Raw genomic sequence first — 56,128 nt, forward strand, 5'->3', positions numbered from 1 at the left:
TTCTCAACTTCATCCACCAGCCGCCGCCGCCGAATCCGCTGGCAGTACAGTTTTTCGTTGCAATCAGTTCATCGCATTTTGCCTCATTCTTCTTCGCGATTCAATTGGTTGGTGGATTGCTTTTGCTTTCGGGATTCTTTGTGCCGCTGGCTCTCACGCTGCTTGCAGCGGAGTTATACAACATCCTTGCTTTTCATTTGACGCTTGCGCCGGCGAGCATTGCTCCGGGGCTGGTGGCGTGCGCGCTGTGGATACTGGTCTTTCTTCAGTACCGCGAGAGCTTTAAGGGCATTCTGGCTGCAAAACCTGCGGTGCAGGGATAGCCTGGCTTCGCAACAGGGAGACGCTGCGACTTCCTGCTGCGGAGCTGGTTGAGACTGTTACGAAACTATTGGACCGAGCCCGGTTGCCTTGAACTTCCAGTCAACAAGGCAATTCACGCAGCGGCGGCGATGCGGCGGATCAGGTCGGCCTGCTCGTTCTGGTTTTCTGCGCCGATGGTGAAGGCGTCGAGCACGCCGGTTCCAAGTGCGAAGCGCAGGGCCTCGTCCTGGCGGTTGCGCATGGCTCCCTGGCCGAGAATCTTCATGCCGATGATGCCTTTGCCCTGCGCGCGCATTTCCTTGATGACGCCGATGACGGTCTGCGGGTCGGCGTCCATGTGCGCGCCAACGGGGTTCAGGCGCACCAGGTCGACTTCCACCCACGGCGATTTGGCGGCGGCACGAAGCGCTCCGATGGAGTGGCAGGAGACGCCGTGGTGGCGGATGATGCCTTTCTCCTTTGCTTCGGAGAAAACGTCCATGACACCGCGATAGCGGTCGGTCCAGTCGTCTTCCGTGACGCAGTGGATGAGGCAGATGTCGATGTAGTCAGTCTTGAGTTCTTTTAAATAGCGATAGAGGTCGGCGCGCGCTTCCTTGGGATCGCGCGAGTCGCACTTGGTCATCACGATCGCTTTATCGCGCTGGATGTGCTGCAAGGCTTCGGCGACGTTAGGATGGCTGCCGTAGGAATCCGCTGTATCGAAGAAGATCAGACCGTTGTCGAAGCCATTCAGCAGCAGCCGGGTGCCGGAACCGCTGCGCGTCTGGTTGGAAGACCCTCCGAAGCCGATGGTGCCGGTACCCATAGCGAGGCGGCTGGTGCGGATTCCGGTTTTGCCGAGGACGACGGTATCTGTCGCCTTGAACTTCTGTGTAAGCGGCGGAATCTCAATGGGCTTTGCGAAGCTGACGGGTTTCAGATAGGCTGCGCCAACTCCGGCGGCTGCCGCGGTGAGGAATTTTCTGCGGTTCATACGCCTTTCCTCCTGCTTGCCCAATTTTGAAGGAATTTTACTCTTAGTTCGATGCTGCCGGCGTAAAGAAGAGGCCCGTTTGCCCAAAATTCACGATTTCTCAACGGGCCAGGCGGCAGGGCGGCGTCCCCACCAGAGCCACATGGCGAGCGCCATGAGAACCAGCAGGGGAATGATGAGCACGCTGCCTTCGGGGCCGGTGGCGCCGCCGCTCCAGAGCAGCGGGCCAGTGGGATGCTCGGAGAAGAGATGGCCCTGCGCGGTCATGCCGCTGTCCGATGTGCCGTAGAAGTAGGTCTGGCCCCAGTCCCATGCGGCATGGAAGCCGATGGCCCACCAGAGCGAGCCGGTATACCAGAGGCTGAGGCAGAAGACTAGGCCGACGGCTGCGGCGGAAAACAGCCCAATCGGCGATTCGCCGGCGTTGGTTTTGTGGACGAATCCGAAGATCGCGGAGAGCAGCAGCGCTCCCCACCAGAAGCCGATGCCGCGCGCCAGCGTGAACTGCAGAAAGCCTCGCAGCAGCGACTCTTCAAAGAGCCCGGTGAAAAGAAATGCCAGTCCCCAGATGGCGGCATTCTTCCACGCCTGCGTGCCGTTGAGATGTCCGGCATCAAAGGAAAGAAAGCCGAGCTGCCATAGCAGGCCGATCAGAGCGGAGATGGCGATGAATCCCCAGACGAGGCCTGAGCAGAAGCGGACTGCCCTGGCATTACCGGAATAGCCGAACACACCGATCCGGCGTTTTTCGATGAGCGCCATGACGGCGGTTGCTGCGAGCACGAGAGCGAACTGTGAGATTTCGAGGAAAAGGCTGACAAATGGCGCGACGGGCGCTTTAGGGCTCAGGTGCGATTTCAGGAATGCTCCGAAGACGAGGAAGTACAGCAGGGCGAGCACGATGAATATGGCGACGAAGAGCAGAGTGCTCCATCCGGAGCGGATGCCGTTGTTGCCTATGAATATCCAGCGCGCGTTGCGCTTTGGGGTTTCGATCTGGTTTGGCGGATTTGTTTGTGTCGGCTCGTCCAACGTGGTCTCCGATGTTTGGTGAATGAACCATTTTATGTTGTTTGATGGATGTGAAGCTGGAAGAGCAGGTCCTTCGCTCCGCTCAGGATGACAACGACATTATGACGGGATGAATTTCAAGAATTTACGCCGAAGGCGTGTGTGCCCAGCCTGCCCTGAGCGAAGTCGAAGGGGCCAGTCCCTTGACAGGGAGGGCGGCTCCGGCAATCCTAAGAGTTTCCTATTACTAATTTCCCTCGGGGAGTTCGCACCATTTTGAAGGTACGTGTCTTTTACCACGACAAGTGTTTTGACGGAGCATGCTCGGCTTCATTGTTCGCGCGTTTTCATCGCGAGCGCATCACAAAAGATGCGGAATATACCTATCATGGCCTGGTGCATCGCGCCGGCGCCTTGTTCAATGAGGCGGATTTTATCGGCGATGAAAACGCCATTGTCGATTTCAAGTATTCGGCATCGCCGAAGATTACCTGGTGGTTCGATCATCATCTGAGCGCGTTCCTTACGCCCGAAGATCACCAGGATTATCTGAAGGGCATGGAAGATGGGCGCTACGGCAATCGCCGTTTCTATGATCCGAATTACACATCGTGCGCCAGCTTTCTCGCATATATTGCGGAGACGCGCTTCGGGTTCAATGCCGATCCGGTGGCAGAGCTGGTGAAGTGGGCGGACATTGTGGATGGCGCGCTTTATGCGAGCCCGCAGGCAGCGGTTGAGATGGCGGAGCCGGCGATGAAGCTGACGCTGATTATCGAGTCCACGCAGGACCCGGTGTTTGTGCCAAAGCTGATTCCTCTGCTGACCGAGATGCCGCTGGCCGAAGTGCTGGCACAGCCCTTCGTGTCATCGCTGTTGCCGCCGCTGCTTGAGCGGCACCAGCAGGCGCTGAAGCTGATCGGCGAGCGTTCGGAAGAGAAGGACGGCACGATTTATTTCGATATCACCGATCACCAGCTCGAGGGATACAACAAATTCATCCCCTACTATCTGCATCCCGAAGCCACGTATTCGATTGGTCTGTCGAAATCGAGCTTCCGCACGAAGGTGGCTGTGGGCTCAAATCCGTGGACCAAGGCGAAACCGGAAGACATGCTGAACCTGGCGGAGATTTGCGAACGCTATGGCGGCGGCGGACATGCGCGCGTGGGGGCGATCAGCTTCCCTCCGGATAAGAGCGACCTGGCGCGCAACGCTGCGGCGGAGATTGTGGCTGAGCTGAGGGCGCATAATCCCTTGAAGTGAATGATGAAGATTTGGCGCAGTCTTATATTGAGTTGGGTTTGCTGCGCTGCGGCTTTCGCGCAGAGTGCGTGGACCATCAGGCCATTTACGCGGCCAGCCAGCGGCAATCCGGTGATTTCGCCGAACCCGTCATCTACCTTTGACGATCCCATAGATCACAAACCCATACATTGGGAGGCATTGCACACTTTCAATCCTGCGGCGATTGTGCGCAATGGCAAGGTGTACGTGCTCTACCGCGCCGAGGATAATACCGGCGAAATGACGATCGGCATGCACACGTCACGCCTTGGCCTGGCTGAAAGCAGTGATGGCATCCACTTCACGCGCGGCGCGGCTCCGGTTTTCTACCCCGCGGAAGATGCGCAGAAAGACCGCGAATGGCCGGGAGGCGTGGAAGATCCGCGCATTGTTGAGTCAGAAGATGGAACTTATGTTCTGACCTACACGCAGTGGAATCGCAAGACGTACTCAGTGGGCATCGCCACGTCGCGCGATCTGACGCACTGGACGAAGCATGGCCCTGCATTTCTGACGGCGGCCAATGGAAAGTATGCGAACCTGAAATACAAGTCGGCGGGTATTGTTACGCAACTGCACGACGGGCGGCTGATGGCTGCGCGTATCAAAGGCAAATACTGGATGTTCTGGGGTGAGGGTTCTATCCGTCTTGCTACATCGACGGATTTGATTCACTGGTCTCCGGTCGAAGATGCGCACGGCGAGCCTCTGGAATTGCTGAAGCCGCGTTCAGGGCATTTTGACAGCACTTTTCCGGAGACGGGACCTCCGCCTGTTCTCACGAAGTCAGGAATTGTAGTCATCTACAACGGCAAGAATGCGGTCGAGGGCGGAGATCCGGCGCTTGGATCGAATGCCTATGCTGCGGGCGAAGCGTTGTTCGATGCGAATGATCCTTCACACCTGATTGCGCAGACCGATGCTCCGGTTCTGAAACCTGAATTGCCTTACGAGAAGACCGGGCAGTATGCTGCAGGAACGACATTTGCCGAGGGGCTAGTCTTTTTTCATAACCAGTGGCTGCTGTACTATGGCTGCGCAGATTCATTGGTGTCTGTGGCAATTGCTCCTTTAAACAAATAAATTCATCCTTTCTCAAGATAAGCCCATCCAAAATGCGGGAGAGACAGATATGAATGTGGTTCTCATTGGCGCAACAGGGATGATCGGCAGCCGTGTACTGCAGGAGCTGGTTTCGCGTGGACACAAGGTGACGGCAGTTGTCCGCGATCCTTCGCGTGTTCCTGCGAATCCGGCGGTGAAGGCAGTCAAAGGGGATTTACTGAACACGTCGGAAACGGCAGACATTCTCAAAGGGGAGGATGCGGTTGTCAGCGCGTACAATCCGGGAAGTGATTCAGGAAAGATCGTCGATGCGACACATTCGCTCATCGCCTCGGCGAAGCAGGCTGGAGTGAAGCGCGTGATCGTTGTTGGCGGCGCTGGAAGCCTGTTCGCTGCTCCGAACCTGCGCGTGGTGGATGCTCCCGGCTTTCCGCAAGAGTGGAAGGGCATTGCGCTGGCGCATGCTGATGCGCTCGAAGTGCTGCGCAAGGCTGATCTTGACTGGACCTATTTCAGTCCCGCCGCTTTGATTCAACCGGGAGAACGCACCGGGAAATTCCGCCTTGATGCGGATAATCTGATCGTGGATGCGCAGGGCAACAGCAGGATTTCTGCTGAAGACTATGCCCTTGCGCTGGTGGATGAGTTGGAGAAGCCGCAGTATATTCGCCGACGGTTTACTGCGGCGTATTAAAACCAACTATCCCAGGTTAGCTTCGCTCCGCGAACCCTTCGACTCCGCTCAGGGCAGGTTCTGGGGCACCCATGGAAGTGATTACCGGAGAGCCTATTTCTTTGGCCATTCCGGTTTGCGCTTTTCAAGGAACGCGCGAATGCCTTCCTTGAAGTCTTCCGTGGTGCGTGCTTCGGCATTCGCGGCGATGGCGGCTTTCATCTCTCGATCAAGCTGATCTTTTGTAAATTGCCGCAGCAGGCGCTTGGTGGCCTGCATCGCTTCCGGACTGTTCTTCACCAGCAATTGAGCGAGCTTGTGAGCCTCGGGCATCAGCTCGGGCGGGTTCACTACTTTATTTATCAATCCAAATTCGTATGCTTCCTGGGCGTCGATCAGGCGTCCGGTGAGCAGCAGGTCACGGGCGCGTTTGTCGCCGATCTGCCGAACGAGGAATGAAGAGACGATTGCGGGAATGAAGCCGATCTTCACTTCCGTGTAGCCGAATTTTGCTTCCGGTACGGCGAGCGTAAAGTCGCAGATGGTTGCCAGCCCCATGCCTCCGGCGACTGCGGAGCCATTCACTGCGGCGATCGTCGGCTTGCTCAGGTCGTAGAGTGTGCGCAGAAGATGTGCAATGCTTTCTGAGTCTTCGCGATGTTCTTCGATGGTCTTTGTATGCAGGGCTTCGAGGTGTTCAAGATCGAGTCCGGCGCAGAAGGCCGGGCCTGCTCCGGTAAGGATGACCACACCTGAGTCAGAATGCTCTGCTGCTTCGAATGCGTGGATCAGCTCCTCAATCATCTGCGGATTGAGCGCATTGCGCCGCTCCGGACGATCGAGCGTGATGGTGAGAATGCCTTCTTTTCTTTGAATGCGCAACATAGTCTATTGCCGGGTTGGGCCGAATTTTTCGGCGATGGCGTGGTTGGCCGCGAGGATTCCGTCGAGCGGCTGCAGCTGCGGCAGGTCTGAGCTGAGGCGTTCGAGCTCCGCGACTGCCAACTCTGTGGCAATGTTGCCGACCAGCGCATCCTGCGCGAAGGGGCAGCCGCCGAGGCCTCCCATGGCCATGTCGAAGCGCCTGCATCCTGCGCGATACGCAGCGGCTACCTTTGCGGCTACCTCGTCGGGCCGCGCATGCAGATGCACACCGATCTCAAGCGCGTCATTGATTGAGAGCACGGCGCTGACCAGCCGCGAGACTTCTTCCGGAGTAGCGAGGCCGACCGTGTCCGCAAGCGAAATCTGTTCGATGCCCATGTCGGCCAGCAGGTCGCAGGCGGAGATCACTTCATCGATGCTCCATGCATCGTTATAGGGATTGCCGAAGGCCATGGAGATGTAGGCCACGATGTTGAGGCCGGACTTGTAGGCGGCCTGGCCGATGGCTTCGAGTACATCGAGTGATTCTTCCGGAGTCTGGCCCTGATTGCGCTTCAGAAATTCCGGCGAGATGGAGTAGGGGAATCCAAGCGTGCTAACAGCCTCAGTCGCAATGGCGCGCTCTGCGCCTTTCTGATTTACGACGATTCCGATGATCTCGACATCGTCAGATGGATCGAGGTATTCGAGTACTTGCTCGGAGTCAGCCATCTGCGGGACAGCTTTCGGCGAGACGAAGGAGACGGCGTCAATGTGCTTGAACCCGGCAGCGATGAGGGTGCGCAGGTAGTCTGCTTTCACTTCGGACGGAATGGTCTTCGGCAGTCCCTGCCATGCGTCGCGCGGGCATTCGATGAGTTTGACGGCTTCGCTCATAGAGAACTGCAAAATCCCTTTTGAAGGCCCAGGGCTAAAGCCCTGTTGGTTTCCCAGGAAATTTCACCGGCCTGAAGGCCGGTGCTTCTACCTGAAACAATTTTGAAGCACGTTCTAATTTATAGATGCGCGAGCGCGACGACAATGGCGACGGCTCCAAAATGGACGATAGCCGTTGTGATAAGAGCGTGAATGAAGCCCCTTGAGCGCAACACCAGCGCCATCAGCAGGCCATAGAGAGGGAATTGCAGGTACATCAGCGCCTGCGAAAGGGCTATGGCGATTTCTCCGGAAAAGCCAAGGGCATGGCTCTGCGCGAGCTGCACATAAGGATAGAGAGTGCGCAAGGCATCGGGGCCGGCGAGCGCCATCACTCCGGCAGCGCGCACGGTGAGCGGCGTTACGGCGATGCCCACCAGCAAAGGCCACCATGAAAGCCATCCAGCGGATGAGGATTTCTTCTTCTTGGTGCGTCTGGCGGCGGTTGTGGTCGTGCCCATGACTCTGAGCATACTGTCTTGCTGTGTGAAGGAAAGTGGGTCAGTGAAGAATCGTCAAAATAGGGAACCAGAAACGACAAGCCAGCATGGTAGGATGCGCCTATGTTCAGAAAACATCTTGCAGTATTGTGCCTAGCCGTGCCCTGTTTTGCGTCTGCCCAGTCCATTCAGGACCGCCTGCAGCAGCTGATGAACACCTCGACGGGCGCGTGGACTGCTGATCAGGTCGCGAATATGGCGAAGCTGCGCGATGCTGCTATTGAGGACCCTTATGCTCTGAGCGAGCTGCATCATCTGACCGACAATATCGGGCCGCGCTTGAGCGGCTCTCCGCAGGCGCAGAAGGCGGTGGACTACGTTGCGGACGAGATGCGCGCTCTAGGCGCGGATGTGCATCTTGAGAAGACGCTTGTCCCGCATTGGGTGCGCGGCGCTGAGACTGCCGAGTTGGTCTCGTGGCCGGGAATGGCTGATGGGACGAAGCAGAAGATTGTGCTCACGGCGCTGGGCGGCAGCGTGGCTACGCCTGCTGATGGATTGACGGCGGAAGTCGTCGTTGCCGATTCCTTTGATGATGTGAAGAAGCTTCCGCAGGGAGCAGTGAAGGGCAAGATCCTGCTCTTCAATGAGAAGTTCGACAAGCGCCGCGCTGCGCAAGGCGACGGGTTATCGGCTTACGGGCAAGCGGTGATGTATCGCGGAGCAGGCCCGAGCGTTGCCGCTTCGCTTGGGGCTGTGGCCGTGCTGGTGCGCTCAGTGGGTGGCGCGGACTACCGGCTGCCGCACACCGGGGCAACCATCTATTCCGATGGCATCGAAAAAATTCCTGCTGCAGCAGTGACGGCGGAGGATGCAGACCTGCTCAAGAACCTCACGCAGCAGGGAACTGTGCGCATGAAGCTCACGCTTACTCCGCAGACGCTGCCCAAGGCCGAGAGCTACAACGTCATTGCCGACTGGAAGGGAAGCGAGCACCCCGAGCAGGTAGTGGTGGTTTCCGGGCATCTTGATTCATGGGACCTGGGCACCGGAGCGATCGATGACGGCGCGGGCATCGTCGTCTCCATGCAGGCAATTCATCTTCTGAAGCAGCTGAACATTCATCCCCGACGCACGGTGCGCTTCATTGCGTGGATGGATGAGGAGCAGGGTGGCTCGGGCGCGCAGACTTATGCGCAGGAATATGAAGGCGAGCTGAACCACCATATCGGCGCTATCGAATCAGATCTTGGCGCAGGGCATCCGATCGGCATTATGGCCGCGGGCAAGCCGGAGCTTGAAGGGTGGCTGCGTCCAGTGGCGCAGGTGCTTGCGCCGATTGGAGCCACCGTTATCACCCCGAGTCCAGAGGCCGGTGAGGATGTCGGGTTCCTTAAAAATGTGCCGCAGTTCGCTCCGAACCAGGACAGCCGCTTCTACTTCAACTATCACCACACGGCTGCGGATACTTTCGACAAGGTCAATCCGCAGGAGCTGAATGAGAATGCCGCAGTGATGGCGGTCTTGGCTTATGCACTGGCGGATTCCGGAGTTCCAGCTCCGCGATAGGCTCACGCAAATTTGGGAATGAAGGCGAGGGGAACCGAAACGATCGTGTGATCGTAGCAGTTAAGTAGTTATACCGGAAGTAGTGCATGCCGTCCTCGGCCAGTGAGAGCGTTTATGTAGGGAGAGCATCCATGAATCGAGACGCAGCTTTAAAGATCGTGCTGGCGTTGGTGGGGCTGCTTTTTTTGGCTTTGGTTTATCCCCTTGCAATATTCATGCGACAAGAGCCTGCGTTGTCGATGATGCTTAGCCTTTACGTCACTCTTGGAATTTTCCTGCTTCTGGCAATCCGCAACCCTTTCGCGAGTCGCAGCCTGATCGCCTTCACAGCGTGGTCCAGCTTCGCTCATGCTGCTGTGATGGGCACCCAGGCGTTGCGCAACATGATTTCGCGAGGAGAACTGATTGGCGTGGCTGTTCTCGTAGTCATCGGCATAGCCTTGACCGCGCTCGCGCCAGCAAAGCCTGTCTCGCTCCGTAGTGCTTCTTAAAGCCTTCGCTGGGAAGTTGCTCTTCCGAGATTGCCGATCATCGAAGGGGCTTTTTCTTTTTGGGTTTCGTGTTTTTCTCTTTGCGCAGCTTCCATGCAGTAGTCAGAGCGCCCCTTAATGAATTTTGATCGGCCTTCGCGAGGATGATATGGGTCATGCCCATGCGGCCCCATCCGCCTTTGATGGGCAGGAAGAGGTCAGGGCGGTCTGCAATGAAGGCCTGCTGCTGTTCTACGTCGAGCATGAGATTGCCGTAGCCTTCGCTTTGCGCGGCGAGGGTCGCGAAAATTCTTCCGCCCACGCGAAAGTCAGGCGAGCCCATGTGCGAGCTTTCCTCCACACCTTCGAGGCTTAGTGCAATCCGGCGAAAATCTGCTGCGTTCATGGCGTTGCTCAGGCGCTATAGAGATTGGTATCGAGGAACTGGTTCCTGAACTTGCCTTCCGGGTCGTAGTGCTTCAGCAGCGCTTTGAAGTCCGCGAGTTTTTCGTATTTTGCTTCGAGCTGCGCAGGCGGCAGGGTGAAGAGCTTGGCCCAGTGCGGGCGCGGATTGAAGGGAGCGAGCTCTTTTTCAATGAGCGGCAGAATCTGCTTCACTGCAGGCCACTCCGGCTTCCAGGTGAAGTGGATGGCGAGCGAGTCTTGTTTGTGAGCCATGCTCATCCAGAGATCGTCGGCGGCAATGGTGCGCAACTCCGTGATGAAGAGATGCGGCGTGATGCGGTCGCGCAGTTTTTCGACAGCGAGAATGGCCTCATAGCCGTGCTCGCGTGGAACGAAATACTCCGTCTGCAGCTCGGCTCCGCTGGAGGGCGTGAAGTTCATGCGGAAGTGCGGCAGACGCTCATACCATGGGCCGGGAATGCCCATCTGCTCGGTGCAGGGAGTGGCGTCATGTCGGGCAATGGGGTGCAGCTTGCGCGTGGCGAGCTTTGCGCCATAGAACTCGGGCGGCTGCGTGGATGGCGCGCTCTGTTGGATACGCTGCTTGATCCAGACCTGCGTGGCGCGGTGGTTCTGCCAGTCGGTGAAGAGGCTGACGCTGTATCCGCTGCCGAAAATCGTGTCGAGATTGTCTTTCAGCTGATCGAAGGATAAGTTCTCGTAGACCAGCTGCCGCATCTGGAATGTGGGCAGAAGGTTAAGCGTGACTTTTGTCGCGATGCCAAGGCCCCCGAGTCCAACGACAGCTCCGTGAAATGCATTGCCATCTTTGGCGCGCGAGAGTGTGGCGAGGCTGCCGTCCGCAGTGACGAACTCGAGGGCGGAGACGGCGGTGCTCAGGTTGCCGTTGTGGATGCCGGAGCCGTGCGTGGCGGTGGAGCATGCTCCGATGACCGTGACGTGCGGCAGCGACGCGAGGTTATGGACGGCGAAGCCGTGGCTGTCCAGATACGGAGCAAGCTGCCCGTATTTCACGCCTGCGCCGACGGTGACCGTGCGCGATGTCGGGTCAATGTTCATCTCGTCGAGATGCGCGAGCGAGATTTGGTTTTCCGTGCTGTCGGCAATGCTGTTGAATGAGTGGCGCGCGCCCAGCGCTCTGATTTTGTGGCAGCGCTTGACGGTCTGCTGAACTTCTTCCACAGACTTTGGCTCGAACAGATTATTGGTGCTGTAGGTATAGTTGCCGGCCCAGTTGGTGCGCGTGCCTGATGCCTGTTCGGCTGTAATGTAGTGGGACAAGGTAGCTCCACCTATGAGTATGCCCGAAGTTTTGAGGAATTCCCGCTTGTTCATGTTGGCAACCTTGTATCACGCGGGCGGACGACATGGCGAGTTATCTGGCTGGAACGCGCTGCCGGGTGATACGATGCGCAGTTGACCAAAACAGGATGATTGAGGTGCTTTGCAATGAAGCTGTCCCTGGTTCGAGTCGTGTTGATCTGCCTCCTGGTTTTCACTATGCAGCGGGCAGTTGCACAGGAGCAAAAACTCATTCCGCGTACCTCGCAGGAAGCTGAGCAGACGAAGCTGGCAGAACGCCGCATCAGCCTCGATGTAGTTGCAGCGGATGCGGCGGGTAATGCCATATCCGGTCTGCAGCAGCAGGATTTCACCATTTGGGACAACAACAAGCCGCAGCAGATTTTGTCGTTCGCAGCTTTGGAGGGGGCCAAGGCCGATCCGCCGGATGAAGTGATTCTGCTCGTCGACCTGGTAAACACAAGCTTTCAGCGCGTTGCTTATGAGCGGGACGCGGTCGCGAGATTTTTTCGCCAGAATAACGGCCAGCTGGCCTACCCTGTGACGCTGGTCGTGTTTACCGATAAAGGTACACAAATCCAGCCGCAGCCTTCGCGCGACGGCAATGCCCTGGCTGAGCTTCTCGCGTCCAATGGCTCGTCGCTGCGAATCATCGGACGCTCTACAGGAGTCTATGGAGCCGCAGAGAGGCTCCAGCTCTCATTGCAGACGCTGAACCAGCTGATTGATTTCGAGGGCAAGAAACCGGGGCGGAAGATGCTCGTCTGGATCAGCCCCGGCTGGCCCATGCTCGCTGGTCCGGGCATTCAGTTTGATGCCAGGCAGCAGCAGTCCTTCTTCAACTGGATTGCTCTCTACAGCAATGGGCTGCGAACGTCGCGCATCACGCTGTATGCGGTCGATCCGCTGGGAACGGATGCATCTATGATGCGCAGCTTTTACTACCAAAGCTATTTGAAAGGCGTGCGCAAGGTGGACCAGGCCAATTCCGGCAATCTTGCGCTGCAGGTTCTTGCGACGCAAAGCGGAGGGCGCGTGTTCAACGCGAACAACGATTTGCTGAGCGAGATCAACGCTTGCATTGCTGATGCGGCTGCCTATTATGTGATGTCGTTTGATGCCGCTCCGACTGAGCGGGCCAATGAGTACCATGCCCTGACGGTGAAGATCGGCAAGCCTGGGGTGACTGCGCGGACGAACTATGCCTACTATGGCGAGCCTTAATTCTTAACTATCCCAGGTTAGCTGCGCGAACCTGGGGCACCCCTTCTTTACGTACTGCGTCTTGTTCATTCTTGTGGAATCGATTCCAGATTCCTGCTCCAGCGAACTACAATCGACCGAGAATTGCGATTCAGGGAGCAGTGGCTTTGAAGAAACGTGTACGTGTGTTTTGCAGCGCGATGATTGTGGCGCTGTGTCTGGCTGGGACTTTGGTTGGCGCGGCGAATGCGCAGAGCAGCGATCCGGCCTCACTGGTGAATCCTCTGATCGGCACTACGAATGGCGGCAACGATTATCCGGGCGCGGTGCTTCCTTTCGGCATGCTTGCATGGAGTCCGGAAGAGCCCTATAACAAGCCGCGGCCCAAAATACAGGGCGTGCCCGGGTCGTTCAAGGACGATCCTGCGCGGCCTGCTGCTCCGGGCGGCTATGAATATACAGCGACAAAGATTCGCGGATTTTCGCTGACGCACCTGATGGGCACGGGCTGCGCCGGAGCGAGCGGCGATATTCCGTTTATGCCGATTACCGAGGACGTAGGCACCTCGCCATCGAGCGATTCCACCACATACAGTAGCGATTTTTCGCATGCCGAAGAGCAAGCCTCGGCAGGTTACTATCGCGTGAAGCTGGCCAACGGCGTAAATGTTGAGCTGACGGCAACGCCGCGCACGGGGATGGGACGCTTTACCTATCCGGCAGGCAAGCCCGCCGTGATGCTCGTCCGCACTTCCAATTCCGAGACGGGCAGCAGTGACGCCACAGTGAAGATCGACGCTTCGACGCGCACGATTTCCGGTTCGGTGACGGGCGGAAATTTCTGCGGCTATATCGAAAGCGCTGTCCGTCACAGCTATTACACGCTGTATTTTGTCGCTCATTTTGATCAGCCCTTTCAGGCGACGGGCACATGGCAGGATTCCGCTGTTCGGCGTGGTTCGACAGAAGCGCACGGCGGCACTACATACGGGCCACGCGGCTTTCCGCCTTCGGGCAAAGGCTCGGGCGGATGGGTCGCGTTCGATACAGCGAAATCACCTGTTGTTCATGTGCGCGTCGGCATTTCGTATGTAAGCGAGAAGAATGCCGAAGCCAACCTGCAGGCGGAGAATCCCGCGGGCACGAGCTTTGACGCTATGCGCGAGAACGCGCATGCGGCCTGGAACGGGATACTCGATCGGATACAGATCACCGGCGGAACGACAGATGAGCGGACGGTGTTCTATACCGCGCTTTACCACGCGCTGCTCGGCGAGAATCTCTACAGCGATGCGGACGGCAGCTATTTTGGCATGGACGGAAAAGTGCATGCAGTTGCCGCTCCGCAGAAGGCGCAGTACAGCACCTTCTCGGGGTGGGATGTGTACCGGTCACAGTTACAATTAGTCACGCTGCTTTCACCGGACATCGGCAGCAACATTGCGCAGTCGCTGCTGAACCAGGCGAACCAGAATGGCGGCGAGTGGGACCGCTGGACGCACAATGCCGGGCTGACGCATGTGATGAATGGCGATCCGGCGGCGCCGGCCATCGCGGACATTCTTGCCTTCGGCGGCGACCGCTTTGATGTGAAGGCTTCCTATCGCTCGCTGCTGCAGGCTGCGACTGTGCCCACTGCGCACGACTTGAGCAAAGAAGGCTGCCCGGTGGTGTGCGTGGGGCAGCGCCCTGCGCTCGACCTGTGGCTCAAGCTGCATTACATTCCGACAGGCGCCCCTGCTTGGGGGCCTGCGGCGGATACGCTCGAAGATGTGGCGGCTGATTTCGCCATCTCCGAGTTGGCACGGCGGCTGCACGACGAGCCGAACCGCACGACGTTCCTTGCCCGCGCGCAGTATTGGAAGAACATCTTCAATCCGCATGCCACCAGCGAGGGCGGATACATCCAGAACCGCAATGCGGATGGAAGCTGGCCAAAGTTCGATCCGGCATCGGATGAAGGCTTTGTGGAAGGCAGTGGGGCACAGTATCTCTGGATGGTTCCTTTCAATGTGCGCGGCCTCTTTGAGATGCTCGGCAGCAGGGAAGCGGCGGCCAAACGGCTTGACGCCTTTTTCTATAATCCCGATGGCTCATTGGCCGTTACAAAATCCGGTCCGCTGCATGCCGAGCTGAACAACGAACCTTCGATTGAGACGCCGTGGCTCTTCGATTTCGCCGGGCAGCCGTGGAAGACGCAGGAGTCGGTTCGGCGCGTGCTGAACACGATATGGACCAACACGCCGAATGGCATGCCGGGGAACGATGATCTCGGGGAAATGTCGTCGTGGTATGTGTGGTCGGCGATGGGTATGTATCCGGAGATACCGGGACGGGCCGAGCTGGTGCTGGGCAGTCCGCTGTTCTCTGAGATTCGCGTGCGTCGCGCGTCGCATGACATTGTGATCAAGGCCAATGGCGCAGGGACGAATGCTCCGTATGTGCGCGCGCTGAAGATCGACGGAAGGGCGGCAACAAAGACGTGGCTGCCGGAATCCTTTATCGGCAGCGGCGGGACGCTCGAGTTTGAGCTGTCTGCCACTCCCGATAAGCAATGGGGAACAGGTGCAGATGATGCGCCGCCTTCGTTTGCGCCTGAGGGAAATTAGGTCAGGTCTGCAGGATGCCGGGGTTGAACTTCGGCACTTCAGGATTGAGCGATACGGCTTCGAGCGCCGTTATCAATGCTTCGCGCGTCTTTGCCGGATCGATGATGGCATCGACCCACAGGCGCGCTGCGGCGTAGCGGCAGTCAGTCTGTTCTTCATACGTCGCTTTGATCGAAGCGAGCAATTCCTGCTTCTCTTCGTCGCTCAGTTTTTTGCCGTCGCGCTCTAGCTGGCGGATTTTGATTTCCACCAGCGTGTTGGCGGCAGACGCTCCACTCATCACCGCGTAGCGCGCCGTAGGCCAGGCGAAGATGAATCGCGGATCGTAGGCTTTGCCGCACATGGCGTAGTTGCCGGCGCCGAATGATCCACCAACGATCACGCTGATCTTGGGCACAGTGGAATTCGAGACAGCTGTGACCATCTTGGCTCCAGCACGGATGATGCCGCTCCACTCGGCGTCGCGGCCCACCATGAAGCCGTTGACGTCATGCAGGAAGATCAGCGGGATGAGGTTCTGGTTGCAGTCCATGATGAAGCGCGCGGCTTTTTCGGCGCTCTCGGAGTAGATGACGCCGCCGAACTCGACGCGCTTTTCTCCGGTGTGGCTGGTCTGCGGCTGCGGCGTCTTCTGGTTGGCGACGATGCCGACGGAGATGCCGCCGATGCGCGCATATCCGCAGATAAGTGTGCGTCCGTAGTCGGGGCGGTATTCATCGAACTCGCTGCGGTCTAATATTCGCGCTAAGAGTTCGTGCATATCATAAGTGTTTACCGCAGCTTTAGAAGGATCAGGATCGAGCAGCGAATAAAGATCGCCGCTCTGATATTTCGGAGCATCTTTTTCCGGATCAAATGCTGTGCGGTCGAAGGGAGCGCGCTGACCGTGGCCGATCTTTGAGACGAGTGAACGCAGGCGCGCGATACAGAGATGATCGTTGGGCTCCTTGAAGTCGACGGTGCCGGAAATTTCCGAGTGCATGGTCGCCCCGCCCAGCTCTTCTGCCGAATACTTCTGGCCGATGGCAGCCTGCACCAGCGCTGGTCCGGCGAGAAAGAGCCCGCTGCCTTCGGTCATGAGCACATGGTCAGTCATGACGGGGAGGTACGCTCCTCCGGCAACGCACATGCCCATGATGGCGGTGATCTGCGGGATACCCGCGGCGGACATGACGGCGTTGTTACGGAAGATGCGGCCGAAGTCGTCCTGGTCGGGAAAGACATCTTCCTGCAGCGGCAGAAACACTCCGGCGGAATCGACAAGGTAGAGCGTGGGGATGCGGTTTTCCATCGCGATGGTCTGTGCGCGGATGACTTTCTTCGCGGTCATGGGGAAGAAGGCTCCGGCTTTCACCGTCGCGTCATTAGCGATGATCATGCACAGGCGTCCGGCAACGCGGCCCAGGCCGGTGACGACGCCTGCCGAGGGTGCGCCACCCCATTCCTCGTACATCTCGAAGGCGGCGAAGAGTGCGAGCTCGAAGAGCTCGGTTTCAGGATCAAGAAGCAGAGCGATGCGCTCACGCGCGGTGAGGCGCTTCTTTGCGTGCTGGGATTCGATGGCCTTCGAGCCGCCGCCTTCGCGAATCTGCGTCTCCTGCGCGCGAATGCTGGAGACGAGCGCCATCATGCCTGCAGCGTTGTTGCGTGCGCGTGAGTTATTAGCGTCAAGCTTGGAGGCCAGAGTGTTGTTCAGCTTTTGTTCCGGAGAGCTCATAGCAAACTGCCAAGGATAGCAGGTTTGACATAGTTCACGGATATTCTGGCGAAGTGAAATTCTTCGGGCCGCAGATACAAGGCGGCGACGACAAGAATCATTGTCTGCAAATCAGGTTTCAGAAATTTAATATCTCTCCTACATCTGATCGTCTAATTTTTTCATTATGGTGCTCAGGCTGGCTCTATTGTTTCTGTTGCTTCCAGATGCGGCAGGTGCATGTAGGAAGCTCGAAGATCGGTAAGCACGTTGTACTTGATCAGGTACCATAAAGCCGCAATGCCGTCTTTCGTGCCTATTTTCTTGCCTTCCTCATAAGTGCGGCCATAGTAGCTGATCGGCACTTCGTAAATGGCGCACTTCAGCTTTGCGATCTTGGCCGTGACTTCAATCTCAAAGCCAAAGCCTGAGGATGTGATTACCATGTTCCGGATAATGTCTCCGCGGAAGGCTTTATATCCTGTTTCGACGTCTGTGAGATTCAAATTGGTCAGTACATCTGAAAGCAGCGTCAACAGCCGGTTGGCGAGGTAGTGGTAGAAGTACAGGACTCTGGCTGCCCGCCGCACCTGGAAGCGGGACCCGAATACCACGTCAGCAGCGCCTCTCACCATAGGATCGATCATATGCACAATCTCTGAGGGGTCATATTCGAGATCAGCATCCTGAACAATCACAATATTTCCGGTAGTCGCAGCAAAACCGGTTTTCAGAGCCTCGGTTTTACCGGCGTTTTTCTGGTGCCTGATGACCCTGATGATCGAAGGGTGGGCGGAAGCCAAAGCACACGCTATTTCGTTTGTGCCATCGGTAGAGCAATCATCCACGATGATCACTTCATAAAGGTGGGGGACATGCAGAAGTTTTTCTATGACTTTCCGGAGGGTGGCTTGTTCGTTGTAGGCAGGAACAACTACCGACAGGTGGGCGGAGAAGGAACCGCTGGCGGCCATTAGCGTCTGCACTCCTTTTCGGGGGTTGGACTGCGATCGCGTTTAACTCCAGTATTGACTTCTTATTATTTTCTGCCACTTTGACGCAAAACTACATTCTTGAAAGTGGTTTGATGCGCCTTGTGAAAAGAAAAGCGCGATGGGGAATTGTACCTCCATTCAAGTCCGGTGATCGCCGTCCACATAAAGATAAAGATTTGCGCTGCACGGGCCCAGCAGAATGCCTGTTCTCCCGATCTCTGCGCGTGCGCCTTGAGGGTACGTTGCCCGTAGTTTCCGTTTGGACATCAGGATCAGGTTTTCCTGACGGCGCCATTTTTCTTTACCGAGAAGGTGGCAGGTGAGGGCAAACCCGGAGTCAAACCAGTGCAAAAGGGGAATTGCAGTGTGGTGCTCCACGGGAAAGAAGCGGTGCGGGACAGTGATGAACACACGCCGCGCAACGCGCATCAGATCAGCTACAAAGCGGCGCTGGTTCTCCGGACTGCCGACGTGCTCGAGCACTGCGTTTGAAGTGGCGATGTCGAATGAATTGTCCGGAAACGGCAGCGGCTTGTTGGCTGCGATCTGTCTGTAGGTCACTTTAGGAAAGGCAGTTTGGAATTCCTCTGCTGTGCCCAGTCCAACCGCTGTAAGACGTTCAGGGTATGGATAACGCCGTTCAAGCACATTCGCAGCATCTCCTATGACATCAGAGACGCCCACATCGAGAATTGTTTCTTCCGGCTGAGGCTGGCAGAGACGGAGGAAGTCGTCGTAGATACGATCACGGGCGCGAATCCCCAGCCGCTCGGCCAGGGAGTCAGGCTTCATGGCTTCGTAGTATTTGCCGTCGAGCGAGTTCCCAGTCATCAGCAAATCAGCTTACTGTACTGCGCTCGAGTTGAGAAATTCTCACTTCGTAAAAATCGTCTTCGGGCACATCGCGTGGACTCCTACTTTGCCGTCGACGAGCTGCGTGATGTCCACATCAATCGCCACGCTGGTGAGCGAGTAGGCTTCGTCGCGCGAAAGATGCTTTTCCGTCACCAGAAAGTCGATCATGTTGCGGACGGCCATCTCGGTGGCCTTGTTCAGGTCTTCGCTGAAGCCCATGGAGATGTAGTGCGTCGGCGTTTCGGCGCGCGGCCAGAGCAGGTGCTGGTCCTTGTGCACGATGAACTGGAAGGTCCCGGTGAGGAAGGTCTCCATGGCGGTGATGTCGACTTCGCCGTTGCCTTGTCCGGCGTGTCCATCGCCCACTTCAAAGAGCGCGCCTTTGGCGTGTACAGGAATGAAGAGCGTAGTTCCGGCGACCAGCTCCTTGTTGTCCATGTTGCCGGCGTGCATCCACGGAGGAGCGCTGTTGTAGCGCCCGGCCGATTCAGGAGGAGCGACACCCATGCTGCCGAAGAAGGGATGCAGCGGAATGTCGATGCCGGGCGCGAAGTGCGCGATCATCTTTTCGCGGTCGAGAGGAATAATGCGCGTCTTGCCGTAGGGGAAATCGTCGGGCAGGAAGCCGCGTCCCGCGCCAAAGGAGTTGATGGCGAACGGCGTCTGCATATCGATCTTGAGAATGCGGACTTCGAGCACGTCTCCCGGCTCGGCTTCTTCAATCGCGATCGGGCCGGTGAGGATGTGCCCGCCGGGGCCCTTGTCGGTGACCTTTTCGTGGACGTCGCGGAAGAACTGCGGGATGGTCGAGGGCGCGATGCCTGATTCCTGCAGAAGTTGTCCAAGTCGTTCCGGAGCAGGGCAGGAGCAGCCCGTCTCGATCGTGACCGTGTCGCCGGAGTGGACTGTCAGGACAGGCTTTGCTTTCGCCGAGTAATATCCCCAGACAACAGTTGTTGGCGTGGCTCGAAGAGTATGTTCAGCAGCGTAACCGGCAGGCGCAAGAGCTAAACCAAGACAGAAAATCCACAGGAGGCGTTTTTGCATGCGCCATCCTAGCATGCAATCCTGCCCGGCCTGCTCAGGAATTTACAGAGATGCCGTTGAGCCCCAGTGCCTCGGCGTTCTTCTGCATAGCTGTGATGCAGAAGGCAATGTGGTCGTCGAGCGAGACGCCCAGCTCTTCTGCGCCTTTGATGATGTCGTCGCGGTTTACGCCTTTGGCGAAGGCCTTGTCCTTCATCTTCTTGCGCACGCCTGCTGTTTCCACATCGTGGATGGACTTTGTCGGCTTCACCAGCGAGCAGGCGGTGAGGAATCCGGCAAGCTCGTCGCAGGCAAAGAGAGCCTTGGCGAGATGCGTTTCGCGCGGCACGCCGGAGTACTCGGCATGGCCCAGGATGGCGGTGCGAATTTCTTCGGGCCATCCCTGCTCGGTCAGAATGCGGTTGCCGATGAAGGGGTGCTCTTCAGGCGATGGGTATTTCTCGTAGTCGAAGTCGTGCAGCAGTCCGGTGACAGAATATGTCTCGACGAGGGCATCGCGGGATTCGCCGCTCAGCCCTTGGTTATTTGCTTCGCGCTCACCATAGGCACGGACGCACGTCTCAACTGCGAGCGCATGTTTCAGCAGACTGGTGGATTGGGTGTATTCGTTCAGCAGCGCCCAGGCGCGTTCGCGGGAAAATCCATTCTGGTTAGACATAGCACTTTCTTCCTGTTTTCGTCCGAGATTCTTCGGTTTTTTTAGGTTAGACTCTCAGTTTTCACTTGACAACTAAGGTTCCTTACCTGCATGGTAAACAAGAGCCGAGGAAGCTTTCAGTACAATGCTGAAGTTTCCGAGGTCCGGACGCCCTGCTCTGGCGCTCCGTATAACAACTTATGGCAACTACCTTAGCAACCGTCGAGGCACGCGAGGTACTTCGTTGCGAACACTGCAGTCTGGTGCAATTCCGCACGTCGAACTCGCTCTGCAGGCGCTGCCACAAGCCGCTCGAAATCGAAGAACCTGAACCACTCGTCCCGCAACTGGTACCGGATGCTCCTGAGTCGAGCCCGGAAGGCTCCGGCATTGAAGTCGCGCGCGCCGTGCGCGAGATTCGCCGTGCCCGTAAGCTCAGCCAGCGCCAGCTTGCCGGAAGAATGCAGGTGCCGCGCACGTACATTTCGAAGATCGAGAACGGCAAGGCAATGCCTACGCTTTCATCGCTCGAGCGGCTCGCCAACGCGCTCGAAGTGGACATCTGCGCATTGTTGCGCGATGCCCGCAGCCGCCGCCAGGAAGAGGCAACAGCAATTCTGTCGGATCCGTTCCTGAAGGAGATCGCTTCGTATGTATGCCATATGGATGCATATCAGCGGTCGATCTTCCTGAACCAGGTGCGTGATATGGCGATGGGGCGGCGCAGGACAGCATAGGAATAATCCTGCTGTTCCGGGGTTGTACAGTTTGCTCCCCGGATATGCGGTCGTGCTCCGCCTTAAGCAGCTCTTAAGGAAAACATTACGGTCGAATTGGGGTTCTAATCAATGTAAGGCGGCAGTTCCACAAGACCTGCCGGATGGTGAGAAGAATGATCCCCAGATCGGCGTTAAAAATTCGCTTCCTGCCTGCCCTGGCGCTTACCGCCGGAATGATTTTTGCAGGCAGCACAGGATTGCAGGCGCAGGATGTGCCTCCTCCTCCGCCGGATGCGCAGCAGCAACAGCAGCCTCAGGACAATAACGGTCAGGTGATGCCGCAGTATGGGCAGCCGCTGCCCCAGGACAATGGAGCCGCGCAGCAGGCGCCTCCACCGGATTATCAGCAGCAACCGCCGCAACAGGGCGCTCCTGTGCAGCAGGGGCAACCGTTATCGCCCGATCAGCTCAATCAGCTGGTGGCGCCGATTGCGCTCTATCCCGATTCGCTCGTAGCGCAGATTCTTGCCGCGTCCACATATCCGACACAGGTGGTCGAAGCCGACCAGTGGCGTCAGGCGCAGGGCAATGCTTCTCCTGACCAGATTGCCGCCGCAGCCAATGCGCAGCAGTGGGACCCGAGCGTGAAGGCGCTGACTGCGTTTCCGTCTGTGCTGACGCAAATGCACAACAACATGCAGTGGACGACCGACCTCGGTAATGCCTACTACAACCAGCCTCAGGACGTGATGGATGCCGTGCAGCAGATGCGCCAGCGCGCACAGCAGGCGGGTACTCTGACGGACACGCCGCAGGAGACGGTGGCCGAGGATAATGGCAGCATCGCGATTCAGCCTACCGATCCTGAGATGGTGTATGTGCCGGTCTACAATCCGTGGGTTGCATATGGACCTCCGCTTGTGGCGTGGCCAGGATACTACTACACTCCGGCCCCGGCGTTTTATATCGGTACTGGATTCGGATGGGGCTTCCGCATGGGCTTTGCCACCGGCGTTGCTCTTCGTCCATGGGCTCCGTGGGGCTGGGGATGGCATAACTGGGGCATGGGATGGCACAACCGCACCGTGTTCTACAACCGCACGACTTACATTACGCGCAGCACCACTGTCATCAATCGCGGATTCAGCCGCCCGGGCGCGCCTCCGCCGCAGCTTGCCGGTACGCGCGGCTCGTTCATGAATCATCCGCAGTATGCCGGATACGCGCACAGCGTGGCTGCCGGTGCAAGACCTGCTCCGGTGAACCGTCCCGCGCAGCCTGGATTCAACCGTCCAGGAGCGCCTGTAAACGGACAGTTCAATCGTCCGGCTCCTGGACAATTCAATCGCCCCACGCCAGGGAATGTTTCGCGCCCAACGTACGCACCAGGGCAGACATATAACCGCCCAAATCCCGGAGTGAATACGTACCGTCCTGCGCCCCAGACGCAGAATTACAATCGCCCGGCGCAGACCTACAGGCCGCCACAGAACTATAGCCGCCCGGCGCCTGCTGCTCCACGCTCTATGCCGGCTCCGCATCCGGCGCCTGCGCCTCACATGAGCGCTCCGCACCCGAGCGGCGGAGGCGGGGAACATCATCGCTGAAACACGGATTCAGCGGCCTTCTCTCAAGGAAAAGGCCACTGAATCATCGCGGTTTCCCGCAGCGCCTACACGAAACCCGGCATCTGTGCTACGGTCGGTTATGAGGACTTCCGTTGAGCCGTATCCACGAGCTACCGCCAGAAGAGTTGGCGATCTACCGTCAGCTTGATGCAACACGCCTTCCCAAGCATGTCGCCATCATTATGGACGGCAATGGACGCTGGGCAGGGAAACGCAGCCTGAAGCGTTTCCTCGGCCATCAGCAGGGCGCAGAGTCTGTGCAGTATGTCGTCGAAACAGCCTCGCGCATCGACCTGCCATGGCTCACGCTCTATGCCTTCTCGCTCGAAAACAACCTGCGCCGTCCCAGGACGGAAGTCAATTTTCTGATGCGCCTGCTGAGCACATACCTCAACAACAATGTGCAGCGCATGAATGACAACAACGTGCGCATCCAGTACATCGGCCGCACGCATGAGCTTCCGTCCGAAGTGCAGGACCGCATGCAGTGGGCCGCGGAAGCTACTCAGCGCAATACGGGTACAACTCTAACGCTGGCGCTGAACTACGGAGCACGCTCGGAACTGATCGATGCCTTCAAGCGGCTGCATCAGGAGATCGAGCAGAAGCACATCCGCATCGAAGACCTCACAGAGCAGGATATCCAGCGGCATCTCTACACCGCGCACATGCCTGATCCCGATCTGCTGATCCGCACTTCAGGCGAGATGCGGATTTCGAACTACCTTCTCTGGCAGATTGCCTACACCGAGATTTACGTCACCGACCGCCTCTGGCCGGATTTCCGCGGCATCCACATGCTGGAGGCCATCGAGGACTTCCAGCGCCGCGAGCGCCGCTACGGCGGACTGGGCGACGGCACCGAGTCCGACGACGTAGCCTCGCTGCCCGCCAACCAGCTAGTCAACAGCTAGGACTGGCCGTCCAGGCGTACGCGCCTTCGGCGCCATTCTTGCTTTACCGAAATGATTGCTCGCTGGCGCGAGAAAACGGTGACGGCATCGAAAAATTAGAAAAGCCCGCTGAGAATCAGCGGGCTTTTTTCACAGCAGCAAGCAGCTAGTTATATCTGAGCAGTGCCTCCATCCACATAAAGCTCCACACCATTTACAAAACTGGAATCACTGGAAGCGAGGAAGAGGGCAACAGTAGCAATCTCTTCCGGACGGCCCATCTCGCCGCGTGGGATGAGGGACTTGAAGTGCTCTTTCGCGTCAGGGCCCAGAGGATCGAGAATCGGTGTATCGATGGTGCCGGGGCTGAGAATGTTTACGCGGATGCGGCGGTCCTTGAGCTCCACCAGCCAGGTGCGTGCGAAAGAGCGCACAGCAGCCTTGCTGGCGCTGTAGACGCCGAAAGCCGGGATGCCTTTGATGCTGGCGATCGATCCGTTCAAAAAGATAGAGCCGTTGTCATTGAAGAGCGGCAATGCTTTCTGCACGGTGAACAGCGTACCGCGCACGTTGAGGTCGAAAGTCTTGTCGAAGTGTTCCTCGGTTACTTCTTCGAGTTTTACGAGCTCGCCCTGGCCGGCGCTGGCGAAGAGGATGTCGATCCTGCCCTTCTCACGTTTAACGATTTCGTAAAGGCGGTCGAGGTCAGCCAGGTTGGCAGCATCGCCCTGCACTCCGGTCACGTTCCGGCCAATCAGCTTCACGGCTTCATCCAGCTTTTCCTTGCGTCGTCCGGTAATGAAAACGTATGCGCCCTCTTCGACAAAGAGCCTGGCGGTTGCCAGGGCCATGCCCGAGGTCGCTGCGGTAATGACGGCTACTTTCCCTTCAAGTTTTCCCATGAGGGGTCATCCTCCTGGGGAATAGATGGATGCGGTTTCATCATAGATTCAAAAGTTCGGAATTATTGAACTATTGAACCGTTTTCTCCAAACAGCTACTCTCTGTAAATATGCGCCCCTTATTTCATCCCTCTATGGAGGAGGTTACGGTAGAAGGCATTCTCTATGCCTTATCCGATCCGGTGCGGGTTGCTATTTTTGCCGACATCTTGGCGCAGGATTGCCCGCAGAACTGTTCGACCTTCCTCAGAGTTCAGGACAGGTCGATTCCGAAGTCGACTCTTTCGCAGCACTTCAGGATTTTGAGGGAAAATGGACTCATTCGCAGCGAACGGCATGGCGTGGAAATGCACAACACCTCGCGGTGTACGGAGATTGAGGGACATTTTCCTGGATTGCTCCAGGCCATCGTGAATGCGTACAAGGTTCAGTCGAGCGAATCGCGCGTAAAAAAGCCTTTAGTGAAGAAAGTCGTCAAACGCCAACTGAAAAGCCCGCTAACAAGCTGAAGCATTCCATTAACACTGTCGGGACTAAACTGACTGGAGTGCAATTCTGGCGGAGGCAGACTCAACATGCCGAAGCCTTCTGGCGTGTCCGCGAGACCGCTGGTATAAGGGATACGTCCAGAGTATGAAGGGTGAAGAATGACTCAATGGTCGAGCACGATCCAGGAGCTGGTTGAAGGAATCGCGGCAAGTGTCGCGGTGGTTGGGCGTAATGATGCACGCACGCTGGTTGTAACTGCATGCAACGATGACTTCTTCGAAATGGCCGGCGGACGGCCTTCCAATACCCGCAATTTTCCCTTGCCGCTGGATACGCTGCTGCCAAGCTACGCGCGTCGCGAACTTCGCGAACGGCTTCAGGAGTGCTTCGATACCGGAATTCCCCAGGAGCTCGAGCAGGCCTATGACCTGAGGGACGGAACCCATTGGTGGCGCCTGTCGCTGAAGCCGTTGCAGCTCAAGGATGGGAGCTCCGAGATACACGAAATCCTCGTCACGGGGCTCGACATCACCTCCAAAATGCTGCTGACACAACAACTCGAAATCAGCACTTCCCGCTTCAGGTCTGTTGTGGATGCCGCTTATGACGCCATCATAACGATCGACCAGCAGAACAACGTCACATTGTTCAACCGCGCGGCGGAATACCTGTTCGGGTACTCTCAGGACGAGGTCGTTGGCCAGCCGCTCGAGCGCCTCATTCCGGAGAGCATTCGTCCGGTGCATCGCGAATATGTCAACAAGTTTGCGAGGTCGCCGGTGAATTCGAGGCAGATGAATGAACGCGGCCGGATCTTCGGTCAGCACCGCGATGGAAGCATGCTTCCGGTGGAGATCGCGATATCGAAAATCAATGTGAACGGTGTTCTCGAGTTCACCGCCATTATCCGCGACATCGCCGATCGCGTTCACCTGATGGACCTGCTGCAGAAACAGGCGGCGACGGATGAACTGACGGGCCTGCCGAACCGGAGAGCGTTTACCGATACAGCAGAGAATATGCTTCAAACGGATGGAGATATTTCGATCTTCATGCTGGATATCGACCACTTCAAGCAGGTGAACGATACCTACGGCCATGATGTGGGTGATGAAGTTCTGAAAGCCCTGGCCGACGCGGGACGGGCAACGGCCCGCCAGTTCGATGTCTTCGCGAGACTCGGCGGCGAGGAGTTCGTGGCGGCCATGCCGGGAGTCGACCAGCAACAAGCATGCGAGACCGCAGAGAAACTGAGAGTCAGCATCGAGAAGCAGGCCTTCGTGCATACCTGGCCGAACGGCAAGGTGATCCCATTCACTGTGAGTATCGGCGTGACCTCGCGCGCGCCCGGCGAACGCGACATCAACGTGGTTCTCAAGCGCGCCGATGAGGCTCTTTATCGTGCAAAGGAAGGCGGCCGGAACCAGGTCGTCTGCGGATAGCGGCTGCGGAGCGCGCTGGCCGCGCTCCGCAGTTGGGGTTTATGCCTGTTGCGCCGCGCGTCTTCTACGTCCGCTCATCAGGTAGACATCGGCCCGCGGCTGGAAGAGAGGATCGGCGGAGGCTTCGATGCCGTCCACGCGGGGAATGGGATCGAAGATGATGTGCTGCTGTTCCTTCGCATTGTTTTCGACGATTCCGTTGAGTGAGATTTCACCGAATTCTGCGAGCGGGCGGGTTTCCGGCCAGCGCACAGCAACGTCGTCGGTTTGATCTCCATCCGTAGCGAGCTGGACGAGGATCTTGAATTTCACCGGGCCGCCTGCAATGCGCTGCTTCAGTTCATCAAAAAGAAAATTGGGAGACTGCTTGGCTGCGTCTTCCGCGCTCAGGTATTCATTGCCAGCAGCCGGGAGCACGCGATAGCGTCCGTACTGGCTCTTGCCTTCGGCGTTCGTGAACTTGAAAGCCGACACGGCGAAGAAGGATTCGTGGGCGAAGCTGGTGGGGATGGGTTTGGGAATCTGTACAAAGGCGAGTGCTTCAGGATGCGAGCCCAGGTACTGCTCGATGGCGTTGGGATGCGGGCCATTGGGATCGGTAGCCGCGACTGCATTCAGGAAATCGATCAGCCCTTCGGCAGTGCGGGCAGGGAAGGCGTCGACGGAATGCGCCACGATGTCAGTGTGTACATGGTCGGCCAGGTTGAAGCGGATGGCGCAGCCGCGCGGGCTGGCTCCGTTGGGGTCGTTGTCGGGAACGTTGGGAACCCCGGCGAAATCTGAGAGGCGCACAGTGACAGGAGTGGATGGGCGCTGAATATGAGGCGCGCTGGTGAGTTTGCCGGCATCGGGCGCAGGAGTGAATGTGCCGGTAAGCAGGATGCCTTTTGCGTGGCCGGGACGGAAGCCCGGGTGGATGCCGCCTGCAACTTTGTCGAAGCCCTGGATCGCTTCGCTTGCAAGCTCTACGGCTTTCGGATCGGTAGAGAGAGGCATGAGAGTTAACTCCTTACTTGGTTTGAACTCATGTCCTCCTACTCTACCTGTGTCCGTTTGTTTTGAATGCAACGGTCCCGAGAAATTTTTCGGGCGGGCACAGCGCTTATTGTGCGGCGCCAACAGGAACCCGCTGTGGAGCGCTTACGTTTATATGTGCGGTATCCGTTTTTATTTTGAATTCGACCAGTTCAGCTTTTGACCGTGCTCGTGCGGTGAATCCGAGTTCGTACTGGTTCTCGAGACGCTTGCCCAGGTCTTCAAGAAACGGCTGGAACGAAACCGGATTCCCCAGTCCCTGCCAGTAGAGTTTTCCGCCTGTGGCGTCAGTGAGCTGCGTCAGCAGGTTCTGTCCTGCGTTGGTTTCGTACCCGGTGCGGTCGAGGCGGCCAGCGTCGCGGTAATAGATCGAATAGACGATGATGCCCGCCTTCTGCGCGTCGCTGATGGCAGCCTGCAGGTAAGGATTGTCGGGATCATAGCGCAGGTTGTAGCGGTCTACTCCGTCGGTGATCATCAACACTTCGCGGCGGTTCTTCGGGTCTTCGGAAGGCCAGTGCTTTGCGAGATCAGAGAGGCAGAAATAGGGGCTGGCATTGCCGCCGGGAACTCCCTGCGGAAGGCGCAGCGCCTTTGCGGCGAGAGTGTGATCGGCGGTGAGGTTCTGGGCGAAGGCTGCGCGGCCGTTCTGCATATAGGCGATTCCTGTGAGCGCGTTGGACGGCAGCGTCTGCAGGAATTTCGCCAGATCATTGAATTGCAGGCTGAGGCCGCTGCGCGCTGAGTCATCGATGAGAACGACAAACTCAAGTCCCCCGCGATCGCCCTTGAGTGGCTGCCAGGCGGTCACATCGCTGCTCTTGCCGTTGGCCCAGACTTTGACATTCTGTTGCTGCAAGGGGGCGGCTTCGCCGTTTTTCGGCAAGGCGGTGACAATGGTGCGGGCGGAAATCATATCGCCCTGCTGCGCAAAAAGAGGCAGAGAAAATGCAAACGCAAATACAAAAGCCAGGAACTTCTTCATATTTTTTTCTCCTGTTTATTAGACGTTTATCGAGCGGCATGTGGCGCAAATTGACAGGCGAACGTGTATTCTCCAATTACGAACGATGAAACGTGTCCTGACTGCTGTTGTTCTGGTTCCGCTGGTTTTATTGCTGGTCTTCACCAACAAACTTCCCATCATCACTGGCGTAACCGCTGCTGTGGCGCTTCTGGCCGCATGGGAGTTCCTGTCCCTCGCGGATGCTTCCGGCGCAAAAACTCCGCGCGTTGCTGTGCTGGTCGCTATCGCAGGGCTTTTTGCGTGCAATTTTTTTCGGCCGGAATTTATAACACCGCTGCTAGGTTGCCTGGCATTCGCGCTGTTTATTTTTTGCTCCTTTCGCTCGCCGCTCGCGCGCGTTCTGCCGGATACGGCTTATGCGGTCTTCGGGCTGCTGTATATCGGGTTGTCATTGACGACGATTCCGCTGCTCAGCGCCCAGGAAAATGGGCCATCGCTGCTGGTGTTCCTGCTCTTTGTCGTGTGGGCAGGAGACATTGTCGCGCTTTATGTAGGCCGCGCCTATGGAGCGCGTAAGCTGGCGCCTTCCATCAGTCCGAACAAAACATGGGAGGGCAGTGTCGGCTCGGTTGTTGGCAGTGTGCTGATTGCCGCGGGGCTGTACTTCCTGGCGCAAGCGCTGGCGCGGCGTGGATTTGACTGGCTGTCTTATCCGGGATCGATTGTGCGCTGGCTGGGGCTGGCAGTGCTGCTGAACGTGGCGGCGCAGGTGGGCGACCTGATCGAGTCGGCGATCAAGCGCGGGGCCGGAGTAAAAGATTCGGGCAAACTGCTGCCCGGACATGGCGGAGTGCTCGACCGGATTGATGCGTTGCTGCTGGCTGCTCCCGTGCTGTGGTATGCGGTGCTGTTAGAACAAGCTTTCTGAGTGATTGTTTTAGTATGGGCTAAGAATTGTCATCCCGACCGGAGCGAAGGGTAGCGGAGGGATGACAATTCATAATTAATAGCGCTAGATTCTAATTTTCTCTAGGACACCCAACACGCTTGAAACAGATCGCTATTCTCGGCTCGACTGGATCCATAGGAACGAGCACTCTCAACATCATCGAAAGCTATCCTGAGCGTTTTGCCGTGGCTTCCCTTGCTGCCGGCCGCAACATTGATGCTGCTTTCGAACAGTGCGTGCGCTGGCGGCCGCGCGTGGTTTCCGTCGCTACGGAAGAGCTGGCTGCAAACCTTGCCGTCCGGCTGAAGAGTGCCGGCGTTTCCGGCATTGAGATCGTCTGGGGAACTGAGGGCACGGTCCGCGTGGCCACTTTGCCTGAAGTTGACTTTGTTGTATCAGCGATTGTCGGCGTAGCGGGACTCGAAGCAACCTATGCCGCTGTTGAAGCAGGAAAGGCCATAGGTCTTGCGAATAAAGAGGCGCTGGTCGCAGCAGGGGAAATCCTGACCCGCGCGGCGCGTGCAAAGAATGTGCCGCTGCTGCCGATTGATTCCGAGCACAATGCCGTCCACCAGTGCATGAGAGCTGGCGACAAGCAGGAAGTCCGGCGCATCTGGCTGACGGCTTCCGGTGGTCCATTTCGCACGCTGCCGCTCGACGGCTTCGATTCGATTACGGTGGAGCAGGCCCTCAAGCACCCGACCTGGGTGATGGGGCGGCGCATCACTATTGATTCAGCGACGATGTTCAACAAAGGGCTCGAGGTCATCGAGGCGTGCAGGCTCTTCGATCTGCCTCCATCAGCCGTCAAGGTCACAATCCACCCGCAGTCGACAGTGCATTCGCTGGTGGAATATATCGATGGCAGTATCCTGGCGCAGATTTCGGTCACGGACATGCGGCTGCCGATCCTGTACGCGATGAGTTATCCGGAGCGTGTGGTCTCTGATCTGACCTTTGACATGGCAGCGCTGGGGCAGCTTAATTTTGAGCCGCCGGATTTTGCCCGTTTTCCGTGTCTTCGCCTGGCGTATGAGGCAGCGGAAAAAGGTGGCGCTCATTCCATTGCACTTAACGCCGCGGACGAAATTGCCGTGGAATCGTTCCTGAACAAAGGCATCCCTTTTACCGGGATCGCGCGTACAATAGAAGAAGTACTGCAGGCTATCCCCGAGGCCCATCCGGTGACGATCCGCGAAGTCCTTCAATGTGATGAAAGGGCGCGCGAAATGGCCCGGGAGGCCCTGGTCAGGGCCGGACACGAGATTCCCGTTCACCGCTCCTGATAACCCACGCCCGCTGACTGGTTTTCTAAAAGACAATGCATTTTGCTATTACCGCCCTCCTCTCCATGCTCATGGTGCTCGGCATCATGGTTCTGGTGCACGAATTCGGCCACTTCATCGTGGCCAAGATGTTCCGCGTCCGCGTCGAAGTCTTTTCAATGGGCTTCGGTCCGCGTCTGTTCGGCTTCCGCCATGGCGAGACGGATTATCGCGTGAGCCTGCTGCCGCTTGGCGGCTATGTGAAGATGACGGGCGAAACTCCAGGCGAGGCGCGCACGGGCGATCCGGGCGAGTTTGCTTCGCATCCACGTTGGCAGCGTGCTCTCATTGGGCTGGCTGGTCCCGTTGCGAACTTTATTCTCGCGTTTGTGCTCATGACCGCTTACTACATGATGCACAACGAGGTGGACCAGTATCTCTATGGCCCCGCAGTTGTGGATTTTGTTCCGCAGAACTCTGCCGCTGCACACGCAGGCATCCAGACAGGCGACCTCATCCTGAAGTTCGACAAAGATGTGAATCCGACCTGGGAGAAGGTTCGGATTCGCGCGGCCCTCGACGCAAACTCATCCGTTCCTCTTACTGTGGAGCGTGTGGTCGACGGGCAGACCCAGCAATTCTCGACACAGCTTTATCTGCTCGACGGTACGAAAGGCGATGATTTCGAAGTCGAGTCCATTGGACTGATTCCGCGCTATCAGGCCGATCCCCTGAAGGTGCGTGACGTGGAAGCGACACTTCCGGCAGCGAAGGCCGGGGTTAAACCCGAAGACTTGATTCAGTCGATCAACGGACAGAGCCTGCATTCCGTTCCCGCAGTTATGGCATATCTCGATCAGCAGAATGGCAAGCCTGTTGCTCTGGGACTGCTGCGCGACGGCAAGACACTGACAGTGAATGTCACGCCCACATGGGCTGATAACGGCGCCGGCAAGATGGGCTACAGGCTGGGCTTTACGGCGTATCTGCCTCCGTTCCGCGTAGAACAGCTGCCGCTGCCGCAGGCGATCCGCCATTCTCTCAGTTTCAACCGGCAATACTCCGGTTTGATCCTCGATGTCTTTCATCGACTCCTCACCCGCCAATCGAATATGCAGCAGCTGAGCGGCCCGATCGGCATTGCGCGCCAGACGGGCGAGGCAGTGTCCATGCCGGGATGGCAGCCGATCATCACTCTGATGGCCATCATCAGTCTGAACCTCGGCATCTTCAACCTGCTGCCGATCCCCATTCTCGACGGCGGCATGATCCTGCTGTTGATGATCGAGGGCACGATTCGCCGCGACCTGAACCAGCAGCTGAAGGAACGCATCTACCAGGTGGCGTTTGTCATGCTGGTCCTGTTTGCGGTCTTCGTGATGTTCAATGATGTTTCGAAGTTCAATATCTTTTCGAAGCTGAAGCCATAATCGAAGTACGAAACGCGGGTGCCCCAGGTTCGCGAAGCTAACCTGGGGGCTTTTATTACACTCATCCTGATGCCTCAATCTTCTACTGTCTCCCTGCGTGTCCGTTATGCAGAAACTGACCAGATGGGCGTGGTCTATCATGCGAATTATTTTGTCTGGCTTGAAATGGGGCGCGTGGAGTTTCTGCGTCAGCTGGGATTCGACTACAAACAGATGGAGATTGCCGACGACTGCCATCTGCCGGTTGTCGAAGCAACGTGCCGCTACAAAGCGCCTGCGCGCTATGACGATCAGTTGACGGTAGAAACGCGCGTCGCGGCGATGCGATCGGGCATGATCAAGTTTGTCTACCAGCTCCTGAACGGGTCACAACTGCTTGCCGAGGCGGAGACGACGCACGTGGTCGTCGATGGCAGCATGCAGAGGCGGCCGCTTCCGGAGAAATATGCTGCGGCAATTCGCGCGGCTATCGAATAACTTCCCCGAGCATCCTCGAAGACATTCATAAGCAACCGTCACGCAGCTATACTCATTTCGAGGTAAAGGAGGAGTGGAATGAAGCTTTCTTTTGCTCGCGCGACCATGGCTGTTGCCGCGACGCTCTTGCTGGCCACGGGATGTGAGACGGCCGGCACTAACAAGGCTCATGCCGACTGGCAAGCCATCTCGGATGAAACCACGACAGGCAAGCCGGAGGTTGCAAGTGCCACTTCTGCGACAGGACAGCCGCCGGTTCCGGGATCGCCGACCGCGGCCGGGCCTGATGGCCTGCAGCCCGCGAACGATGATGAGGCGCGTCAGAGCCCGGGCACAGAAGGCGGCAGACCCACTCCGCCGGCAGAGCAGAAGAAAGACTCATTTCAGCGACAGTAGATTGTGAGCCGCGACTAGCGCCGGTTCTTGCGCTTGCTGTCGACTTTCGGCCAGTACTGAAATTCGTCAGCGAAGAGCTCTCCATTCAGATCAGATATGCGCTGCTCCATGCGCGCCTGCGCGTCGGCAATGGCCCGGTTGTAGATCACCGGGCCAATCTCTTCAATAAAGAAGTTAAGCAGCAGCCCTGCCGGCAGCTCGCCGATAGGCTCCGGCATATTCTCCTCAAAGTAGCGCTGGATCGAGGCAACGGCATCGGCGCGAGCCTGCTTGGAGATCTCGAGGGTCATTCTTCGAGCTTACACGCGTGCAGATTCCGCGCCGAAGCCGCCATCCTCTTACTTCAGACCGGCAGGAATTCGCCAGCCGTTGGTATTCTCCGACTTCAACAACAGATAGAAGTCATACGTCTCGTTGTCCACACCTGCGTTGTGGTGTTTCAGCGCGAGCGCCGTGGCTCTCGCCTCGTTCTCCGGTGCTTTCTGGTCGAGGGAGCCGAAGATATCAGTCAGCGTGCAGGGATCCCATGGCGGGGTTGGAATGACAGGAAGCGCTGGAACAGATACATCCTGATTTGCGAAGTCCAGTGCGTAGGCGAGATTGGCAATGTCATTTGAAGCATCGCGCGGCGTGAGTGGCTGTAGCTGCCAGCGCCACTCAATCAGCTTCAGTACAGAAGTGTGGTCATAGACAAGGGAGTTGATGCGCGGTTTTGCCGGATTGCCTTTTGCGAAAGGCGAGACGACCAGGGTCGGGACGCGGCATCCGAGCAATGTCTTTCCATCTACGATGTCGGTGTCAACGTTATTGGCAGCGGCAGCGCGAGGCGGCACAACGTGATCGAAGAATCCGCCCCACTCATCGCGATTGATGATGAGCACGGTCTTTGACCAGTTGGGGCTTGCGGCGAGCGCTTCGACAATCTGCCGGAGAAAAATTTCGCCTTTGCGAAGATCAGCGTGAGGGTGATCATCGTTGCCGGTTCCATCATCGAGTATGGTGTACCACGGATCGACGAAGGAAACAGCAGGCAGCGTTCCGTTGGCGGCATCAGAGAGGAAATCATCAAGCAGTGCTGAGATGCCGATATACTTCAGCCCCCACAGCGCGAGAAATGGGACGTTCGAGTAGTAATACTTGCAGCTGACGCCAGCGCTCTGCAGGCTGTCCCAGATGGTGGGCAGATTGGAGATGGTCAGCGAGTTGTCGAGGCGGTCCGTCTGCGCTGCGTGCTGGAAAACACGGTTAGGAAAAGTCGATGACAGGATGGAAGGGAAGTAGTTGCAGAGCGTTGTGTAGTTGCGCGCGAGCGTGCTGAAAAGCGGCAGGTCTTCTTCGAGGTAGTAACCGATGGCGAAATCATCGTTGGTGCTGGTGCGCAGCCAGCCGTCCATTTTTCCACCGTTGTATTCCGAGCGTCCTCCGGCATAGGAATGGTCGGGATCAGGATGGTCGCAGCCGACGAAGTAGGTCAGGTGATGCGTATTATGGGCGACTCCGCTCGCGTCGAGGTAGGTCAGTCCATCCTGCCTGCCGTTGGCATTGGGCATCCAGCCGAGCAGGTGATCGAAGCTGCGGTTTTCCATCATGACGACAACCACGTGCTCGATGCCGGAAAGCTCCGGGCTGGGCAGAAGGGCATCGAGCGCCTGGGTTTGCGACTGGCTTTGGGCCACTGTGCCTGCTAATGCAGCGCCGGAAACTGTCGCGACGCTGCGCAGAAAATCTCTACGGTTCACACTCATTGGGGGATCTCCATCAAGAGAAAATGGCGTGCGACCGATTTATATTTCTGTGGGGTAAAAGGCGCGTGAATCTGCGTCGAAAAGGTGGATAAAAAGTTCTAAGCAGCAACGCCACGGGGCTTGACGTGTTCGCGAATGAATTGAACGACTGTGTCCAGCGAAGTACCAGGGCCGAAGATGGCGCTCACGCCCTGCGATTTGAGGAACTCGATGTCCTGCTCAGGGATAGTTCCGCCGACAACAACGAGGATGTCGCCGGCATTGTGTTCCTTGAGCAGAGAAGTGACGCGGGGCACAATGGCATTGTGCGCTCCGGAAAGAATGCTCAGGCCGACGCAGTCCACATCTTCCTGAATGGCGGCGTTCACGATCATCTCCGGAGTCTGGCGCAGGCCGGTGTAGATGACTTCCATGCCGGCATCGCGCAGCGCGCGGGCGATTACTTTGGCGCCGCGGTCATGGCCGTCGAGACCGGGCTTGGCAACGAGAACGCGGATGGGAGGCATGAGAACTGCCAAGAATAGCACACAGGGTGCAGTTGTTAGTTCTTAGTCCCCAGTTTCTTAGTTGTGCCGGGGGTCAAGATAACCGGGGACCAGCAACTGATAACTAGTTTCTCGTCGGCAGCAGTTCCATGGGCTCAGTCAGGCTGAAGGTAACGATCGATCCCTTCGGCACCTCTGCAACTTCAGGATGCTGCATCAGCAGATGCGCGGTGACCACGCCTGCGCCGATCAGCGTGCCAACCAGTGCGCCGGTAGGACCGCCAACCTTGGCTCCGACGAGAGCGCCGGTGCCAGCACCTGCGCCGTACTCAACCGCTTCCTTCTTCATGTGCGATGCGGGCTGAATACCGCCTTCATGGTCGGTGCGGGTGTTGGGGGCTTTCGACTGTATGACCTGTCCATAGAGATGGTATGCGCTGCCATCGGGCAGAATGATCACGTCAGGACGCAGGCGCAGCGTTGCGGATGGCCCGAAGTGATGGCCCTGTGAGACAGCTACGACACGTCCGCGCAGCTCAGAGCCTGCGGGGACGATGACCTTGCCATTCTTGTAGACATCGTGTGTGACCTGCGCCTTAAAGGCCGAACCAGCGGTAGTCTCCTGCGTGGAGAGCGCGTCGATCATGCGCACGCGGATGTTCGTGCCCTCTGCCAGCTCATTATTGGGCGAAGGGATATAGCCGACGATATCCTGGTCAGGATTGTAGGGGCGCGTCTCAAGCGTGGCCGCTGGTGCCGGAGCTGCTGCAGGTGCGGAAGCATTCGGAACCGAGGAAACGATGCCTTCATCCTGATCCTGATTGGTTGCGGGCTGCTGTGCAGTTTGCGGCGCAGCAGCCTGAGCTACAGGTGCAGGAGGCGTGTAGGCCGGGGCTGCTGCTGCTGCCGGCGTCGACGGAGATGGTTTTGCAGCAGGCGCCGGTTGATCGCTGTTGGCCACGATGGCGTCATCGGCCGGGGGATTGGAAACTCCCTGATAGGAATTCTGCTGCTGGGCCTGCTGCGCAAACCCGGCAGGCGTTGCAAGCAGCGCGGTAGCGAATGCGATCAGGGCAAGAGAATTTCCAGTCTTCTTCATGAAATCACTCCATCACAATGCAGAACTTTCGAACAAATAGCGGCGCGTGCAAGATCCATGCACCGAGGAACTGAGACTAACTGTCCACAGATATAAACCCGAAATCTGCAGAACAGTCGCGCTCCATCGGAACGCCCAATCAAAGCGTAGTCGAGAGTGCGCAGCTCTTCCAGTAGCAGTTCATCGCATGTACCAGCCGAGGTAACAGGAGGTGATTCAGATGGTTCGTTTTAATCCTGGCTCTTCAACCCGAGCGCTTTCACAATGGCCGGATCAGGAATGGCCTTGCCGTCTTTCTTGGTCACAACACCGAAGTTGGCCTGATAGTCCCACATCGCCCAGCCGATTTTGTGCTTCTCAAATGCAACGCGCATATCATGCAGCCACTGTGCACGCATCGCCGGATCAGCGTAGTCGCGCAGCACTCCGAACTCGCCGCAGTACACGGGAGCATGGTGCAGCTGCGACCACTTCTCCGCGTAAGCAAGAGTCGCGTCGATGCGCTGCGCGTCCCAGTGGTTGAGGCCGTACTGTTCGACCCAGTATTGTCCGGCAATCGTCGGTTCCTGATTTACGTTCGACTGCACTGCTTCCGGAGTCGATGGATAAGGAACACTGCGCAGCGGGCGCACTTGAGAACTGGTCCACGTTGCGCCCTGATGGGTGAAGGGGAACGGCTCGTAGTCGTGAAATGTATAGATGACATTGGGCAGCACAATGGGCTCGAGCGCAAGAAGGTCCTCCAGCCCTGACCAGCGCGCGCCCGCGGCAATGATCGTGTGGTTCGGTGCAGACTCGCGTATCTGCTGCGCGACATAGCTCTCGATGCCTTGCCAGCGGTAGGAATCTTCCTGCTCGGGCTCATTCATGATCTCGAAGAAGACGAGCTCGGGATCAGTAGAAGAGAAGTGCTTCGCCAGCGCGCGCCACAACGCGGCGAAATGCTCCACGTTTTCCGTGCCCTGGCGGAGCTCGGCCTTGTAGTTGCTTTCCGGATGAATATCGATGATGACGGCGAGTTTCTGGTCGAGCATGTCTTTCACCGCATGATCGAGCTCAGTCATAAATGGAGTCGTGCCGTCTGGATTCCTCAGCCATGCGAGCAGCGGTTCAGCATCAATGCTCAGGCGGATGTGATCGAATCCCAGCTGATGGATGAGGGCGATGTCGTCGCTCGTTGTGTAAGAGCGCAGGCGCTCGACAGAGTAGTTACCGGGAGACTGGGCAAACCACATGCTGGCGTTGATTCCGTGCTCGAGGTGCTGCGCTCGGCGAAAGGCGATCTGATCGGATTGCGCGATTCCTGAGGCAGAAAGAAACATGGCAGATAACGCTATCAGCAGACAGTAAAAAGACTTTTTCATCAGGAGTGTCCATTTCCCGTTTCCGTGACCGGGCCTATGCAAAAGCGGCGAATTTTCATTTGCGCGTTAAGCTTGAATGGCAGAATACAAGTTAGACATCATGAGCATCAAGACACTCTCGAGCCGCGAGGTTTACCGCAATCCCTGGCTTCGTCTCCGCGAAGATGAAATTGAGCGCAGCAACGGAACGCACGGTATTTACGGAGTCGTCGATAAAGACGACTGCGCCATCATCATTCCCATCGACGGCGACAAAATTTATCTTGTCGGGCAGTTCCGTTACACCGTGCAGCAACAGGCTTTAGAACTGCCGCAGGGTGGATGGGAGACGGCAGATGTAAATCCGGAAGAACTCGCGCGCGGGGAACTGCGCGAAGAGACGGGCTTCGATGCCGCGGAGATGACCTATCTCGGCATGATGTATGTGGCCTACGGATTTACCAACCAGAAGCAGTATGTGTTTCTTGCCCGCGGATTGACGCATGTGGGCACGGACTTTGATCCGGAGGAGCACGACCTTACGCTGCATTCCTTCACCATCGCCGAGTTTGAGCAGATGCTGGTGGATGGAACCATCCATGACTGCTGCACTCTCGGCGCCTGGGGATTGTATAAGGTCTGGAAAGAGAAGCAGGAAAAATGAAGGTTTTTGTGGCTGCACCACGAGGTTGTGTGAGAACCAGCAAAACTGCAGGTCCTTCGACTGCGTTCCCTTTGGTCACTCTGCTCAGGATGACAATCTGAGCGCTTACACCGCGGGCAGCAGCGCTCTCAATAAAAGAAACAACAGCACTCCCGCAAAAAAGACCAGCGCCATGCGGATGCCCGGCTCGCGATTGACTTCAGGCACAAGGTCGGTGGCGGCTACATAGATTGCAACTCCAGCTGAGAGTGGCAGCCCGGCTTTGACCCACGACGGCAGAATATTGATCACCAGCACGCCGAGCAGCGTGGCCGCCGCGAGCACAGCAGCCGCGACCATCGCTGCGGAACGGCTGCGTCCCGAGGCCAGCATCACCGATGCGACGGTGAATCCTTCCGGAACCTTGTGCAGGAAGATGGCGATGAAGATCAGCCATCCCAGCGCAGCGGAGAGGATGAACCCTGAAGCAATAGCGATGCCATCAAAGAATGCGTGCACAGCCAGTCCCGCCATTACCGAGTAGCTTGTGTGCGCGGAGATGAATTCGTCGTGATGCGTCTCTTCGCCGAAGTGGAAGTGTGGAACGATGGTGTGCTCAAGCAGGTGAACGATGCAGTAGCCGGCGAGCACCAGCACTGCTCCCCAGCGCGCGGAGAAATGAATGCTCTCGGGCAGCATTTCGAGAAAAGCGACCGCTAGCATGAAGCCCGCTCCCATCGCGACCGAGTAGCGGAGATAGCGCTTCTCCCAGTGCGTGCGCACCAGCACCAGGCCGCCGAAAATATCGGCAACTGCCGCCACTGAGCCGAGAATGAGTGAGAGAAGCATAGGTTATAGAGCAAGTCAGCACACCCGCGGCCCAAGCTAAAAAGCGGTCAGCTGAAAACCGGATGGCCTCGTGCTGCCCCGGCCTTAAGCTACCGCTTTTAGCTAACTTGCCGCAGGTGTGCTGGTGGTAATGAAAGACGCCAGTTTTCTATCATAACCTGCTTCTGGCCCGATGCAGGCCACCCTAGAGCAGTTTGAGCTATCCCATTTATATGCACGCTATATTCACGGAAAGGATGCGAACTATGTCAGATCAGAAGCAGCAAGTGCCGAATCCACAGCAGGAAAGGTCCTCGCACGTGAATCAGGGCCAGCAGACTCCACATCAGGAAAGACCCTCCCACATGAATCAGGGCGATCAGTCATTCCGCCCCGACCAGCAGCAGAAAAAAGAGCCGGCAAGCGCGCCGCGTGATGCCGGCAATCAGGATAAATCGCGCAAAGCTTCGTGACTGTTTTAGAAAAGCCCGAGGTCTTTTGCGGCTAATGCTGTGCCTTCAATACGTGCTTTGATTTTCGCGAAGGCAGTCTCGCGCGCTGTGGATGTGTCGTCGGCGAAAGGTGAAAAGCCGCAGTCGTCAGTGGAACCTAACTGTTCGAGCGGGATGAAGGATGCAGCTTCGATCACGCGGTCGCGTACCTGCGCGGGTGTTTCTATGGAAGGATTGATAGGGTCAGTGACGCCAACAAAAATAATCTGGCCGGGTTTCGTATATTTTCCAACCAGGCGAAGAACATCCTCGCGGTGAGGCTCGCTGGCCAGCTGGAGATAGAAGCGGCCCGCACGAAGCTCGAACAGCACCGGCAGCAGGCTGCTGTAATTCACGTCTGCCGAGTGCGTGGAATCGTGATCGCCTCCCGGGCACACATGCACGCCGATACGTTTCTGTTCTGTGAGCGTGAACTGTTCCAGAAGCTGATTGTTGAGATCAACGAAACTGCGTAACAACGCTCCGGAAGGATCGAGCTTGAGCGAAAGGCGCGCTTCGGTGAAATCGATCTGCACAACTTCGGCTCCGGCTTCCAATGCGGAGCGGATGTCTTTCGCTGATTCTTCAAGCAGATCGGATAGGAATGCTTCTCGCGGATAATTTTTAAGACCATCGGCCGGATAGAGCAGGCTGAGAGCAGAAACGGAAATGACAGCCTGCTTCAATGCTTTCGTTGTATGAGGTTTCGCCTGGCGGACAAATGCTCCCGAGTACGTTCCATAGCGGAAAGGACCGGATGTGATTCGTGGAAGCTGGCGTGTATGTCCGTCAGCAAAAGGAATCACCACTCCATCGGGCGCAAGATTGCTGATGCCGTCCAGGGGATAGGTGGCGAAGCTGGATTTTCGCTGCTCACCATCGGTAATAACTGGCGAGCCTGTTTCTTCAAACCGGAGCAGCGTGTCTGCGACAGCAGCTTCATAGACCGCATCGAGCGCATCGCGCGAAATGCGACCTGACGCGAAGAACTGGATCGCTTGAATGAGCTCAAGCGGGCGGGGAATGCTGCCGATCGGTTCGGTTGGAATGGCCATGGCCGCGAGTGTATTTATGCTCGAACCAAGGGGCAATCCATCATTAGGTGGAACTTGAGGATTGAGTAGTACGCGCAGCGGCGAGCAGCACGACCAGCAGGATTCCGGCCAGAAGCACGCCTTCTTCCGTGCGCTCCGAGACAACGTGCAGCTTGTTGAAGGCCACGCGATTAGCATCACTGGCTGCGACGGCGTCAATCGCGCCGCCAGCAGCCAGGCGATAGCCTTCCATCTTCGGAATGATCCAGAACTGAGAGAAGGCAGTGAGCGCCAGCATGACAACCGTGGCCAGGACTGCCGGGATAACGCTGCGCATGTACGCGCCAAGCCGATGCGCTACAACCAGCAGGACGACGATCAGCGTTCCGGCAAAGAGTCCTTCGTAGTGCAGGACGCGCAGGCATTTCGCCACGATGGTTCCTGCCGCATGCGTGTCGGGCAGGGAAGAAAAGGCTGCCGCTGCGACTATGGGGAAGAACATGACTCCGCCGAGCCAGAGGACGACGAGGACGAGAATCAGGGCGCGCAGGATGATCTTCATGAATCGTCAGTATATGACGATTCATGAAGTTGTTAGTTCTTAGTTATCAGTCCCCGGCGATTAAGAACCAGGAACTGAGAAACTGGGGACGAATCACTGATTCTGCACGCCGTACACACTTGATCGCCCGATCAGGCGCTCGATGCGCTTCGGAATCGGAGGATGGGTCGCGAAGAGGCTGGCGAAATCCCGCGTGCTGATCATCGGCTGCACGATAAAGAGGTGAGCGTTGGACGCCGACGCTTGCATTGGGAGACGCTTCGAGTAGGCTTCGAGTTTTTCGAGCGCGCTGGCCAGCGCATACGGATTGCCGGTAATGTGCGCGCCGGTCGCATCGGCTTCGTATTCGCGGGAACGCGAGATGGCGAGCTGAATCAACGTGGCGGCAATCGGCGCGAGGATCAGCATGAAGAGCGCGCCTATGCCGCCTCCACCACGCTCGCGGTCGCGGCTGTCGCCATATCCACCAAAGAGCGAGGCCCAGTAGCCCATGCGCGCCAGCATGGTGATGGCTCCGGCAAGCGTGGCTGCAATAGAGCTGGTGAGAATGTCGCGGTTCCGCACGTGGCCCAGCTCATGCGCGAGGACGCCTTCAAGCTCGTCGTCATTTAAAAGGTTCAGGATGCCCTGAGTCACAGCGACCGAGGCGTGTTTCGGATTGCGACCCGTAGCGAAGGCGTTGGGAGAATCCGTGGGGATGACGTAAATCTTCGGCATGGGCAGACCGATGCGCTGCGTCATGCGCTCCACCACCTGGTAGACGCGGGGCAGCTCTTCACGCGAGGCGGGCTGCGCGCGATACATGGCCAGGGCCATTTTGTCTGAAAAGAAGTAGCTGAAGAAATTCATGCCTGCCGCAAAGACAAAGGCGAGAACCAGTCCATTGCGTCCGCCAAAGTGCTCACCCAGAAAGAGGAGGAAGAGCGTAAGGGCAGTCATCAAGAGAGCAGTCTTAAAGGTGTTCATGGTAGCGGCCCTCCAGTGCTTTTGAACCGCTGTATCTATTGTTTCATGAATGCAAAAAGAGAGAGGTGAGATGCACTTTCATGCAGGCTGGATTATGAAATTATGAATTTGTCTATGGAAAATAAGAAATCGATGCTTATTAATGTTTATTAAATAATAAATAAGAAAATCATTAAATCGTTGTTTTTTTAATTACTTAGTAACTATTTACTGTTTGGCACTTCGACTGCTTTCATTTCATCAAGTTTTCTTTTATTTCCTGGAGTTCAAAGAATGGGTGGTTTCAAAGGCCCGAAGCATATCGGGTCAAAGGCTAGGAGTATTTTCTCAGTCATACATCGATCTCTGACAGTTGTGATCATGTTCGCGGCCGTAACCAGCGGCTTCTTGTTCCCCAACTCAGCCACAGGGCAGGCAATCTCAGTCAACGGCGGTTCGATCCAGGGTACGATTACCGACCAGTCGAATGCCGCAGTCAGCAATGCATCGGTCACGATTTCAAGCACTGAGACCGGCTATTCCAAGGTCATAAAGACAGATGCTGCAGGCTTTTACAGCATCGGGCCTCTGAATCCGGGCACTTACACGATTTCCGTCGAGGCCTCAGGTTTCACCAAGCTGGTTGTGAATACGGTTGTCCGCACGGGCACCGCAACCTCGGGCAACTACAAGCTGAACGTTGGGCCGGCGACGACCACGGAAGTTACCGTCCAGGCAGGCGAGGTCCAGGTCAATACGGATCAGCCGGGTGTTTCCGGAGTCATCAATGCTCAACAGATTGATACCCTTCCGATCAATGGCCGTAACTTTCTTGATCTTGCTCAATTAGAACCGGGCGTTCAGCTCCAGGACGGCAACGCCTTCGATCCTACGAAGGCCGGTTACTCCGCCCTTGCGGTGAACGGCGTCTCCGGTCGCACCACCCGCATCATCCTTGACGGACAGGACATCACTGACGAGAACGTGGGCACGACCATTGTCAACGTCTCTCAGGGCGCTATCGACGAGTTCCAGATCAACCACTCCACGCAGGACGTTTCCGGCGATCTGACCTCGACCGGGCAGGTGCTGGTCTCCACCCGCTCGGGCACCAACCAGTTCCATGGCCAGGCGTTCTATAACTTCCAGGATAACGATGCGGGATTTGCCACCATCCAGGGCGTGAACGTCCCGTTTCAACGCAATCAGTTCGGCGGAAGAATCGGCGGCCCGATCCTGAAGGACAAGCTCTTCTTCTTCGCTGACAGCGAGCGCATCAAGCAGGAGCAGTCGGCTGCGGTTTCGCTCGGCTCACTCCTGTCTGGCATTCAGGCGACCAATGCCTCGATTGGTTCGCCTTATCGGGAAACCTATTCCACTGCTCGCCTGGACTATAGCGGACCGTGGGGCGGACATTATTTCGTTCGCGCAAACTATGACGTGAACGCTTCGGTTGCGGGATCGAACTACTCGCTTTATACCAACCGCGACAACACGCCCGGTATCGTGGGCGGCGCCGATTTCGCGCATGGCAACTTCACCCACAGCTTCCGTGGAGGCTATGAGAAGTTCCACAACATCATCGGCGACGATACGACAGGAAACTCATCGCTCTACAACCCCTATGCCGGCCTGCACGTTTACTGGAGTGCACAGGGACTGCAAACCGGCCCCAATCCGCTGGCCCCGCAGGGTACATTCCAGTCTGACAAGCAGCTCCGCTATGACGGCGGCTGGACCCACGGCGCGCACAACGTGCGCTTCGGCGGCGAGTTCAACCGGCTGCTGGGTGGCGGATTCGCTTCCTTCTACGCGCTTGCTCCGCAGGCAACCATCACCAACTCCACGCTGGTTTCCGGCAATCCGTCGGACCCATTGAATTATCACGTCAGTGCCATGACCTTCGGCAATGGCCAGGGCTACTTCTCAGAGAAGCCGGGCTTCGGTCTGCCGGCAGGCGGACAGGAAGATTGGCGTATCGGGTTCTATCTCACGGACGCATGGAAGGTTCGACCTGACCTGACCCTGACAGCTGGAATTCGTTACAACCGCGACACTGGCCGCGCCAACCAGGATCTGGGTGTCATTCCTTGCTCGGACATTGTTACTGAAAACTTCAGCTCGGTTCCATGCTCGGGCAGCACGCCTCTTCTCGATCAGTTCGGGGCAGGACTGGGCAAGCGCGTCAGCCAGCCGAACATGAACTTCGGTCCTCAGGTTGGCTTCGCCTACAGTGTTGGCGGCACCGGCAAGACCGTTATCCGTGGCGGCTTCGGCGTCTACTATGACAGCAACATCTGGAACAACATCCTGTTTGACCGTGAAAACAGGCTGAAGACTGGTCTCTTCAATCAATATCCTGGAATGAACTGCAGCACCCCGCAGTTGGTATTCCCGGGAGGCAACGTTGTTACCTCCATAAATGGAGTTCCGCTGAGCACAATCTGCTCGCAGCCTCTTTCCCAGTCGGCGCCTAACATCATCGCTCTGCAACAGCAGTACCAGCAGGCGGTGACGCAGGCAGGATCGTCCGGCAACGCCAACCCGAGCTTCGTAGGCGCAACACTGAACCTGCCGAGCGCTTTCTATACTCCGAACTATGTCTCGCCGTATTCGCTGCAATGGAACTTCGGACTGCAGCGGGAAATCCACACGGGCCTGGTTCTCTCCGTTGACTATGTACACAGCGCAACTCTCAAGATCCAGCAGACGGTAGACATGAACCATGTCGGCGCTGCTCGCTATCTTGAGGTTGCAGCCGCTCAGAATGCCATCAACAATACGCTGTCCAGCAATGGCTGGACGAGCATCAATGATGCCATTGCCCATGGAGCCACGATCAATGACTTCATGTCGAACGGCCTTGATTCCGGCAACAATTACCTGAGCGGAAACTCTGCACTCTATGGAGGTGGCACACCGGACACAGGCGCAGCCTTCCCCGGTGCAAATCCCCTGGTAGGCATCGGCAACTTCAGCACTCCGAGCGGACGCGCCGGCTACGACTCTTTCCAGGTCAATCTCCGCCAGCAGAAGTCGCATCCGCTGCCCGGAATTGAGAACTCCAACTTTGAGGTTTCGTACTCCTTCTCGCGCATCGAAACCACTTCGCGCGGCGGATCGAATGCGTTCTTCACCGCAGGCGCATGGGACAACGATGATCCGACCCGCTTTATGGGTCCGGCTGATCTTGACCACAGGCACGCGCTTTCATTTGGCGGATCGTTCCTCTTTGCTCACCATGGTCCGCAAGTAGGCCTGATCGGACATTTCCGCTCATCGGCCCCGAGCAACCTCACGCTGGACAACACCGTACTAAACAACATCTTCCAGACCGATGTGGATGGCGACGGCCAGTCAGGCGACCTGCTGCCGAACACCAATCCTGGCGCTTATATGCGGCAGTATGGTGCAGGCAGCTTGAAGAAGGCGATTGCTGCCTACAACTCGAACTACGCTGGTCAATTGACTCCAGCGGGCAAGGCATTGGTCAACGCCGGACTGTTCACGACCAATCAGCTGGTACAGCTGAATGGCGTGCAACAGCAAATCTACAACGGATCGACGAATGTCTTTGCCAATCCGATGTTCAAGTCGCTCGACGCCAACCTCAGCTATCCGATCAAACTGAAGTTCATCTCAGAGTCGGCCAGCCTGGAACCTGCGATTGCCTTCTACAACGTAGCGAACTTTGCTGCGTGGAATGGTTCTACCGGCACTCTGATTAACACCACCAATGCCAACTCGGACGGCTCGGGTGCCTACAGCTATGTGAACGGCACCAACGGTTTCGATCTCAAGAACCAGAACCGTATACAGCGCGGCGCAGGCACCTTCGACCAGGGCGGACCTCGCTCGACCGAGTTCCAGCTGCGCTTCAACTTCTAACCTGATCTATCTGTCAATGTGACCGCGGAGAGCCATAAGCTCTCCGCATTTTTTTACAACTTTTTGTTAGATATAAGGCAACATTTATACGGATTTCAATAGCCGTCTTTGCTGTTTTGTGTAGGTTATATAACTAGTTAGATAAGACTAAGTAATTCCTGAGTTAATATTCGTGAGTTAGTAACTTCATACTTTTCCTTAAGTTAAATAAATCCTCCCGATCAAAATTCCTGCGGCATGAAGATTGCATCAATCCGGGGCCATGAAATGGCCCCGGTTGTTGCAAATATCGCTAGTTATGCTGCCTATGTTCTTCTTGGTAGGTTCGCCTGCACTGGCGCAGACGACCATCAGCACGGGAAGCATCGTAGGTACAGTGACCGACCCCTCGGGTGCGGTTGTTAGTAACGCTAAAGTAGTCATCACGAATACGGGCACAGGGCAGGCCTCCAGTCTTGTGACCACCTCTTCCGGAACCTTCAACTCGGGTGCAATTGCCCCTGGAACCTACAAGGTAGAGGTATCCGCTGCCGGCTTTAACAACGTAGTTCAAACGGTTACTGTGCAGGTAGGTAATACCTCCACGACAAACATCAAGCTTCCGGTCGGGTCGGGCACCACGACGGTTGAGGTGCAGAGCTCAGCAGTATCGGTAAATACTGAGCAGGCCCAGGTGCAGGGCGTTCTGAGCGCGCAGCAGATCGACAACCTGCCAGTGAATGGCCGCAACTTCCTTGACCTGGCGCAGCTCGAGCCCGGCATCCAGATACAGGATGGGCAGAATTTTGATCCGACCAAGGCAGGATATTCGTCGATCTCCTTCGGCGGGCGCTTCGGACGCACGGCGCGCATCAACGTAGATGGCGTAGACGTGAGCGATGAGACGGTGGGCACGACGACGGAAGACATTCCTGCCAGCGCGATTCAGGAATTCCAGCTGGCGCAGTCCTCGCTCGATATGTCCACCGACCTGACGTCATCGGGTGCAGTGAACGTAACCACCAAGTCCGGCACCAACACCTATCATGGACAGGCTTTCGGATTGTTCCGTGATGCATCGGTAGGCGGCGCGTCATCCCCGGGTGGTCAGAATTTGCCGTTCCAGCGCTCGCAGTTCGGCGGGAATTTAGGCGGCCCCATTCTCAAGGACAAGCTGTTCTTCTTCGGTGATGCGGAGCGCATCAAGCAGGACTCCTTTGCGCCGGTGCTCTTTGGAGATCCTTTCGCCTCATATAACGGTGGATTCAGCGAGCCATTCCGCGAGACCGAAGTTCTGGGCCGCGCAGATTACAGCGTCGGAAATGCAGGGAAACTGTTCTACCGATTCTCTTACTTTGCCAACTCGCTGCCCTCTGATTTCGGCCTGGGTTATGCCGTATATGACAACAAGGACTACACGCGCCAGCATGTTGTTGGATACGACTTCGTCACTGGCTCGTTCAGCCACAGCATCCGCTATTCCTATCTCAAGTTCCAGAATCAGATCGTTGACCTGGTAAAAGGCAGCAGCCTGCCTCTGGCAGATGCGGGTGTGACCATCTCCTCTCAGAACACAAACTTCTATGCAGGCCCGAGCCCGCTGGCTCCGCAGAGCACTCCACAGGCCAACCACGAGCTTAAGTACGACGGCAGCAAATTGATCAAGTCGCATCTGCTGCGCTACGGCATTATGTGGAACCATATTCAGGGCGGCGGCTTTGCCAACTTCTATGGCACGGCTCCGCGCATCCGGCTGCAGGTTAATTCGCAATCGGAGGCGTTTGCGGCTGCGCATGGAGGCGCAGACAATCCGCTGAATTATCCGGAATTTGATGTATCCGTTGGCAATGGCCTTGGCTTCAACACGCTGGAGCCGGCGCTCGGCTTCCCGGCCGGCGGCCTCGGCCCGGACAACCGGCTTGGCATCTACTTCGGCGATGTCTGGAAGTTTTCTCCGAACAGCACTATCACGGTTGGACTTCGCTATGACCGTGATACCGGGCGCACAGACAGCGATCTGCCTGCGATCCCGGAAGTCAATGCGGCATTCCCTGGATTTGGGAATGCTGTGAAGTTGCCAAACGCCAATTTTTCACCGCAGATGGGCTTTGCCTGGGACCCGTTCAACAACGGCAAGACTTCGATTCGCGGCGGTATCGGACTCTATTACGAGAATGTGATTTATAACAATGTTCTCTTTGACCGGCCTCTTCGCCTGCAAACTGGCGCATTCAATCAGGTAAACACAGCCTGCTCTGCGGGTACTCCAAGGCCGGTACAGACAAATAATGGAGCGATTACTCCAGGGCCGGGAGTCTGCGCGAATACCGATGGCAGCCAGATCACAGTAGGACAGGCAATTCCGAATGTTCAGGCCTTCTGGCAGCAGGTGCTCGCCGGCAACCCTCTTGATCTGAATGCGCCGAATCCAAACTACATCGGCAATGACTTGAGCGCGGGGCTCGGCGTGCCTCTCGGATTCTTTGCTCCGAAATACAAAACGCCGCGCTCGGTCCAGATCAATATCGGCGTGCAGCGTGAACTCCGCTCGGGAATGGTGCTGAGCGTTGACTACCTGCGCAATGTGGAAACGCGCGCATTGCTCGGAATCGATGAAAACCACGACGGCGACATTCGTTACTTCAATAAGGCAAATGCACAGGCGGCGATTGCTGCTACGAATGCATCATTCAACTGCAACGATGTGGATTGCGCGATCGCGAATGGGGCGCAGATGACAGACTATGGGAATAATGGTCTTGCTGCCGACACGGATTTTGGACAGGCCTGTATTCAGGCCATCGGTGTGCCGTGCGCTTTTGGGGGAATCAATTCCAGCCAGACTGCATCGACCTTCCTGGAGCCCAGAGGCCGGTCCATTTACAACGCCATGCAGGTAAAGCTGGTGCAGAACCTGAAGCACGTTAACTTCCAGTTTTCCTACAGTCTTTCGCGCCTTGAGAATTCAGGCGGCGCGCTCGCCACTGGAACAGCAGGAGACGGCGATCAGGACTTTGTCATCGGCGCTGCCGACAACAACGAGCCCAACCGTTACTTTGGCCCGAACCTTCTGGACAGAACGCACCAGATATCCTTCGGCGGGTTCGGCGACCTTCCCTGGCACTTTAACCTCGGCGCCATTGCGCACTTCTACAGCCCGCTATCAAGCCCGCTCGCTGTCCCGAACTTTGGCCAGGGGCCGGGCGAGATCTTCCGCAGCGATTTCACTGGTGACGGCACGACGCAGGACCCATTACCGGGAACCCATATGGGCAGCTTCGATCGCGGTATTGATGCGAAGGGCCTGACCAGTGTGATCAACAACTACAACTCAAAGTACGGCAACCAGCCAACGCCCGCCGGACAGGTTCTGGTGAATCAGGGGCTCATGACAGTGGCTCAGCTCCAGGCACTGCAGGGTGTGGCTCCGGTGCTGTCCACGCCCCCTACTGGACAGGTAAATTACAGCTGGCTGCGCGCCTTTGATCTGAATGTGGGTTGGAAGTACACCTTCCTCGAGCGGTACTCGATCCAGCCGAGTGTCGCTTTCTTCAACGTCTTCAACTTCGGCAACTTCAATCTGCCGCCCAACACTCTGAGCGGACTTCTCTCCGGCTCACCGGGCTCTCTCAACGGGACCGATGGCGTCGCCAATGAGACCTTCCGCGTGGGCAACGGCACCGGTGTGTATGCGCTTGGTGCTGCGCGCCAGACGGAGTGGGGATTGAAGTTTACTTTCTGACCATCAAAACCGCAGGCGTTTCATTTAACTCGAAGCGCCTGTGGTTGCTGTACACTGGTCGCCAAGGAGACAGCCTGTATGCGAATGAAAGCACTTGCTATTTCTGCTGTACTGACCCTGGGAGTCGCGGGTCTCTCGGCGCAGTCATCGACCACTGTCAACGGCTTTATCAGTGATTCGCATTGTGGCGCAGCCCACAGTGCGCCCAGTGCTGATGCCGCTAAATGCGTCAAAAGCTGCATGAAGGGCGGTTCCGAGGCAGTGCTGGTGAGCCAGGGCAAGGTCTACAAGCTCAAAGGCGAGGATGCCGCAATCAAGGGCCTTGCAGGGCAGAATGTTACTGTGAGCGGAACAGTCTCAGGTGACACCATCACGGTGACTTCTATATCTGCGCCGAAATCCTGAAGACGCCGCAGAGGCTTAGGATTGCAAGCTTTCTTTTGACCGCTTCGTTGCATGCCCGTTCGAGTTATGGCGTGCATTTGCTGGAATCTTTTTCTTCTCGGCGCGTCTCTGCGCTCGCGTGCGCTTTTTCACTTCTTCTTCTGAATACATCGTCCTGCGGCAATTCGCCGCGCCGCAGTTGCAGAAAGCTGCATCTCCGTCGCCGCCGTCGTAGAGGCAGTAGTCGTAGGTAAGCTCTTCTCCGGCGGCGATGTCACGGATAGCCATGATCCAGACTCGTTCGTCGATCTCGTCAGTCTCGCAGTTCGGGTCGCACGAGTGGTTGATGAACATGGCGGTGCCGTGTCCATCGATCACATAAGACCCGTCGCCAACTCCGAACAAATAAGTTGTCGGCGAGTCCTGGTACTTCTCGTCGGCCGCGTCTTTGGTGATGCGCGGGCCCGTGTATTCAATGACGCGCGCGCCTTTCTTGATGGGGGCAGTGGTGTAGCAGCCCGCCGCATGGATGGCAGAAGAACGTATGATCAGGCTCATTGAGGATTCGTGCTGAGTATAGCTTACGATGAAAGCTTCATTTTGCGGTCCGGACTCTGAAATGTTTTGCGTGCAAGCCTCAAAAATGATGTCTCAAGCTCCGTCAATGTTTCTTCGCGATAGGTAAGCTCCAGATTGCTGTAGATTTTTGCGCCCCGCAGTTTCAGGCAGCGCACTTCTTTGTCGGCAATTCTTTCGACGCATGCCGGGGCGATGGTCACGCCCAGGCCCACGCCGACCAGCCGCATGATCGACAGCCAGTGTGGAGCCTCCTGCACGACCTTTGGGCGGAAGCCGTCCTGCTGGCAGAGACGCATGACCTTGTCCCATGCGTTCAGTCCGACTTCAGGCGAGAAGAGCACGAAGGGCTCGGTGCGGAGATCGGCGACGCGGATTGAGGTTTTCTGCGCGAGCGGATGATGAGCCGCAACCACTGCAATATAGGGTTCGGGCAGCAGAACTTCCGTATGCAAGCCCTCTTCTTCGGTGCCCGCGTCGCGCGTGAAGCCAATGTCGGCGGTGCCGTCGCGCAGCGCATGCAGAAGGGCACTGGTGTAAAGCTCGCGCAGGCGCAGCTCGACTTCAGGGAATTGCCGGCGGTATGTGCTCAGCATGCGCGGAAGCACGGTCAGCATGGACGATGCTATGAAGGCTACGGTGAGCGTACCCACTTCGCCACGACCAATACGCCGCGTGCTATGCACGTCTTCTGAAACTTTGCGCAGCGTCTGCTGAGCGCGCTTCAGCAGTTCTTCGCCTGCCGCAGTGAGCCGCACATTGCGCGATGTGCGCAACAGCAGCGGATGGCCGATGGTCTCTTCAAGCTTGCGTATCTGCTGCGAAAGAGGAGGCTGCGCGATGTGCAGGCGCTGCGCCGCGCGGCCAAAATGCAGCTCTTCTGCAACGGCGACAAAATAGCGCAGGTGGCGCAGTTCAATGTCATCTATATTCATTTCGTCTCAATACAGACAAACAATATATTGGACATCTTACTGGTCGGGGCGATTGAATGACAATCAAGAGGTAAAAGCGAGATGCAGGCTGTGATGGAGATTACCTACCGCGAATATCGTGATGGAGATGCCGAAGTCTTCTGGGCATTGAACGAGCAGTGGATTGCAAAGTATTTCGTCCTTGAAGAAAAAGACATCGAGATACTGAGTGATCCGGAGAAGCACATCCTTGAGCCGGGAGGCCATATTTATTTCGCGACGCTCGATGACGAGACCGTCGGCTGCTGCGCCCTGATCGTGAACGGATCGCGCTCCTACGAAGTCGCCAAGATGGCTGTCAGCGAAGAACATCGCAATAAGGGCATCGGCAAGGCACTGCTCAGGCATGTGATTGAGGAGGCTCGTAAGCTGGGTGCTCACAAATTGACGCTGGAAACCAGCAGCAAGCTGAGCAATGCAATCCATGTCTATGAGTCGGTTGGATTTCTGCATATCGATCCGGCAAAGGTCGAACCCTCCCCTTACAAACGGGCCGAGGTGTTCATGGAGATGTTTCTGTAAAAAGATTTCTCCCATCCTTTTGTTTCGCCGCCGCGTCTACTCTTAAAGAAGGAAAGATGAGACATTTCCTTAAAAAGATGATGCGGCATTTTCTTTTTAGCTCGGTGCTTGTGGTCGGACTGGCAGCCTCTGGCTTTGCGCAGCAACAGCAGCAATCGTCCGATCCATATGCGCCGCCTCCAGCTCAGCCGAAGCCGCCCTCAGCGTTGCCCGACAAAAGCGACAAAAACTGCAGTGGCCAGGCAACAAAGGGATCAGGTGGTGCATGGAAGTCCAGCAGCACCTGTCCTCCCGCCTCACAGGACCAGAACACGCCTCCGTTGACAACGGGCCAGAACTCCGGCCAGCAGGCGCAGCCGAAGAAGTCCACTTCGGCCGACAATCCATTTCCTGAAGATGTATCGGAGAAGGCCGCAGCCAAGGCAAAAGAGGAAGACTCAAAGTCTGCGCCCGCTGCTTCTACTGGCGAAAGCTCAAGCGACGACAGCACGAAGAACCTCGATCTCGAAGGAGACAGAGGCAGCCGCATCTCAAATGGCGCAGGTGGTGTAGTCCACGACCCGCAGCTTTCTGAGCGCGACGTGCATGTAGGCGAGTTCTATCTGAACCGCGAGGACTATAAGGGCGCCTACGAGCGCTTCAAGGAAGCAACCCAGGCCGACCCGGCCAATTCCGACGCAGTTTTCTATCTGGCTGAGGCAGCGCGACACCTGAACCATAAGGATGAAGCCGTCCAGAATTATCAGCTCTACCTGGCCGCTCTGCCCGAAGGGGCAAAAGCGAAGACAGCGCGCAAGGCGCTGCAGGGTCTGACCGATAAGCGATAGGCATCTATTATTTAGCGGAAAAATTGCATATACCACTTTAAGGTTTGATGGCCGAAAAAGATGGTATAGATCCCCGCTGCCGAGAGGAATGATCCCAGTGGAATGGCATAGCTCGAAGCCTTGCTCTTTGTCGGCTGCTTTGAAGGATCAGGCTTTCGCCTGATCGCAATCAACCCGAAGATAGCTGCCGCCACCACTCCGAGAAAGAGAGCAAGAAGCGCCCGTCTCGGGCCGAGCCAGGCCGCGATCATGGCGAAGAGTTTCGCATCGCCGAGTCCCATGCCTTCGTGGCGGCGGATGAGGAAGTAGGCTCCGCGAATGATGAACAGCAACAAGCCTGCAAGCAGAGCATAGAGAAGCGACCACAAAGCCGCGTGCGCCCCGCCGGCAAGCCCGGAATACAGAACGCCGGAAGCAACGCCCGGGATGGTGAAAGTATCGGGCAGCAGCATGGTCTCCGCATCCATCACGGCTAGCCCGAGCAGCAGCAGGCATAGTATGACCATTCCGGCGGCTTCAAAAGTAAGCCCGAAGACAAGATAGACAAACAGGAAGAGCGAGGCTGTTCCCAGCTCAACCAGCGGATAGCGCCGGGGGATTGGCCATTTGCAGTAGCGGCAATGCCCGCGAAGCAGAAACCAGCTCAGAAAGGGAATGTTGTCCCGAGTGGAAATAAATTTTTTGCAGTTGGGGCAATGCGACGGCGGCCGCACGATCGATTGATACTTCGGCAGGCGCGAGATGCAGACATTCAGGAAGCTGCCGAAGGCAAGTCCGAAGAGCACTGAAAAGATAGCGGCGAGAAAAGTCACTGAAGGAAGTATAGAAAACCCCCGGGAGCTACTTTATTAAGATGCCGGATAAATTGTGGAATATACTGTGGAATAGGTTCCACATGGAAACGATCCAGATTGTTCTAGACAAAAAACTCCTGCACGCTGCCGACCGGGCAGCGCGCAGGACGAAGCAGAATCGTTCTGCACTGGTGCGCGATGCTCTGCGGGAGCATCTGCAGAGGCTGGAGATAATAGTCAGGGAAGAGCGTGACCGCGAGGGCTATCTGAAGAAGCCGCAGGCGCATGATGAAGCAAGCGCCTGGGAAGCTGAGGCGGCGTGGCCGGAAGAATAGCCCGCGGAGATGTCCGCCTCTATCAGTTTGCGCCGCCGGACAAGAAAAGGCCGGTTGTCGTGCTTACTCGCAACAGCGCGATTCCATATCTGTCGACTGTAACTATCGCGCCGATCACGTCCACAGTGCGCGGCGTACCCTCCGAGATAATTTTGAATGAGGAAGACGGCCTGAAGGTTCCATGTGCCGTTAACCTGCATAACGCCGTCACCGTCTCCCAGCAGAAGTTAGGCAAGCGCGTAGCCCAATTGAGTTCAGTGCGCATGAACGAGATTTGCGCGGCACTGCGCTTCTCATTGGGATGCGATTCTGCCTCATCGTAGTGCCCGGCTAAATCCGGTTCAACTAAACCCGGTTCAGCAATCCAGGATTTTTCAATGCGCATTGAGCCACCAGCTCGCCGAAGAGCGTATTGGCCCAGGCAAACCACGCGCGGGTGAACTTCTTCGGATCGTCCTTGTTATAGCTTTCGTGGATGAAGCCCGTCTCCGCTGAAGATGTTTTAATCATCGCAATCATCCTGCGTATGTCCGTATCGGAGCTGCTGGTCAGCGCATAAATGGTCTGCGACATGGGCCAGATCATGTCCTTGCCGATATGAGGGCCGCCGATGCCTTCGCCTGCCGATCCGCGGAAGAACCATGGGTTCCGCTCACTCCAGACAAACCTGCGCGTGCGCTCATAGAGCGCTGCGTCGGGTGAACTCGCCAGATAGGGAAGGCCGAGCAGGCTGGGCACGTTGGCGTCATCCATCAGAAGCTGGCTGCCGAAACCATCCACTTCATAGGCCCAGATGGTTCCTTCGCTGGTGTGCACGACGGCGTACTGATGAAGCGCTGATTCCACTTCCACGGCGAGCGCATGCGCCTGGTTGGCGAGCGCTGCGTCATGCAGGATTGCGTCTGCCATCTCCGCGAGCTGGCGCAGTGAGGTTACCGCGAAGAGATTCGACGGCACAAGAAAAGGAAAGATGCAGGCATCGTCCGAGGGGCGGCACCCCGAAGCGATAAGGCCGACAGGTTTCACCGGATTCCCATAGCCATCAGCAGGCAGCGTTTCCGTCGAGATAAACGAGCTGCGCTGAAAGTGATATGGCCCGTCGCCATGCTTGCGCTGCTGCACGGTCATGGTCTGAACAACGACAGTCATCGCTTGCTTCCATGTTGTGTCGAAGGGGCGCGTGTCCCCGGTCTGCTTCCAGTAGCCATGCGCCAGGCGGATCGGATAGCACAGCGAATCCAGCTCCCATTTACGTTCCCCGACCCCCTGCTTAAGGTCGGTCTTGTCTTCAAGACTCCACTTGAGCGGCGGCGCGTTCAGGTCAGCCATGAATGCATTGGCATAGGGATCGATCAGGATGCAGCGAGCCTGTCTCCGGATCACGCCTTCCAGCAGCTCGCGCAGTTGCCCGTCCTGGCGGGCGAGCGGCAGATAAGGCCAGATCTGCGCGGAAGAATCACGCAGCCACATGGCAGGAATGTCGCCAGTGATAACGGCTGTGTCAGGCTTGCCTTCAAAGCGTCCGGGCTCAACGGTTGTGTCGAGCGTGTTCGGAAAGCAATTCACGAACATCGCCGCAAGCTCGGGATCAGCAATACGCGCACGTATTTTTTCGATGAATGCTTCGACGATGGTGCTGCGGAAGTGGCGATCCTCCGGCTTGGGGCGCCCATGCTCTGCGGTCTGTGCATGCAGGGGCAGCAGTGATTTCATACCTGCTCCAATAGCTGCGGTGGTGGCGGTTTTGAGCAGGGTGCGGCGGGTCAGTCCTTCTGGCATCAATCAATGTCCTCATTATGGTTGTTATCAGAGTTCGGGGAATTGCTCAAAAAGATGGCGCGATGCTCTCCTATAATTTCTGGTTTGAGAATCGTTTACCGTCGAAGCGTTTTTCAGAAAGTTGAGTCTCGCCGGATTCAGGTTCATCTAGGTAGGCAGACTAAAAGGAGAAGAGG

Annotated in this window: 55 protein-coding genes; 27 read left to right on the plus strand and 28 right to left on the minus strand. The window is 57.0% G+C overall.

The window, feature by feature from the left end; translation table 11 throughout:
- Positions 1–323, plus strand: a 323-nt coding sequence (locus tag AC5S16_RS21890) for a hypothetical protein (RefSeq protein WP_493932249.1), incomplete at its 5' end; no start/stop codon positions are given.
- Positions 324–436: 113 nt separating this feature from the next.
- Here the strand turns inward: AC5S16_RS21890 and AC5S16_RS21895 are convergent.
- Both AC5S16_RS21895 and AC5S16_RS21900 read right to left on the minus strand, forming a co-directional pair.
- A complete protein-coding gene (locus AC5S16_RS21895) occupies positions 437–1,300 on the minus strand; it encodes an aldo/keto reductase (protein WP_493932250.1) in 864 nt (287 codons plus the stop codon).
- A gap of 90 nt (positions 1,301–1,390) precedes the next feature.
- Positions 1,391–2,332 carry a CPBP family intramembrane glutamic endopeptidase gene (locus tag AC5S16_RS21900; RefSeq protein ID WP_493932251.1) on the minus strand — a complete coding sequence of 314 codons (942 nt, stop codon included), beginning with the start codon at positions 2,330–2,332 and terminating at the stop codon, positions 1,391–1,393.
- A 255-nt stretch (positions 2,333–2,587) separates the two neighbouring features.
- Here AC5S16_RS21900 and AC5S16_RS21905 point away from each other — a divergent pair, with 255 nt between their 5' ends.
- Genes AC5S16_RS21905 through AC5S16_RS21915 form a run of 3 tightly spaced genes read left to right on the plus strand, consistent with a single transcriptional unit; the run spans position 2,588 to position 5,357 of the window.
- On the plus strand, positions 2,588–3,577 hold the full coding sequence (locus AC5S16_RS21905) for a phosphoesterase (RefSeq protein ID WP_493932252.1): 990 nt from the start codon (positions 2,588–2,590) through the stop codon (positions 3,575–3,577).
- Positions 3,578–3,604: 27 nt separating this feature from the next.
- Complete coding sequence (locus AC5S16_RS21910; protein ID WP_493932253.1) at positions 3,605–4,681, plus strand: glycoside hydrolase family 130 protein; 1,077 nt, start codon at positions 3,605–3,607, stop codon at positions 4,679–4,681.
- A gap of 49 nt (positions 4,682–4,730) precedes the next feature.
- Positions 4,731–5,357, plus strand: coding sequence for an NAD(P)-dependent oxidoreductase (locus AC5S16_RS21915; protein WP_493932254.1), 627 nt, complete (start codon positions 4,731–4,733; stop codon positions 5,355–5,357).
- A 93-nt stretch (positions 5,358–5,450) separates the two neighbouring features.
- Here the strand turns inward: AC5S16_RS21915 and AC5S16_RS21920 are convergent, their stop codons facing one another.
- From AC5S16_RS21920 to AC5S16_RS21930, 3 genes are all read right to left on the minus strand, one after another.
- Complete coding sequence (locus tag AC5S16_RS21920) at positions 5,451–6,221, minus strand: enoyl-CoA hydratase/isomerase family protein (RefSeq protein ID WP_493932255.1); 771 nt, start codon at positions 6,219–6,221, stop codon at positions 5,451–5,453.
- A 3-nt stretch (positions 6,222–6,224) separates the two neighbouring features.
- Positions 6,225–7,097 carry a hydroxymethylglutaryl-CoA lyase gene (locus tag AC5S16_RS21925; protein ID WP_493932256.1) on the minus strand — a complete coding sequence of 291 codons (873 nt, stop codon included), beginning with the start codon at positions 7,095–7,097 and terminating at the stop codon, positions 6,225–6,227.
- A gap of 119 nt (positions 7,098–7,216) precedes the next feature.
- On the minus strand, positions 7,217–7,609 hold the full coding sequence (locus AC5S16_RS21930) for a hypothetical protein (protein ID WP_493932257.1): 393 nt from the start codon (positions 7,607–7,609) through the stop codon (positions 7,217–7,219).
- Positions 7,610–7,699: 90 nt separating this feature from the next.
- Here AC5S16_RS21930 and AC5S16_RS21935 point away from each other — a divergent pair, with 90 nt between their 5' ends.
- A complete protein-coding gene (locus tag AC5S16_RS21935; protein WP_493932258.1) occupies positions 7,700–9,145 on the plus strand; it encodes a M20/M25/M40 family metallo-hydrolase in 1,446 nt (481 codons plus the stop codon).
- Positions 9,146–9,276: 131 nt separating this feature from the next.
- A complete protein-coding gene (locus AC5S16_RS21940) occupies positions 9,277–9,636 on the plus strand; it encodes a DUF6632 domain-containing protein (RefSeq protein ID WP_493932259.1) in 360 nt (119 codons plus the stop codon).
- A gap of 37 nt (positions 9,637–9,673) precedes the next feature.
- Here AC5S16_RS21940 and AC5S16_RS21945 read toward each other — a convergent pair whose 3' ends face one another.
- Together AC5S16_RS21945 and AC5S16_RS21950 are read right to left on the minus strand one after the other, a co-directional pair.
- Positions 9,674–10,021: an MmcQ/YjbR family DNA-binding protein gene (locus AC5S16_RS21945; RefSeq protein WP_493932260.1), complete on the minus strand. Its 348-nt coding sequence runs from the start codon at positions 10,019–10,021 to the stop codon at positions 9,674–9,676.
- Between the two features lie 8 nt (positions 10,022–10,029).
- The gene (locus AC5S16_RS21950) at positions 10,030–11,376 is read right to left on the minus strand and encodes an FAD-binding protein (RefSeq protein ID WP_493932261.1); all 1,347 of its coding nucleotides are present in this window, start codon (positions 11,374–11,376) and stop codon (positions 10,030–10,032) included.
- Between the two features lie 114 nt (positions 11,377–11,490).
- Here AC5S16_RS21950 and AC5S16_RS21955 point away from each other — a divergent pair, with 114 nt between their 5' ends.
- Entirely contained in the window at positions 11,491–12,567 is a 1,077-nt protein-coding gene (locus tag AC5S16_RS21955) for a VWA domain-containing protein (protein WP_493932262.1), read from the plus strand.
- Between the two features lie 146 nt (positions 12,568–12,713).
- Complete coding sequence (locus tag AC5S16_RS21960; protein WP_493932263.1) at positions 12,714–15,155, plus strand: GH92 family glycosyl hydrolase; 2,442 nt, start codon at positions 12,714–12,716, stop codon at positions 15,153–15,155.
- A gap of 1 nt (position 15,156) precedes the next feature.
- Here the strand turns inward: AC5S16_RS21960 and AC5S16_RS21965 are convergent, their stop codons facing one another.
- From AC5S16_RS21965 to AC5S16_RS21985, 5 genes are all read right to left on the minus strand, one after another.
- Positions 15,157–16,872 (minus strand): acyl-CoA carboxylase subunit beta, encoded by a 1,716-nt coding sequence (locus AC5S16_RS21965; protein WP_493932264.1) that lies wholly within the window; start codon positions 16,870–16,872, stop codon positions 15,157–15,159.
- A 173-nt stretch (positions 16,873–17,045) separates the two neighbouring features.
- The gene (locus AC5S16_RS21970; RefSeq protein WP_493932265.1) at positions 17,046–17,825 is read right to left on the minus strand and encodes a glycosyltransferase family 2 protein; all 780 of its coding nucleotides are present in this window, start codon (positions 17,823–17,825) and stop codon (positions 17,046–17,048) included.
- Positions 17,826–17,984: 159 nt separating this feature from the next.
- Entirely contained in the window at positions 17,985–18,677 is a 693-nt protein-coding gene (locus AC5S16_RS21975; RefSeq protein ID WP_493932266.1) for a class I SAM-dependent methyltransferase, read from the minus strand.
- A gap of 42 nt (positions 18,678–18,719) precedes the next feature.
- Complete coding sequence (locus AC5S16_RS21980; protein WP_493932267.1) at positions 18,720–19,748, minus strand: acetamidase/formamidase family protein; 1,029 nt, start codon at positions 19,746–19,748, stop codon at positions 18,720–18,722.
- A 34-nt stretch (positions 19,749–19,782) separates the two neighbouring features.
- Positions 19,783–20,406: an HAD family hydrolase gene (locus AC5S16_RS21985; protein ID WP_493932268.1), complete on the minus strand. Its 624-nt coding sequence runs from the start codon at positions 20,404–20,406 to the stop codon at positions 19,783–19,785.
- 179 nt (positions 20,407–20,585) lie between these two features.
- Between AC5S16_RS21985 and AC5S16_RS21990 the strand changes: the two genes are divergently transcribed.
- The 3 genes from AC5S16_RS21990 to uppS all read left to right on the plus strand — a co-directional run bounded on the left by AC5S16_RS21990 (position 20,586) and on the right by uppS (position 23,646).
- Positions 20,586–21,122 carry a helix-turn-helix domain-containing protein gene (locus AC5S16_RS21990; protein WP_493932269.1) on the plus strand — a complete coding sequence of 179 codons (537 nt, stop codon included), beginning with the start codon at positions 20,586–20,588 and terminating at the stop codon, positions 21,120–21,122.
- Positions 21,123–21,277: 155 nt separating this feature from the next.
- Entirely contained in the window at positions 21,278–22,711 is a 1,434-nt protein-coding gene (locus tag AC5S16_RS21995) for a DUF3300 domain-containing protein (protein ID WP_493932270.1), read from the plus strand.
- A 113-nt stretch (positions 22,712–22,824) separates the two neighbouring features.
- The gene (gene uppS / locus AC5S16_RS22000) at positions 22,825–23,646 is read left to right on the plus strand and encodes an undecaprenyl pyrophosphate synthase (protein ID WP_493932271.1); all 822 of its coding nucleotides are present in this window, start codon (positions 22,825–22,827) and stop codon (positions 23,644–23,646) included.
- Positions 23,647–23,795: 149 nt separating this feature from the next.
- On the opposite strand, the gene AC5S16_RS22005 is transcribed toward uppS, so the two are convergent.
- Positions 23,796–24,527, minus strand: coding sequence for an SDR family NAD(P)-dependent oxidoreductase (locus AC5S16_RS22005; protein WP_493932272.1), 732 nt, complete (start codon positions 24,525–24,527; stop codon positions 23,796–23,798).
- A gap of 134 nt (positions 24,528–24,661) precedes the next feature.
- Between AC5S16_RS22005 and AC5S16_RS22010 the strand changes: the two genes are divergently transcribed.
- Both AC5S16_RS22010 and AC5S16_RS22015 read left to right on the plus strand, forming a co-directional pair.
- Positions 24,662–25,036, plus strand: coding sequence for a helix-turn-helix domain-containing protein (locus AC5S16_RS22010; protein ID WP_493932273.1), 375 nt, complete (start codon positions 24,662–24,664; stop codon positions 25,034–25,036).
- 138 nt (positions 25,037–25,174) lie between these two features.
- Complete coding sequence (locus AC5S16_RS22015; RefSeq protein ID WP_493932274.1) at positions 25,175–26,458, plus strand: sensor domain-containing diguanylate cyclase; 1,284 nt, start codon at positions 25,175–25,177, stop codon at positions 26,456–26,458.
- A gap of 39 nt (positions 26,459–26,497) precedes the next feature.
- Here the strand turns inward: AC5S16_RS22015 and AC5S16_RS22020 are convergent, their stop codons facing one another.
- Positions 26,498–27,454, minus strand: a complete 957-nt coding sequence (locus AC5S16_RS22020; protein ID WP_493932275.1) for a catalase family peroxidase — start codon at positions 27,452–27,454, stop codon at positions 26,498–26,500.
- A gap of 106 nt (positions 27,455–27,560) precedes the next feature.
- Positions 27,561–28,478 carry a vWA domain-containing protein gene (locus AC5S16_RS22025; protein WP_493932276.1) on the minus strand — a complete coding sequence of 306 codons (918 nt, stop codon included), beginning with the start codon at positions 28,476–28,478 and terminating at the stop codon, positions 27,561–27,563.
- 85 nt (positions 28,479–28,563) lie between these two features.
- On the opposite strand from AC5S16_RS22025, the gene AC5S16_RS22030 reads away from it, so the two are divergent.
- The 5 genes from AC5S16_RS22030 to AC5S16_RS22050 all read left to right on the plus strand — a co-directional run bounded on the left by AC5S16_RS22030 (position 28,564) and on the right by AC5S16_RS22050 (position 32,977).
- Positions 28,564–29,388, plus strand: a complete 825-nt coding sequence (locus AC5S16_RS22030; protein WP_493932277.1) for a phosphatidate cytidylyltransferase — start codon at positions 28,564–28,566, stop codon at positions 29,386–29,388.
- A 119-nt stretch (positions 29,389–29,507) separates the two neighbouring features.
- Positions 29,508–30,695, plus strand: coding sequence for a 1-deoxy-D-xylulose-5-phosphate reductoisomerase (locus AC5S16_RS22035; RefSeq protein ID WP_493932278.1), 1,188 nt, complete (start codon positions 29,508–29,510; stop codon positions 30,693–30,695).
- A gap of 35 nt (positions 30,696–30,730) precedes the next feature.
- A complete protein-coding gene (gene rseP, locus AC5S16_RS22040; RefSeq protein ID WP_493932279.1) occupies positions 30,731–32,104 on the plus strand; it encodes an RIP metalloprotease RseP in 1,374 nt (457 codons plus the stop codon).
- An 18-nt stretch (positions 32,105–32,122) separates the two neighbouring features.
- The gene (locus tag AC5S16_RS22045) at positions 32,123–32,581 is read left to right on the plus strand and encodes an acyl-CoA thioesterase (protein ID WP_493932280.1); all 459 of its coding nucleotides are present in this window, start codon (positions 32,123–32,125) and stop codon (positions 32,579–32,581) included.
- A 78-nt stretch (positions 32,582–32,659) separates the two neighbouring features.
- Positions 32,660–32,977, plus strand: coding sequence for a hypothetical protein (locus AC5S16_RS22050; protein ID WP_493932281.1), 318 nt, complete (start codon positions 32,660–32,662; stop codon positions 32,975–32,977).
- Positions 32,978–32,991: 14 nt separating this feature from the next.
- Here the strand turns inward: AC5S16_RS22050 and AC5S16_RS22055 are convergent, their stop codons facing one another.
- From AC5S16_RS22055 to AC5S16_RS22075, 5 genes are all read right to left on the minus strand, one after another.
- Positions 32,992–33,267 (minus strand): DUF2164 domain-containing protein, encoded by a 276-nt coding sequence (locus AC5S16_RS22055; RefSeq protein ID WP_493932282.1) that lies wholly within the window; start codon positions 33,265–33,267, stop codon positions 32,992–32,994.
- A 48-nt stretch (positions 33,268–33,315) separates the two neighbouring features.
- Positions 33,316–34,722: an alkaline phosphatase family protein gene (locus AC5S16_RS22060; RefSeq protein WP_493932283.1), complete on the minus strand. Its 1,407-nt coding sequence runs from the start codon at positions 34,720–34,722 to the stop codon at positions 33,316–33,318.
- Positions 34,723–34,820: 98 nt separating this feature from the next.
- Positions 34,821–35,228 carry a cobalamin B12-binding domain-containing protein gene (locus AC5S16_RS22065; RefSeq protein WP_493932284.1) on the minus strand — a complete coding sequence of 136 codons (408 nt, stop codon included), beginning with the start codon at positions 35,226–35,228 and terminating at the stop codon, positions 34,821–34,823.
- A gap of 103 nt (positions 35,229–35,331) precedes the next feature.
- Entirely contained in the window at positions 35,332–36,306 is a 975-nt protein-coding gene (locus AC5S16_RS22070; protein WP_493932285.1) for a TraB/TrbI/VirB10 family type IV secretion system protein, read from the minus strand.
- Between the two features lie 230 nt (positions 36,307–36,536).
- Positions 36,537–37,670: a glycoside hydrolase family 5 protein gene (locus AC5S16_RS22075; protein WP_493932286.1), complete on the minus strand. Its 1,134-nt coding sequence runs from the start codon at positions 37,668–37,670 to the stop codon at positions 36,537–36,539.
- A 100-nt stretch (positions 37,671–37,770) separates the two neighbouring features.
- Here AC5S16_RS22075 and AC5S16_RS22080 point away from each other — a divergent pair, with 100 nt between their 5' ends.
- A complete protein-coding gene (locus AC5S16_RS22080) occupies positions 37,771–38,313 on the plus strand; it encodes an NUDIX domain-containing protein (protein WP_493932287.1) in 543 nt (180 codons plus the stop codon).
- A gap of 105 nt (positions 38,314–38,418) precedes the next feature.
- Here the strand turns inward: AC5S16_RS22080 and AC5S16_RS22085 are convergent, their stop codons facing one another.
- Positions 38,419–39,141, minus strand: a complete 723-nt coding sequence (locus tag AC5S16_RS22085) for a ZIP family metal transporter (RefSeq protein WP_493932288.1) — start codon at positions 39,139–39,141, stop codon at positions 38,419–38,421.
- A gap of 245 nt (positions 39,142–39,386) precedes the next feature.
- On the opposite strand from AC5S16_RS22085, the gene AC5S16_RS22090 reads away from it, so the two are divergent.
- Positions 39,387–39,593, plus strand: a complete 207-nt coding sequence (locus AC5S16_RS22090; RefSeq protein ID WP_493932289.1) for a hypothetical protein — start codon at positions 39,387–39,389, stop codon at positions 39,591–39,593.
- A gap of 5 nt (positions 39,594–39,598) precedes the next feature.
- Here AC5S16_RS22090 and AC5S16_RS22095 read toward each other — a convergent pair whose 3' ends face one another.
- The 3 genes from AC5S16_RS22095 to AC5S16_RS22105 form a co-directional block, all read right to left on the minus strand.
- Positions 39,599–40,666, minus strand: coding sequence for a cobalamin-independent methionine synthase II family protein (locus tag AC5S16_RS22095; protein WP_493932290.1), 1,068 nt, complete (start codon positions 40,664–40,666; stop codon positions 39,599–39,601).
- A gap of 43 nt (positions 40,667–40,709) precedes the next feature.
- On the minus strand, positions 40,710–41,207 hold the full coding sequence (locus AC5S16_RS22100; protein WP_493932291.1) for a DUF4149 domain-containing protein: 498 nt from the start codon (positions 41,205–41,207) through the stop codon (positions 40,710–40,712).
- A gap of 93 nt (positions 41,208–41,300) precedes the next feature.
- The gene (locus AC5S16_RS22105) at positions 41,301–42,173 is read right to left on the minus strand and encodes a zinc metalloprotease HtpX (protein ID WP_493932292.1); all 873 of its coding nucleotides are present in this window, start codon (positions 42,171–42,173) and stop codon (positions 41,301–41,303) included.
- Between the two features lie 360 nt (positions 42,174–42,533).
- Between AC5S16_RS22105 and AC5S16_RS22110 the strand changes: the two genes are divergently transcribed.
- The 3 genes from AC5S16_RS22110 to AC5S16_RS22120 all read left to right on the plus strand — a co-directional run bounded on the left by AC5S16_RS22110 (position 42,534) and on the right by AC5S16_RS22120 (position 50,166).
- The gene (locus AC5S16_RS22110; RefSeq protein WP_493932293.1) at positions 42,534–46,040 is read left to right on the plus strand and encodes a TonB-dependent receptor; all 3,507 of its coding nucleotides are present in this window, start codon (positions 42,534–42,536) and stop codon (positions 46,038–46,040) included.
- 307 nt (positions 46,041–46,347) lie between these two features.
- Positions 46,348–49,761, plus strand: a complete 3,414-nt coding sequence (locus tag AC5S16_RS22115; RefSeq protein WP_493932294.1) for a TonB-dependent receptor — start codon at positions 46,348–46,350, stop codon at positions 49,759–49,761.
- A 78-nt stretch (positions 49,762–49,839) separates the two neighbouring features.
- Positions 49,840–50,166, plus strand: coding sequence for a hypothetical protein (locus AC5S16_RS22120; RefSeq protein ID WP_493932295.1), 327 nt, complete (start codon positions 49,840–49,842; stop codon positions 50,164–50,166).
- Positions 50,167–50,181: 15 nt separating this feature from the next.
- Here the strand turns inward: AC5S16_RS22120 and AC5S16_RS22125 are convergent, their stop codons facing one another.
- Positions 50,182–50,703 carry an SET domain-containing protein gene (locus tag AC5S16_RS22125; protein ID WP_493932296.1) on the minus strand — a complete coding sequence of 174 codons (522 nt, stop codon included), beginning with the start codon at positions 50,701–50,703 and terminating at the stop codon, positions 50,182–50,184.
- Positions 50,704–50,726: 23 nt separating this feature from the next.
- Positions 50,727–51,656 (minus strand): LysR substrate-binding domain-containing protein, encoded by a 930-nt coding sequence (locus AC5S16_RS22130; protein WP_493932297.1) that lies wholly within the window; start codon positions 51,654–51,656, stop codon positions 50,727–50,729.
- An 81-nt stretch (positions 51,657–51,737) separates the two neighbouring features.
- Between AC5S16_RS22130 and AC5S16_RS22135 the strand changes: the two genes are divergently transcribed.
- Both AC5S16_RS22135 and AC5S16_RS22140 read left to right on the plus strand, forming a co-directional pair.
- On the plus strand, positions 51,738–52,217 hold the full coding sequence (locus tag AC5S16_RS22135) for a GNAT family N-acetyltransferase (protein WP_493932298.1): 480 nt from the start codon (positions 51,738–51,740) through the stop codon (positions 52,215–52,217).
- A 56-nt stretch (positions 52,218–52,273) separates the two neighbouring features.
- A complete protein-coding gene (locus AC5S16_RS22140) occupies positions 52,274–53,044 on the plus strand; it encodes a tetratricopeptide repeat protein (RefSeq protein WP_493932299.1) in 771 nt (256 codons plus the stop codon).
- An 11-nt stretch (positions 53,045–53,055) separates the two neighbouring features.
- On the opposite strand, the gene AC5S16_RS22145 is transcribed toward AC5S16_RS22140, so the two are convergent.
- Positions 53,056–53,856: a prepilin peptidase gene (locus AC5S16_RS22145; protein ID WP_493932300.1), complete on the minus strand. Its 801-nt coding sequence runs from the start codon at positions 53,854–53,856 to the stop codon at positions 53,056–53,058.
- A gap of 83 nt (positions 53,857–53,939) precedes the next feature.
- On the opposite strand from AC5S16_RS22145, the gene AC5S16_RS22150 reads away from it, so the two are divergent.
- Together AC5S16_RS22150 and AC5S16_RS22155 are read left to right on the plus strand one after the other, a co-directional pair.
- Positions 53,940–54,173, plus strand: a complete 234-nt coding sequence (locus AC5S16_RS22150; protein WP_493932301.1) for a ribbon-helix-helix domain-containing protein — start codon at positions 53,940–53,942, stop codon at positions 54,171–54,173.
- The gene (locus tag AC5S16_RS22155) at positions 54,158–54,496 is read left to right on the plus strand and encodes a type II toxin-antitoxin system PemK/MazF family toxin (protein ID WP_493932302.1); all 339 of its coding nucleotides are present in this window, start codon (positions 54,158–54,160) and stop codon (positions 54,494–54,496) included. The genes AC5S16_RS22150 and AC5S16_RS22155 overlap by 16 nt, the downstream gene beginning before the upstream one ends.
- Before the next feature lie 22 nt (positions 54,497–54,518).
- Here AC5S16_RS22155 and AC5S16_RS22160 read toward each other — a convergent pair whose 3' ends face one another.
- Entirely contained in the window at positions 54,519–55,952 is a 1,434-nt protein-coding gene (locus AC5S16_RS22160) for a glycoside hydrolase family 125 protein (RefSeq protein WP_493932303.1), read from the minus strand.
- Between the last annotated feature and the right edge of the window lie 176 nt (positions 55,953–56,128).

This window comes from Acidobacterium sp. FHG110202_01 (genome assembly GCF_059115305.1).

Coding starts and splice junctions, on each gene's coding strand:
- AC5S16_RS21895 (WP_493932250.1), bottom strand. CDS start 1,300: ATGAACCGCAGAAAATTCCTCACCGCGGCAGCCGCCGGAGTTGGCGCA.
- AC5S16_RS21915 (WP_493932254.1), top strand. CDS start 4,731: ATGAATGTGGTTCTCATTGGCGCAACAGGGATGATCGGCAGCCGTGTA.
- AC5S16_RS21920 (WP_493932255.1), bottom strand. CDS start 6,221: ATGTTGCGCATTCAAAGAAAAGAAGGCATTCTCACCATCACGCTCGAT.
- AC5S16_RS21925 (WP_493932256.1), bottom strand. CDS start 7,097: ATGAGCGAAGCCGTCAAACTCATCGAATGCCCGCGCGACGCATGGCAG.
- AC5S16_RS21930 (WP_493932257.1), bottom strand. CDS start 7,609: ATGCTCAGAGTCATGGGCACGACCACAACCGCCGCCAGACGCACCAAG.
- AC5S16_RS21935 (WP_493932258.1), top strand. CDS start 7,700: ATGTTCAGAAAACATCTTGCAGTATTGTGCCTAGCCGTGCCCTGTTTT.
- AC5S16_RS21940 (WP_493932259.1), top strand. CDS start 9,277: ATGAATCGAGACGCAGCTTTAAAGATCGTGCTGGCGTTGGTGGGGCTG.
- AC5S16_RS21945 (WP_493932260.1), bottom strand. CDS start 10,021: ATGAACGCAGCAGATTTTCGCCGGATTGCACTAAGCCTCGAAGGTGTG.
- AC5S16_RS21950 (WP_493932261.1), bottom strand. CDS start 11,376: ATGAACAAGCGGGAATTCCTCAAAACTTCGGGCATACTCATAGGTGGA.
- AC5S16_RS21955 (WP_493932262.1), top strand. CDS start 11,491: ATGAAGCTGTCCCTGGTTCGAGTCGTGTTGATCTGCCTCCTGGTTTTC.
- AC5S16_RS21965 (WP_493932264.1), bottom strand. CDS start 16,872: ATGAGCTCTCCGGAACAAAAGCTGAACAACACTCTGGCCTCCAAGCTT.
- AC5S16_RS21970 (WP_493932265.1), bottom strand. CDS start 17,825: ATGGCCGCCAGCGGTTCCTTCTCCGCCCACCTGTCGGTAGTTGTTCCT.
- AC5S16_RS21975 (WP_493932266.1), bottom strand. CDS start 18,677: ATGACTGGGAACTCGCTCGACGGCAAATACTACGAAGCCATGAAGCCT.
- AC5S16_RS21980 (WP_493932267.1), bottom strand. CDS start 19,748: ATGCAAAAACGCCTCCTGTGGATTTTCTGTCTTGGTTTAGCTCTTGCG.
- AC5S16_RS21985 (WP_493932268.1), bottom strand. CDS start 20,406: ATGTCTAACCAGAATGGATTTTCCCGCGAACGCGCCTGGGCGCTGCTG.
- AC5S16_RS21990 (WP_493932269.1), top strand. CDS start 20,586: ATGGCAACTACCTTAGCAACCGTCGAGGCACGCGAGGTACTTCGTTGC.
- AC5S16_RS21995 (WP_493932270.1), top strand. CDS start 21,278: ATGATCCCCAGATCGGCGTTAAAAATTCGCTTCCTGCCTGCCCTGGCG.
- AC5S16_RS22005 (WP_493932272.1), bottom strand. CDS start 24,527: ATGGGAAAACTTGAAGGGAAAGTAGCCGTCATTACCGCAGCGACCTCG.
- AC5S16_RS22010 (WP_493932273.1), top strand. CDS start 24,662: ATGGAGGAGGTTACGGTAGAAGGCATTCTCTATGCCTTATCCGATCCG.
- AC5S16_RS22015 (WP_493932274.1), top strand. CDS start 25,175: ATGACTCAATGGTCGAGCACGATCCAGGAGCTGGTTGAAGGAATCGCG.
- AC5S16_RS22020 (WP_493932275.1), bottom strand. CDS start 27,454: ATGCCTCTCTCTACCGATCCGAAAGCCGTAGAGCTTGCAAGCGAAGCG.
- AC5S16_RS22025 (WP_493932276.1), bottom strand. CDS start 28,478: ATGAAGAAGTTCCTGGCTTTTGTATTTGCGTTTGCATTTTCTCTGCCT.
- AC5S16_RS22030 (WP_493932277.1), top strand. CDS start 28,564: ATGAAACGTGTCCTGACTGCTGTTGTTCTGGTTCCGCTGGTTTTATTG.
- rseP (WP_493932279.1), top strand. CDS start 30,731: ATGCATTTTGCTATTACCGCCCTCCTCTCCATGCTCATGGTGCTCGGC.
- AC5S16_RS22050 (WP_493932281.1), top strand. CDS start 32,660: ATGAAGCTTTCTTTTGCTCGCGCGACCATGGCTGTTGCCGCGACGCTC.
- AC5S16_RS22055 (WP_493932282.1), bottom strand. CDS start 33,267: ATGACCCTCGAGATCTCCAAGCAGGCTCGCGCCGATGCCGTTGCCTCG.
- AC5S16_RS22060 (WP_493932283.1), bottom strand. CDS start 34,722: ATGAGTGTGAACCGTAGAGATTTTCTGCGCAGCGTCGCGACAGTTTCC.
- AC5S16_RS22065 (WP_493932284.1), bottom strand. CDS start 35,228: ATGCCTCCCATCCGCGTTCTCGTTGCCAAGCCCGGTCTCGACGGCCAT.
- AC5S16_RS22070 (WP_493932285.1), bottom strand. CDS start 36,306: ATGAAGAAGACTGGAAATTCTCTTGCCCTGATCGCATTCGCTACCGCG.
- AC5S16_RS22075 (WP_493932286.1), bottom strand. CDS start 37,670: ATGAAAAAGTCTTTTTACTGTCTGCTGATAGCGTTATCTGCCATGTTT.
- AC5S16_RS22080 (WP_493932287.1), top strand. CDS start 37,771: ATGAGCATCAAGACACTCTCGAGCCGCGAGGTTTACCGCAATCCCTGG.
- AC5S16_RS22085 (WP_493932288.1), bottom strand. CDS start 39,141: ATGCTTCTCTCACTCATTCTCGGCTCAGTGGCGGCAGTTGCCGATATT.
- AC5S16_RS22090 (WP_493932289.1), top strand. CDS start 39,387: ATGTCAGATCAGAAGCAGCAAGTGCCGAATCCACAGCAGGAAAGGTCC.
- AC5S16_RS22095 (WP_493932290.1), bottom strand. CDS start 40,666: ATGGCCATTCCAACCGAACCGATCGGCAGCATTCCCCGCCCGCTTGAG.
- AC5S16_RS22100 (WP_493932291.1), bottom strand. CDS start 41,207: ATGAAGATCATCCTGCGCGCCCTGATTCTCGTCCTCGTCGTCCTCTGG.
- AC5S16_RS22105 (WP_493932292.1), bottom strand. CDS start 42,173: ATGAACACCTTTAAGACTGCTCTCTTGATGACTGCCCTTACGCTCTTC.
- AC5S16_RS22110 (WP_493932293.1), top strand. CDS start 42,534: ATGTTCGCGGCCGTAACCAGCGGCTTCTTGTTCCCCAACTCAGCCACA.
- AC5S16_RS22115 (WP_493932294.1), top strand. CDS start 46,348: ATGTTCTTCTTGGTAGGTTCGCCTGCACTGGCGCAGACGACCATCAGC.
- AC5S16_RS22120 (WP_493932295.1), top strand. CDS start 49,840: ATGCGAATGAAAGCACTTGCTATTTCTGCTGTACTGACCCTGGGAGTC.
- AC5S16_RS22125 (WP_493932296.1), bottom strand. CDS start 50,703: ATGAGCCTGATCATACGTTCTTCTGCCATCCATGCGGCGGGCTGCTAC.
- AC5S16_RS22130 (WP_493932297.1), bottom strand. CDS start 51,656: ATGAATATAGATGACATTGAACTGCGCCACCTGCGCTATTTTGTCGCC.
- AC5S16_RS22135 (WP_493932298.1), top strand. CDS start 51,738: ATGCAGGCTGTGATGGAGATTACCTACCGCGAATATCGTGATGGAGAT.
- AC5S16_RS22140 (WP_493932299.1), top strand. CDS start 52,274: ATGAGACATTTCCTTAAAAAGATGATGCGGCATTTTCTTTTTAGCTCG.
- AC5S16_RS22150 (WP_493932301.1), top strand. CDS start 53,940: ATGGAAACGATCCAGATTGTTCTAGACAAAAAACTCCTGCACGCTGCC.
- AC5S16_RS22160 (WP_493932303.1), bottom strand. CDS start 55,952: ATGCCAGAAGGACTGACCCGCCGCACCCTGCTCAAAACCGCCACCACC.